The organism is Rhizobium sp. BR 314 (genome assembly GCF_047445805.1).
In the GTDB taxonomy this organism is placed as follows: domain Bacteria; phylum Pseudomonadota; class Alphaproteobacteria; order Rhizobiales; family Rhizobiaceae; genus Rhizobium; species Rhizobium lusitanum_B.
The window spans coordinates 1-57671 of record NZ_JARWLA010000035.1 but is presented as its reverse complement, the minus strand read 5'-3'; the positions used below and the strand labels follow the sequence as shown (position 1 = coordinate 57671).

Sequence of the window (57671 nt, the reverse complement as noted above, 5' to 3'; positions counted from 1 at the left end):
GCAAGGCAATCCCAGGCATGCATATAGGGTTCGTAATAGCCGACGAGCCGGCCAGCGGCGACGTAGGCGATCATCAAGGCGCCGGAGCCGTTGCGGACAAAATTGCCCTCCGCCTCCAAGATCTGCTGAACCATATTGGCAACGAAGGCCGGCGAAACGTGATTGTTGGCCCCGATGCCGGTGAGGGCATTGCGGATGTTGCGCGTCGAATCCAGTTTCAGCGCCTTGCCGTTAAGCGTAGCACCCTTGCCGAGTGCTGCCACATAGAGTTCATCGTGGCAAGGTGCCGAGATGACGCCGATCACCGGAACGCCGTCATGCAGCACGGCAATGGAGACGCACCAGTTTGGCATGCCGCTGACGAATGGGCTTGTGCCGTCGATGGGATCGACGACCCAGGTAAAGCCCGAGGAGCCTCTTTCCAAACCGTATTCCTCGCCGAGAATGCTGTCGGCAGGGTGGGCTTGGTGAATGCGGTTGCGGATCAGGTTTTCGACTTCGCGATCGGCGATCGAAACGACATCCTGGAGGTCGCGCTTGGTCTCGATGATGAGGGTTTCGCGGCGCTTGAAATAGTCGAGCGCGAGCTTTCCGGCTTCGCGACCCATGGCTTCTGCGAGCGCCAGGCGTGCGTCGAGGTCGGCAAGAATGGGGGATGTCATGCAATGTCCTTTGTGGTCGGATGGTTGACGGCGTTCAGCCGCCAATAACGGCGATGCCGCGATCCTTGAACGAGATCGTGACATCCGTATGAGGAGGGAGCGCGATATCGACGGTTGCGTCAACGACGAAAAGCGAACCGGCCCCGGTTTGCACTTCATATTCGACATGATCGCCGAGGTAGGCGGAATGCGTGATCCGGCCATGGAAAGGTGCGTGCGCCGTCCTCGGAGTCAGCATGATCGCATTCGGCCGGACGGCGAGTTGCGCCGGGCCGGGCTTGGCCGACCGACCGGCAACCCGATAATGGAGGCCTTCGACTGCGATCATGGCGCTATCGCCATCAATGTCGATGACATCGCAGGGCATGACATTGGCCTCGCCGATGAAGTCGGCGATGAAGGCCGAGGCGGGGGTGTCATAGAGTTCGCGCGGCGCACCTTGCTGGGCAATGCCACCGTCCTTCATGACGATGATACGGTCCGAAACGGCCAGTGCCTCGTCCTGGTCATGGGTTACGTAGACGGCGGTAAAGCCGAGACGCTGTTGCAGTTCGCGGATCTCGGTCCTCACGCGCCGGCGAAGGCGGGCGTCGAGGTTGGAGAGAGGCTCGTCAAGCAGCAGAACCTGAGGCTCGACGACGAGGGCGCGGGCAACGGCGACACGTTGTTGCTGGCCGCCGGACAATTCTGCGGGAAGGCGAGAACCCATTCCCGCCAAGCCGACGAGCTTCAGTGCTTCCTCAGCCTTCTCACGTGCCTCCTTGCGCTTCATGCCGGAGGATTCGAGGCCGTAGGCGACGTTGTCGAGCGAGGTCATGTGCGGGAACAGCGCGTAGCTCTGGAAAACCATCGAGACGTCGCGCTCATTGGCCGGAAGCATGGTGACGTCCTTGCCGCCGATGAGAATGCGCCCCGCCGAGGGATGCTCAAGCCCGGCGAGCATGCGAAGCGTCGTGGTTTTGCCGCAGCCGGAGGGGCCGAGCAGCGTGACGAGCGTTCCGGGCTCGATGGTGAGCGACAGGTCCGGAATTGCGTTGAAAGCGCCAAAGGTCTTTCGGACATTCTCGAAGACGACGGAGCCGGGAGCTTTCAGGTTCATGCGGTTTTCTCCTGAGCAAGGGATGCGGATGCTGGTGTAGAAGTCTGCGTTGCGACGCGGTTCACCCGCCGCAGCCGCCGCTCTCCGACCAGCAGCTGGAAGCCGGCGATGATGGTAATCATCACGACGATGAGGGCGGAGGAATAAGCGATCGCCACCCCATATTCGCCATCCTCGACGAGACCGACGATGTAGGCGGTGGACATGTTGTACTGAGCGCTGACGAGGAAGATGACGGCGCTGATCGAGGTGATGGCGCGCACGAAGGAATAGACCAGCGCGGCGTTGATGGCTGGTCGCAGCAGCGGCAAGATCACCTTGCGGATCGTTCGCAGGCTGTCGGCACGCAGCGTCAGGGACGCCTCGTCCAGGCTCTTGTCGAGCTGGCTCATGGCGGCGACACCGCCGCGCACGCCGACCGGCATGTTGCGGAAGACGAAGCAGGCGACGAGGATCAAAGCCGTGCCCGTCATCTCGAGCGGCGGTAGGTTGAAAGCCATGATGTAGCTGATGCCAATGACCGTGCCGGGAATGGCGAAGCTCATCATCAGCGCGAATTCGAACAGGCCGCGACCGACGAATTTCTGCCGCACGATCAGATAGGCCGTCAGCAGGCCGACGGCAGCCGTCAGCGGCGCCGAGATCAGCGCGATTTCCATTGTCGTCCAGAAGGAATTCCAGGCAACACCGGTCCAGGCGAGGCCGCCATCGTCCCGCAGGCCGATCGAGAAGGCCTTGACGTAGTGCTCGACGGTCAGCGTGTTGTCGAGACCCCAGGTGCGCACGAAGCCGCCGAAGATGATCATGAGGTAGACGACGATGGTGAATAGCATCCATGGAATGACGAGCGCATGAACTGCGATCGAAAGACCACGTGGCAACGCGATATGCGCCCCGGAATCACCCTTGCCGGTCACGGTCGCGAAGCTCTTGCCCTGCAGCCAGAGGCGTTGTGCGAGGAAGGCGCTCAAGGTGAAGACGAGGAGAACCATTGCGAGGACGGCGGCGCGTGAGGGATCGTTCTGTGCGCCGACAACGCTGAAGAATATCTCGGTCGACAGCACGCCATGGCTACCGCCGAGAACCATCGGATTGCCGAAATCGGCCATGCTCTCGATGAAGCCGATCAGGAATGCGTTTGCGAGGCCTGGCTTCATCAGCGGCAAGGACACGCGCCAGAAGGTGCGCCAGCGGTTGGCGCGCAGCGTCAGCGAGGCCTCCTCCATCGACGGGCTGACGCCTTCGACGACGCCGATCAGAACGAGGAAGGAAATCGGCGTGAAGGACAGCACCTGCGCGATCCAGATTCCCGTCAGCCCATAGAGCCAGCGCCCAGGTTCAGTCCCGAAAAGGGAGGAAATGGCTTCGGTGACGACACCTGCGCGGCCGAAGAGCAGAGTGAGCGCCAGCCCGACCACGAAGGGCGGCGTGATGATCGGCAGGATCGTCAGGAGGCGCAATGCCTTCTTGAAGGGGAATTGCGTGCGGGTCGCGACGAGGGCGAAACACAAGCCGAGCAGCGTCGAACCGCTGGCCGTCATGATGGCAAGCCAGAGCGTGCGCCAGGCAAGGCCGCAACGGTCGCCGCCCACCACGCAGCTGAGGCTCCAGAGCGAGGGATCCTGCATGTTGGCGATGAAGCCGTCCGGATTGAACGATCCGTCGACGGACTGGAAGGCACCGACGAACATGCTGCCAACCGGATAGAAGACGAAGATCGCGACGAGGACGATCAGCAGGGTAATGGCGCTGACGACGAAGGCATCGCCCTTCATGATCCCGCGTTCTGCAAGGCCGAAGGAAAACAGCAGCACGAAGACGATCCCGAGCGTGACGGCGCCGGCACCCATGGCCGGCTGGCCGTCCGCAAGTGCGCCGAAAAGCTGTTCGCCGATCGCCCAGGTCCAACCCGAAGAGGTGATTGCAAGCCCCTGCAGCGCGAGAAAGACAAAGCCCAATGCACCGGCCCAGGCCATGAGCGCGCCGCGTCGCATAGGATTGTCGAAGAAGCGCGCGACGCCGCCGAGCAGGAAAAGCCCGACGGCGATCGCGAGCCACCATCGGCCAAAGCTGGCAATTTCCAGGATTCCCGGCGCTGTGGAGGGATCGCTAGGAAAGCTGCTCAACCAGCCAAAGCCGAAGAAGCCACCTTCGATGCGATACCATGGGAGTAGTATCACGGCGGCCATGCCGAAGATGAGTGCAAGATCCAGCCGGCGTTTGCTATGGGTCATGGTTGGACAAGCATCCTGTTCAGCAGAGTTTATGCAAGGCGCGGGCCGGTCTCGATCGACCCCGGTCCGCGCAGATGAAGACGGGCGATCAATTGGCCTTTGCGCCGATTTCCTTGTCCCAGCGGGCAAGCAGAGCCTTGCGGACGGTGGGGTCGCCGTATTTTTTGAAGTCGTAGTCGATYAGCTTGATGTCCTCGAACTTCGGCGCTTCCTTCGGGACGGCCGCCGATTTGTTGGAGGGGAGCTGGTAGGACTTGGCATCCTTCATGTGCGATTGCGCATCGGCACTGAGAGCCCAATCATACCATTTCTTGGCATTCTCGAGGTTGCGWGCGCCCTTGACGATCGACATGGAGCCGATCTCGTAGCCGGTGCCCTCGCAAGGTGCGACCGCCTTGATGGGGAAGCCTTCGACGGTTTGTGCAACGGCGTCATGCATGAAGACGATACCGATCGTCGTTTCCCCGCGAGCAGCCGCCCTCACGGGAGCGGCGCCGGACTTGGTGTATTGCGACACGTTGGCATTCAGCTTGGAGAGATAGTCGAAGGCCTTGTCTTCGCCCATGATCTGCACGAGCGTCGCCAGCATGTTGTAAGCTGTTCCGGACGAATTCGGATTGGCGATCTGGATCTCGCCCTTATAGGACGTRTCRAGCAGATCGGCCCAGCATTTGGGTTCCTTCAGCCCTTTCTTCTTCAGGATATCGGTGTTGTAGCCCCAACCGAGCGCACCGGCATAAACGCCGACAGTGCGAAATTTGGCGCTTTCGGCCTGCTTCTTGGCCCAGTCCTGCAGCTGGTCGAAGAGTGGAGACTTGTATTCGAGGGTAAGGCCCTCGGYTGCCGCCTGCAGGTGGGGATCGCCGGTTCCYGCCCACCAGATGTCCGTCTTCGGATTGCGTGCTTCGGCACGGATCTTGGCATAGGTTTCGCCGGCAGAAAGCCGAACCATGTTGACCTTGATGTCGCTCTGCTGTTCGAAACGCGCTTTCATCAGGTCGCAGACCTCCGGGTCTGCCGAGCAGATTACGTTGAGATCGCCTGCCGCGTGTGCCGACCAGGCAATAGAAGATATCCCCGCGGCAAGGGCTGCCGCGGCCACATTGACCAATCTCATCATGTCCTCCTGGTTTTGCGACGCCTCCACACCGCGCGCTTCTTGCAAGCGTGTGCAAATGCTGCATTGGTTATCAAGGCTTGTCAATCAAGCCTGTCATAAAATATTCAAAAAAGTGATATGATCGACATATTGCACGCGATTGCAAATCATGATGAACTCCGGTGCAGCAGGGGGAGGAAACTGTGTCGCAGCGAGATTTTGTCAGCGCGGATGAGGTGGCGCGCCGGGCAGACGTTTCACGCTCGGCCGTGTCGCGGGCCTTTACGCCGGGCGCTAGCGTATCGGACGCCACCCGGCAAAAAGTTCTGCAGGCGGCGGAAGAGCTTGGATATCAGGTCAATCATCTTGCGCGTGGATTGATGCGCAATGAGAGCGGCATCGTCTGTCTGATCGTCTCTGATGTTGCGACGCCCTATCGGTCGACCTTGTTGCGCGAGTTGACGCTGCAGTTGCAGCTCGCGGGAAAGGTCGCGATGCTGATTAATACGGACCGCTCCGACGGCAGTGTCAACAGGGCGCTCGAACAGGCGATCCGATATCGGGCAGATGCGTCCGTGATCCTTTCAGGATTGCCCGACAAGTCGATCACGGAGCTGTGCCTGGGAAGCGGCCAGCGTCTCGTCCTCATCAATCGTGACGAGGATCAATCGGGCGCGTTCCACATCAACCTCGATGATCGTGAAGCTGCCGGGCGGGTCGTAACGGCATTCGTCCGGGCGGGCTGCTCGAGGCTGGCGTTTGCAAATTCCGAGGCCGGAACGCCGAGCCTCATGGCGCGCGAAGCGGGTTTCATCGCCGCGGCGAGAGAGCATGGGCTGGATGTGATCGTGGAGCGGCACGGCTCGACCGGATACGAGACCGGCCGGATTGTCGCTCAGCGTCTGCTGACCAGGAAGGAGCGGCCCGATGCCGTCATTTGCGCCACCGATCTTCTTGCTTGCGGGGTTATGGATGCGGCGCGTCATCAATTCTCCATCTCCATTCCGCAGCAGCTTTGCATTGTCGGCTTCGATGATATCGAGCAAGCATCCTGGTCGTCTTACCGGCTGACGACGTTTGCGCAGCCGATCGGCGCGATCGCGCGCGAGGCCGTGGCCTGGCTCTCGCGGAGCGGGGTCGCAGATGGGCGATCGTTGACGTTGCAAGCGGACCTGATTTGGCGCGATTCCGTCAGGGGCGGTTAGCGCTCCGCTCTTTATGACAAAGATATGGATCAGCTATCATGTTGCTATCAAAAGGAAATATCCTTATCAAAACGTTTATATGACAATGCCTCTTGCAAAGAGTATCAAGTGAGTAAAACATAGTCGGCTAATAAGTTTGGCGTGTTCTGACTGGGTTGCCCGATCACGATCGGGCAACGAGTGCTGAGGGAGGAGTACATGACGGCTACCGGAGAACCCCTGATGGTGGAGGTCATCATCCATCGCCCTTGCGAGACACGCTCCGCTGCACAGACAGTCGCGATTGCAAATAGATGACGAAGAAGACTTATCTCAGACATCTGGCGAGTGAGGCAGACAAGCTCTTCAATGGCCAGACCATCGAGCAATTTGCCGCTATCTGCTATAGGCGGCAGTCCGACAGTCAGGATGTCGAAGTGCTGTTGATCACGTCGCGCGAAAGCGGCCGATGGGTCATTCCGAAGGGCTGGCCGATGGACAAGAAGCTGCCACACCAGGTTGCCGAACGCGAGGCATGGGAGGAGGCCGGAGTCAAAGGGAAGGCCAGCAAGAAGAGCTTCGGTTACTACACCTATCTGAAATCGCTCGATACCGGCACAACTGTGCCGTCTGTCGTGCAAGTTCACCTTTTGGAAGTTGGTTCCGTCAGCGCACAGTTCCCGGAGAGCGGCCAAAGGCGGCTAAAATGGTTCGCTCCCAACGAGGCGGCTGCACAGGTGCGGGAGCCTGAATTGAAGGGACTTCTGCGCATGGTCGAGGGCGCGCTCGCGAGGAATACAAAGACAAAGGGAACTGCCACGAAATAAGGGGTCGCCAGACAGGCAGGTGGCGACGGTCGCTACGGCCTACGTCGCCGCAATCGTCACCGTGCGCCCGTCATCGTCGAGCTGCGGAAAGATGCGCTCACCCCCTCCGAGCTAGCCGTGCCGCCAATGCGGACCTCACATCTTCCTCTGCCTGATCGAGCAAAATAATCAAGGCCTTGCTTGTAGCGTCCGGATCTCGCGTCGCAATGCTCTCCACCACATCGCGATGCAGCGGCAGGGAATGGTGCTGGCCCTGCGGATTGTCGTCGGTGAGACGGAAGCTGATAACTAGTGCCGTTTCGATCAAGGCGGCAAGGGAGCCGATGAGTTCGTTACCGGACATGCGCAGGATGGCTTGATGGAAGGCGAGATCCGGTATGGCAAAACGTTCGCCGTCGTCACCGGCCTTTTCCATTTCAACGAGCAAAACCCTCAGTTCGGAGACCTGCTGTTCAGTCGCACGCTGCGCCGCCAAGGCGCCTGCGGTCGGTTCGATCGCTCGACGCAACTCGAACAGGGAGCGTGCCTCTTCGATCGTGGTTCTCGACCCATAACGCCACACCAACACATCAGGATCGAGGAAGTTCCAATCCTTTCGAGGCCGTACGCGGGTTCCGGTTCTCGGCCGTGATTCTACCATGCCCTTGCCGGCGAGAACCTTGATCGCCTCACGAAGGACGGTGCGGCTGACGCCATAAGAGGCGCTCCAATCATCCGCGTTCGGTAATTGGTCGCCCGGTAGAAACTCGCCGCGCACGATGCTTTGACCAATCTCGTTGAGGACTCTCCCGTGGAGACTGATGCCCGCAGATCCTTCGGCGCGGGGAATGCCCATCAATGTTTTCAAAAGCACATCCCCATTCTTCATACTATTCATATTATTGTCACTTCGCTCTTCTATTTATCCTATTATTGAACATGCGTTTTACGGGCACGTCAATGCGCGAGAAACCTGTGCGTCAGCTATATTTTCGTTGGGAATCCAAGATGAGCAATGCTTTAGAAGTAATTATACATAAAACAAAGTAAATATGAGTGGAACTCAAAATAATAATTGCCGAATTTTGCGTATATAAAGGTTTGCATCTAAAGAAATGGCAAATGGACAGCTAGATAGAACTTGCACCTATTAGCAGGGCAAGACGGAAAAATTCGCCATAGCGCGCCATCAACACACGTTTTAAGGCGACTGGATTTCGCCTCCCGGCCCGACATTCGACGGGCCGTCTCCCACTATCGCTGTATGTCGTGCCGCCGATCTTTCCTGCATCGGAGGCATTCGTGCGGCTATTCAAAATTCATGAAAAGGAAGCCCAGAAATGCCTCTGAAGATCGAGGAATGCATCCGCAAGGCGAAGCGCCGGACGGCACGCCCGCGGAAAGCCGTCGCCACGTCGCTCATTCTGTCGTCGAGCCTTGCGTGCTTGGTGTCAGCTCCGGCCCATGCTACCGAGCCCTGGATCATGGTCGAAAAGCGAAGCTTTACCGACAATCCAATCCCTTATCGCGGCCAAGGGGTAACAACGGACGGGACGAATTGGTATTTTTCCGGCACGAACGCGCTCGATAAAACCAATGCAAATTTCGAGACCAGCCTGAAGACGTCCTCGGCCATTGCCGCAGCGCTGGCAAACCCGTCTGCCGTGGCTCCCAAGGGCCTCAACCATATCGGCGACATCGATTACGCCAATGGCCTGCTCTACATTTCCCTGGACTCCAGCCGACGCGATCCGGTCACAGGCGCCAAATATAATACGCCGGTCTTTGCGATCTACAATGCGAGCGACCTCAGCTTCACGGGGCAGGCCTTTGCGCTGAACCCGCCGCATGGCAAGCAGGATATTGCCAGCTGGGTGGCTGTCGACGCTAAAAACGGCGTCGGCTACGGTATGGCTTACGACAATGCCAAGGAGATCGCGGTCTACAATCTCTCAGACTGGACCTTCAAGAAATATATCCCTCTGTCGCAGACAATCGATCAGGCCCAGGGCGGGAAGATCCTCGATGGCTGGATGTATTTCTCCACCGATAACGACTCGAAGACCATCTATCGCGCCAATCTCGCTACCGGTCAGGTGGAAGTATTGGGGAACCTCAAGATCGAGGGCGAGCAGGAAGTCGAGGGTCTGTCGTTCGGCCAGACCAAGGACGGATGGTCGCTCTACATCTTGAACAGAGAAGCAATCGGCACAACGGGTACCGACGGAATCGGTTTCTATCGCTACCTGCGCCCTTACGGAAACGCTCTGTCCGGCGAAATTCACGCCAGCGTCAAAGGCACGTTCATAACCGATAGCGCCTACCTTCGTGATGCCGTCGGCAACCGCATCCGCTCTGCTTTCGACAACGTCGGTGCCTCATCGTCTATGGTGACGACCTATGACGAAAAGGGCATGCATCAGGCCGCCGGCAGCACCGAAGGCATCGCCATCTGGAGTGAAGCCTTCGGCTCGAAAAGCAAGGCCGACGGCGAGGGATATGCCGCGGGCATAGATCATTCGACGGGAGGATTTCTCGTTGGTGCCGATGCGGCTGCCGGAACATGGCGATTCGGTTTGGTCGGCGGATACAGCAACACCAGCTTCGACGTCGACGCCCGCTCCTCGTCCGGCTCCGGCGACAACTATCACTTCGGCCTCTATGGCGGATCGCAGTGGGATGCGATCGGTTTCAGAACCGGCGTTTTCTATTCGGCGCACAGCCTGAACACAAAGCGTCATGTCGTTTTCCCCGCGTTCAACGAGACACTTTCCGCCGACTACGATGCCCGCACGACCCAAGCCTTTGCGGAACTCGGCTACAAGGTCAATCTCAGCGATGTTGCCTTCGAGCCCTTCGCCAACCTCGCTTATGTTCATCTGAAGAGCGACGGCTTTTCGGAAACGGGGGGAACGATTGCCGCACTGTCGAGCGACGGAAATGCGACCAATGCTACCTTCACGACGCTCGGCCTGCGCGCATCCACTGATATTCCCCTGGCTGACACCAAGGTGAAGGCGCGCGGAATGGTTGGCTGGAAGCATGCTTACGGTGACGTGACGCCAAACTCCGAATTTGCTTTCAAATCGGGGGCCAGCTTCGGCATTGACGGCGCGCCGATCGCCCGAGATTCATTGGCCCTGGAAGCGGGGCTCGATTTTGCTCTTTCGCAGAACGCGGCTATCAGCGCTTCCTATACCGGTCAGGTCGCGCGCAATAGCACCGACCATACCTTCAAGCTCAATGTCGGTATGAAGTTCTAGCGGAGTAGCAGCCTTCGGCTGAGCTGCTTTCGGGAAGCTCACGAGGAGACGGTCGCTCGATGGCGGCCGTCTTTTTGCCGATGTCTCTATAGCCCCCGCGCGAACGAACTCTTCCTGCTCTCCCCGAGTGGTCTCGAGCGGGCGTCTGGAACCGAGCCATTGCAATCGACGGCGTTTTGCTCTGAAATGGCATTGGGAGGAGGGCCCAATGACCAGTATCCATCAGACGCTCTATCGTGAACGCCTGCGGTCCGCAAAGGAGGCCGTCGCTTTAATCCCGTCAGGTGCGAAGGTCGCAATGCCGATCGCCGCCGGACAGCCGCCCGCCATTCTTGTGGCACTGGCCGAACAGGCCCGGGCGGGAGCCATAGACAAGGTGCGGCTGCACTACCTGCTATGCACCGGCGTCGCGGGGACAAGCGTATTCGATTTCGACCTGCGCGATACCATCATTCCAGTAAGCTACTTCCACGGCGGGGTGGAGCGCGCGCTGGACAAGAGGCGACTGGCTGAGGCACTGCCGGCCGTCGACCTGGTCCCCTGCCACTTCAGCCAGGTTCCGCGTTCGCTGGTCGAGCATGTCGGGGTCGATACCCTGATTGCAACCGTTTCGCCCATGGATGCTGAAGGCAATTTCAGCCTTGGCGCCAGCACCGACTACGCGTTGACGGTGTCTCGGAAACCGGGAATCCGGATTATCCTCGAAGTCAATGCCAAGATGCCTTATGTGCGCGGCGACTGCATGATCCCCTTATCGAGCGTGACAGCGGTTGTGGAGAACGATGTCGGCCTGCCAATTCTGCCGGTGGCGCCGCGCAACGAAGTGGACGATGCCATCGGTGCGATCGTTGCTGGTCTCGTGGAGGACGGCGATTGCCTGCAGATGGGTATCGGCGCCTTGCCGGATGCGGTTTGCTCGCGGCTTTCGCACCATCGCCATGTCGGCATCCACACGGAAATGATGACCACCGGCCTTGCCAATCTGGTTAAGGCGGGTGTGGTCGACAACAGCCGCAAGCAGACCCATGTCGGACGTTCGATCTTCACGTTCGCACTGGGGGATCAGGCTCTCTATGATTTTCTGGACAATAATCCGGATATTGAAGCGCACCCCGTCGACTATGTGAACAATCCCTTCGTGATTTCTCGCAATGACCGGGCTGTGTCGGTCAACGCCACCATGCAGATAGACCTCAACGGCGCCTGCAACTCGGAATTCGTCAACGGAAGACAGTTCAGTGCATCCGGTGGCCAGGTGGACTTCGTGCGCGGCGCCTATGCCTCGCGTGGGGGGCGATCGATCATCGCCTGTCATTCGACGGCGGCGAAGGGGACATTGTCCCGCATCGTTCCGGTTCTGTCGGGACCGGTGACGACATCGCGCAACGACACGCACATCGTTGTCACTGAATATGGATGGGCCAATCTCAAAGGAAAGTCCGTGGCCGAGCGTGCAAAGGCGCTGATCTCGCTGGCACATCCGGATTTCCGGGAGGAGCTCGACAGGGCAGCCCATGGGGCGGGGCTCTACGCCGCGAGCTGACGACCTGAATGAAGGTCCTGCCGGGCGCATTCGCCAGAGAGAGGAAAGCCCGGCAGATCTTGAAAGACCGCTCCCGCAACTGACAGGATATTGACGGATCATTCCGTTCCCGAGAGGGCGCCCTGTCAGCACGTTCAATTTAAGCGGGGCACGATTGCAGGGAAAATCATTTCTTTAATGCACTAATTTTATAGATAATATCAAAATAACAAATATGCAGTTGCGCTGGCCCTTCGCCTCAAATTGACGATGAGCAGGTGCCCTTGTCTGGAGCTTTTATGGACACTGTTCTCTATCTTGCCTCTCTTGCGACCCGGCCTGCTGCGGCAACGGGCCGGCGCCTCTGGTCGACCGTTCAACATTTGCTGGCGGGCCTGATGGTGTTCGTCTCGTTCCTCCTGCTCGTGCATGCCATCTGTGGAGCTTGAGCCTAACGGAGCGTTGCTTTCGGACCGATCCGTTCGACAAGAGGAGAGTTGAATGACGAGAATATACAACAGTTTCTCGGAGCTCATTGGCAATACGCCGCTTCTGGAGCTGCATAATTACCGTAGGAAACGCCGCCTCGGCGCTCGCATCCTTGCCAAGGTTGAATATTTCAATCCTGCCGGCAGCGTAAAGGACCGGATTGCCTGGGGAATCATCAAGGAAGCCGAGGATGCGGGCAAGATCCGTCCCGGCGATCTGCTTGTCGATGTCACAAGCGGCAATACGGGAATTGGATTGGCCGCCGTCGCCGCGTCGCGCGGCTACCGGACGAAATTCTACCTCAGTGACAATATTAGCGAGGACAAGGTGAAGCTGCTCCGTCTGTTTGGCGCAGAGCTTGTCATCGTGAAGAATGAGTTCTTCCTGGATCCGGAGGCGCTGGACAAGATCACCGCTCGCGTGCGGGATGAGAATCCAACCGCATTCTTCACGGATCAGCTTGCCAATCCTGTCAATCCGCGCACTCATTTCGAGACGACCGGTCCCGAAATCTGGCGCGATACGGAAGGGACCGTGGACATATTTGTTGGTGGCGTCGGCACCGGCGGTACGATCTCGGGTGCCGGTAAGTTTCTGCGATCGAAGAAACCGGATATAAAAATCATTATCGCAGAACCTGCGCTGGAATCGTTGCCGACGGAGGAAAATCCATATCCGGATGAGATCGACGGCGTTCATAAAGTGAGCGAAGTACCGGCCGAACAGCTGCCACGCAATTTCGACACGACAATTGCTGATGAGGTCATCTCGCTCAATACTGCCGACGCCCGGGCAACGGCGCGGGCTCTTGCTGCGGAAGAAGGGATATTTGCCGGAACATCGTCGGGAGCGGTGCTCTGGGTTGCGACGCAGCTCGCCGCGAGACCGGAAAATGCCGGCAAGGTCATCGTTGCCGTCTTGCCCGATACCGGCGAGCGGTATCTGTCAACTGCGGCGACGGGGGAGATTTCGTGAGCGAGATAAACGATCGGCTGAACGCAAATGGCCCCAATACGCAGCTCGTCCGGGCGGGGTATGATCCTTTCGATTATCATGGCTTCATCAATCCGCCCACCGTACATGCTTCGACCGTTCTATTTCCAGACGCGCAGACGATGGCGCGGCACGGTCAAAAATATACCTATGCGACGCGCGGAACGCCGACCACCGACGCACTCTGCAATGCTATCAACGAGTTGGAGGGAGCGGCCGGCACCATCCTCGTGCCCTCCGGACTTGCTGCGGTCACCATCGCGTTCCTCGCCTATCTCTCGCCTGGCGACCATGCGCTCGTCGTCGATTCCGTTTACGGCAACGTCCGGCATTTCTGCGATACGATGCTTGCGCGGTTCGGAATTGAGGTCGAGTACTACGATCCGGCCATCGGTGCTGATATCGAGACTTTGTTCCGCGGCAACACCAGGCTCGTGCATACGGAAGCGCCTGGCTCGAACACGTTCGAGATACAGGATATTCCGGCGATTGCGGAAGTGGCTCACCGGCACGATGCAGTGGTGACAATGGACAATACCTGGGCGACGCCGCTCTATTTCAAACCTCTGGATTTCGGTGTCGATGTCTCCGTTCAGGCTTCAACGAAGTATCCGGCGGGTCATGCGGATGTGTTGATGGGAACCATCTCCGCCAATGCCAAACATTGGCGGCAATTGAAACACGCCAATGGGGCACTCGGCCTTTGCGGAACGCCTGACGACGCCTATCAGGTTCTTCGCGGCCTCCGTACGATGGGCATCCGTCTGGAGCGGCACCAGGCAAATGCCTTGGCCGTGGCTAGATGGTTGGAACAACGACGCGATGTCGTGCGCGTCCTCTTTCCGGCACTGGAGAGCTTTCCTGGCCATGAAATCTGGAAGCGTGATTTCAAGGGGGCTGGCGGCGTCCTCTCATTCGTGCTTGCCACCGACGGCCAGGAGGATTTCACCCTGAGAGCGCAGAAGTTTCTCGACGGTCTCTCCCTTTTTGGTCTCGGCTACTCCTGGGGTGGATATCAGAGCCTCGCACTGGTGGTGGATCTTGGCGATCGTCGCGTTCTGCGACCTCCGCAGGAGGGGCCATTGGTGCGGCTGCAGATCGGGCTTGAAGATGTCGGCGATCTCATTGCCGATCTTGACCGCGCTTTTGCCGCAAGCGCGGCGGCTTGAGCGGAAGGCTCGACTGCAAGGAGGCGGCTAATGCTGGCCCTCTGCCTGCCACCCGGCATCTCATCATGAGAGGGCGGACCTGATGGCCGTACCGCGCGTTCGGAGGCGGGAAATCACCCATATAAGTACCCGCGAAGCCCTTGCCTTCGCTCCGGAGTCTTCGATCTGGTCCGGGCAGAGTAAATCGGTTATCCTTTAGCTTGATCGCTGCAACGCGTGCTCAACCGGAACGGAGGCTTGCCGATGACGTTTGACTGCTCCGGTTTGCGCGAGAATGGTCGAGACGGACAGGGCCAGTTTCCTGCAGACCTGAGGCCGGAAGATATCCAGCCGGCCGACGATTTTGCTCCGCAAAGTGCTTCATCGCCGCAGCACTTGTCCGCGCGACCTTACCGCTCTACATCCCCTGCGATAGAGACTATCCCCTCCATGCAAGGGACGTTCTGCTGGCAGCAAGGCATTCGCAGAGGTTTCCCCATGATGCGTCGGAGCTAGCACTATCGAAGTGTCTGTCGATCCATCCCTGAAAAGTTGAGTCCGTCGTCATGATAAAACGCATGATCATCATGCTGATCATCATAGGCCTGATCCTTGGCGGGATCTTCGGCTTCCAGGCATTCAAGAACCGCATGATCGCGGCCTATCTGGCCAATCTCAAGTCGCCGCCCCAGACCATCTCGACAATTACCGCAGCGATGAGCCCATGGCAGACGACGTTGCAATCCATAGGCAGCTTCAATGCCGTCGAAGGCGCCAATCTTTCGGCACAGGTCCAGGGTATCGTCCAGAAGATCGGCTTCGAGGATGGTCAGGACGTCAAGAAGGGCGATCTCATCGTGCAGCTGCTCGCCGACCAGCAGATTGCGACGCTGGAGCAATACAAGGCGACGATGGCGAATACTCAGATTGCCTATGACCGCGATTCCAAGCTGATCAAGGCAAATACCATTGCGCAAAGCCAGGTCGATAGCGATCTGGCGAACTGGAAGGCGGCACAGGCGCAGGTCGCGTCGCAACAGGCATTGGTCGATCAGTATTCGATCCGCGCTCCCTTCGACGGCCACCTCGGTATCAGGCTGGTCAGCCTCGGCCAATATCTGTCGGCCGGCACCGCCGTCGTGACCCTGCAGTCGCTCGATCCAATCCAGTTCGATTTCTCGATGCCGCAGCAGGCTCTGTTGCAACTGAAGGTCGACCAAGCGGTGACGGCAACGGTTGATGCCTATGGGAATCAGACGTTCGACGGCAAGGTCACGGCGATCAGTCCGCTGGTCGACACCCAAAGCCGCAACATCACCATCCGGGCGACCTTCCCAAATCCTGACCGCAAGTTGCTGCCCGGCATGTTTGGCAATGTTGTCGTGGTGGTCGGCGAGCCGAAGGACTATATTTCCCTTCCGCAGACAGCCGTCACCATCAATCCCTATGGTAACGTCGTATATGTGGTGACCGACAAGGGCAGCGGGCCGGATGGAAAGCCGCAACTCGTCGCCAATCAGAAGTTCGTCAGCACCGGTCAGGCGAGGGGCGATCAGATCTCGGTGACCAAGGGGTTGAACGCGGGCGAGGTGGTGGTGACCTCCGGCCAGCTGAAACTCAACAATGGTTCGCCTGTCATCATCAACAATGCGGTGCAGCCGTCAAACGATCCCAGCGCGGCACCGGCAAACCCCAATTGAGGTGTGGAGATGAATATCACCGATATTTTCATCCGCCGCCCCGTTCTTGCCCTTGTGGTGAGCGCGCTGATTATCGTGATCGGCTATCAGTCGTTTCGCACGCTGACCGTGCGTCAATATCCGCAGACGCAGAATGCAGTTGTCACAGTGACGACGACTTATCCCGGCGCAGCGCCTGACGTCATCGCAGGCTTCATCACGACTCCGCTGGAAAATGCCATCGCGCAGGCCAACGGTATCGACTACATGACGTCGTCAAGCACCAGCGGTACGTCGATCATCACGGTCAATCTGCGGCTCAACTACAGCGCCGACGCGGCGATGACGGAAATCAACGCGAAGGTATCCTCGGTTCTCAATCAACTGCCGACCGGCACGCAGCAGCCAATCATGTCGGTTTCGATCGGCCAGTCGATCGATGCCATGTATATCGGCTTCCGCAGCGACGTTCTGGCCAGCAATCAGATCACCGACTATCTGACGCGCGTCGTTCAGCCCAAATTGCAGGCAGTCAACGGGGTTCAGACGGCGGAAATCCTCGGAGCACGAACCTTCGCGCTGAGAGCGTGGTTGGAACCCAACAAGCTCGCCGCCTACGGCTTGACGGCTGGTAATGTTTCGACCGCGCTCGCAAGCAACAACTATATCTCCGGCATAGGCACCACGCGCAGCCAGATGACGCAAACCGTGCTGACGGCCCAGACCGACCTGCATTCGGCTGATGAGTTCAGGGAGATGGTCGTCAAGCAGATCGGCAGCACGATCGTCCGCCTTAAGGATGTTGCGACCGTCACACTCGGCTCACAGAACCCCGACGTCCAGATCGGCTTCGATGGGCAGGACGGCGTGTTCATGGGTATCCAGATTGCGCCGACAGCCAATCTTCTCGACGTGATCGCGGGCGTACGTGCGGTATTTCCGGGCATTCAGGCACAGCTGCCGCAGGGGCTCGAGGGTTATATCGTCTATGACTCCAGCACCTTCGTAACGACATCGATCGATGAAGTCGTGAAGAGCCTTGTCGAGGCGCTGGTTATCGTCATCTTCGTGGTGTTCGCCTTTCTCGGCTCGCCGCGTTCGGTGGCCATTCCCATCGTCGCAATTCCGCTCTCGCTGGTGGGCACCTTCGCGATGATGCTGCTCCTTGGCTTCTCGATCAATCTTCTGACATTGCTTGCCCTGGTGCTGGCGATCGGTCTTGTGGTCGACGACGCCATCATCGTGGTGGAGAATGTCAACCGGCATATCGAAGAGGGCTCTGCGCCGATGAGGGCGGCGCTGGATGCCGCACACGAACTGGTCGGGCCTATCCTGGCCATGACCGTGGTGCTGATCGCCGTCTACGTGCCGATAGGCTTCCAGGGTGGCCTGACCGGCGCGCTGTTTACGGAATTCGCCTTCACGCTGGTTGGTGCCGTGACCGTTTCCATGATTATCGCGTTGACGCTGACGCCGATGATGTGTTCGCGCATCCTCAAGCCGCATCTGACCGATCGCAGCGGTTGGGAGGAGCGTGTCTCGGACTTCATCGACCGTCGCTTCTCGGAGATCCATCGACCCTACGTGCGCATGCTGCACGGCAGCCTGAACACGGTGCCCGTGGCGTTGGTCTTTGCCGTTATCGTGCTCGGCAGCATCTATTTCCTCTATACCAGCGCCAAGAATGAGCTGGCGCCCAACGAGGACCAAGGCTTCCTGGCCGCGCAGGTGACGAATCCCCCCAATGCAACGCTTCAGCAAAAGCTCCTGAATTCCGATCAGGTCACAAAGATCTTTCACAGTTTCCCGGAAACGGACAAGACGCTGCAGGTCGAGGTGCCGGGGACCTCTTTCGAGGGCATGGTGCTGAAGCCGTGGGATCAACGTACGAGAACGGCGGATCAGTTGCAGCCGCTCGTGCAGGCCGACCTGGCGAAGATTGCCGGCGGACAGTCCGTGGTGTTCCAGATACCACCGCTGCCTGGCGCCAGCGGCTTGCCGGTGCAGTTCGCCATCGGTAGCACCGGCGGTTTCGATCAGCTGAACGAAGTTTCCAGTTCCTTCCTGCAGGAAGCGCAGAAATCCGGCCAGTTTATCTTCCTGATGAAGGATCTCTACGTCGATAATCCGCAGTATTCGATCCAGATCGATCGCAGCAAGGCTTCCGCGCTGGGCCTGTCCATGAACAATGTCGGCTCGGCGCTGGCCTCCATGTTGGGCGGCGGCTATGTCAACTATTTCAGTATCGACAACCGTTCGTATCAGGTCATTCCGCAGGTGGAGCAACGCTCACGCCAGACCATCGACCAGATCCTGAATTATCCGATCGCCAATGTGAACGGCTCGAAAATCCCGCTTTCGGCGATCGCGACGGCGAAGCTCCAGGCAACCCCGCGCTCGGTTGCGCACTTTCAGCAATTGAACTCGGCTACGATCGCCGGTGTGCCAGCACCGGGCGTCGCCGTCGGCAATGCCCTGGAGACTCTCAAGTCGATTGCGGCACGCACCTTGCCGCAGGGGTACTCCGTCGACTATGGCGGTCAGTCGCGTCAGTACGTGCAGGAATCGAGCGGGATGGCGACCACGTTTGCGCTCGCGCTGATCATCGTGTTCCTTGCGCTGTCGGCACAATTCAACAGCTTCCGCGATCCGCTGATCATCCTCGTGTCCGTGCCGATGTCGATCGCGGGTGCGCTCGCCTTCATCAGTCTCGGCATCGGCGGCGCGACGATGAACATCTATACGCAGGTCGGCCTGGTAACGCTGATGGGGCTGATCAGCAAGCACGGCATTCTGATCGTCGAAGTGGCGAACACCTTGCAGGCAGAGGGCAAAACCAAACGCGAGGCAATCGAAGGGGCCTGCGGCATCCGCTTGCGCCCGATCTTGATGACGACGGGTGCCATGGTTTTGGGCGTGGTGCCGCTGATCCTGGCAACCGGTGCCGGTGCCGCCGCCCGCTTCAATATGGGCCTGGTGATTGCCGCCGGCCTTGCCATCGGGACGCTGTTTACGCTCTTCGTCGTGCCCGCCGTCTACATGCTGCTGGCTGCAGATCACCACAGGCGGAAGGCGCTGGAAGTGGAACCCGCGCCGGCACGCTGACACGGAACCCGTTGGAACTTTCGCCTCAATGACAGAGGGATGTTGGAGAGACAGGCATGGACTCAACATGTGGGTCTTGTCGACAACGGTGGCCGTAGCTTATGTCCTGTCAAGAGGAACCAAGGGCGGATGCGCCGCGCATATACTGCCGGCAGTGGGGGAAATGACTTCATGACACAGAACCATCTCGGCAAGTCGATCGCGCAGCTGTCGGTGCTGATCCAGTCCGGCAATCTCGATCCGGTAGAGCTGGTCGAAGAGAGCCTGGATGCGATCCGCTCGCACAGGGATCAGGCAATTTTCACGAGGCTGCTCGATGATCGCGCGAAAGACGAGGCTGCGGCTTCATCAAAAAGGTTGCGGGAGGGACGTTCGCGAGGGCTGCTCGAAGGCATTCCCGTCGCCTGGAAAGACCTTTTCGACATCGCCGGCCTGCCAACGACGGCAGGATCGGTCGTGCTCGCCGACGCCACGCCCGCACAAGCGGATGCGGATGTCGTCAAAGCGCTGAAGGCCGCTGGCATGATTGCCATCGGTCGGGTCAATATGAGCGAGTTTGCCTTTTCCGGCCTCGGCCTCAACCCGCACTATGGCACGCCGCTCAATCCGAGAGCCTCGGATGAGCCCAGGATACCGGGAGGTTCTTCCTCCGGATCTGCCGTTGCGGTCGCGTCCGGGCTGGTGCCTGTATCGATCGGCACGGACACTGGCGGTTCGGTGCGCATTCCGTCGGCCTTCAATGGACTTGTCGGCTACAAGGCAAGCCGTGGCCGCTACAGCATGGCCGGCGTCTTTCCCCTGGCGACCAGCCTCGATTCGCTTGGACCTCTTACCCGCACCGTTCAGGATGCGATTTGGGTCGATGCGGCGATGCGCGGCGGTACAACGTCCGACGTCGCACGGGTCACCGCCTCTGGGTTCTCGCTTGTCGTGCCGACCACGATCGTCATGGATGATGCCGAGGAAGGGGTGATCCGGGCTTTCGAGGCGGCGCTTGTCCGATTGAGCGCTGCGGGCGTCAAGGTGCGGCGCGCAGCTTTTCCGGCTTTCGACTCCCTCTTCCAGGTGATGGCCGAGCATGGACCACTCGTGACGGCTGAGGCTTTTGCGTTGCATCATCGCCGGTTGGCCGGTCCTGAAGCACAAGCCATGGATCGAAGGGTTGTCGCCCGTACGCGTCTCGGCGAGAAGATTACGCTAGTCAGCTACCTCGAAATCCTGAAGGTGCGCGAGCAGCTGATCAAAGAGGTTCAGAGCATGCTAGGGCCAAACGAGCTCATCGCCCATCCCTCGGTAGCTCACGTTGCGCCGACGCTTGCGCCTTTGGAAGCGGATGACGATTTGTTCGTCAAGATCAATTTCAAGACGTTGCGCAACACTTTAATTGGCAATTTCCTCGATTGGTGCGGTGTTTCCCTGCCCTGCGGCAACGGCGGCGCCGGCATGCCGGTCGGGTTCCTGCTGTCGGCCCCAAAGGGGCAGGATGAGCGGTTGTTAACGGCTGCGCTGGCTCTTGAGGAGATTGTTGCCGCGTAGCGGTGCCGTCTCTCGGCGGCTCCAATCGGTGCGCGGTTCTGAATGGAACCAAATCCCGGCGCCATTGTTCAACTGCTGGGGGCTGTGTCATCGATTGGAGGAGGCTACCGTGCCCACACCGGCGATTGAACTCATGGTTTTGAACCTCAGCTGGCTCGACATCGTGCTGCGCCTCCTGCTGGTAACCGCCGCCGGGGCACTGATCGGTATCAATCGGGAGAGAGGCGGTCATGCCGCGGGATTTCGCACCACCATTCTGGTTGGACTTGCCGCCTGTCTGATGATGATCCAGGCCAACCTGTTGCTTCCTACCTTGGGCAAGTCGTCCCAGTCCTTCGCCGTGATGGATACATTGCGTTTTCCGCTCGGTGTGTTGACCGGGGTCGGCTTCATCGGAGGCGGCGCCATTCTCCGGCGCGGCGATCTGGTCACCGGCGTCACCACCGCAGCGACCTTATGGATTATGACGGCGATTGGCCTGTGCATTGGCGGCGGCCAGCTTGTCGTCGGCTGCGCCGGTGCGATCATTACCTTTGTCGTGCTTTCACCCTTCAAAGGGTTCGACCGGCGGATAGCGCGCCGCCACAAGGCACGCGTGGTCATCGAGGTTCCTCACGATTCCGGCATTGTCGTTCCTGCGATAGAGGCGCCGCGCGATTGGGCAGGTTGCTTTTTCGTATTTGTCGGAAAGGCGGCCGGATCGGCGCCTGCCGTCGACCACATCTCCTACGATGTGCGATGGCGGCATGCGGGTCATGATAGCGGTGGGGCGCGGCTGCTCGCCTTTCTTCAAGAGCGATACACAGTCGTCGCCTTCGAAGTGGAGACGAACGGGACCTGACAAGGAGAATTCTTGGCCGGCAGGGGCTGGCGAAAAACTGATCTATGCGATCCTATCGTCGATACGACGGACGATTCTTCCAGAGAACCGCAAGGAAACAGTATGGCCAACGTAGCCTGGCGTGCAGATCCGCTTACCTGGGGGCACGGTCCTCGCACTTTTGAAATTTTCCTGGAGCCGACTTGCCCCTTCTCGATCAGGGCGTTCAACAAGCTCGACACTCTTCTCGATCGGGTTGGTGACGACAAGATTACCATTAAGATCCGGCTGCAGTCGCAGCCTTGGCATATGTATTCGGGCGTCTTGGTGCGATGCGTTCTGGCCGCATCGACGCTCGCCGGTGGCAAGGAAACCGCGAAGACGCTGATGGCTGCCATCGCGGCACATCGCGACGAGTTCGAGTTTGCCCATCATGCAGGCGGTCCCAATATGGATGTAACGCCCAATCAATTGATCGAGCGTCTGGAACGCTACAGCGGCGTTGAACTCAAGGGTGCTTTTGCGATTCCCGATCTCGATCGCGAGATCAAGTGGCACTGCAAATATGCGCGGCAGAACGGTATTCACGTTTCGCCGACTTTCATGCTCGACGGTCTAGTTCAGGCCGACATGAGCAGCGGCGACGAGGTCGAAGTATGGGCCAAGAAACTGGCCGCCGTCTGACACCACTGCTCGTTTCCGTCTATAAATATCCGCGCTGGTCCAAGTGGCTTTGCGGCTTGATGAGGCTCACTCGGCGGGCTGACGAACATCCACCTGGCGGGCGGCCGACAGCAAGCGCCGTTGCGCACGGATTGCGCTCCATTGCTGGTCGATCAGCACGCCGATCAGGATGACGCCGCCCATGACGGCGAAGTTGAGTGAGGAGGGGATGCCGAGAAGGTTGACGAGGTTCTGCAACTCCTGCAGCAGGATCGTGCCGAGGAGGACGCCGATCAGAGACCCTTCGCCGCCACGCAGCGAAAAGCCGCCAAGCACGGCTGCGGCAATGGCGTAGAGTTCATAGAATTGCCCATGGCTCGCTGGCGAAATGGAGCGCGTGTACATCGCGAAATAGATCGCGGAAAGCGCGGTCAGTACGCCGCATATGACGTAGGAAATCATCATCATCTTCGAGGTGCGGATGCCGGAATACTTGGCGGCTTCCTCGTTCTTACCGATGGCATAGAGATACCGACCATAAACGGAGCGATGCAGGACGATCCACATGATGGCTGCGATGATCACAAGCGCTATGAATGTGTTCGGTACGCCGTATAGGCGGCCTGCAGTCAGGAATTCCAGGGAAGGGAAGTTCTGACCGAAGGCAAAGCCTGCCGTGCCATCCGCAGTATAGAACCGCGCCGCTCCGCGATAGATCAGCAAGCCGCAAAGGGTGACGACGAAGGGCTGAAGATTGAGCCGGGTGATCAGCCAGCCGTGGATTGCGCCAAGGGCACCACCGAGAACGAGGATCAGGGGCAAGGCGACAGCCCAAGGCATGTTCTGGACGGCGATGAAATCGATAAACAGCACGCCGAGCAAGGCGACCAGAGAGCCGACCGACAATTCGATGCCGCCGGTGATGATGACGAAGGCTTGCCCGATCGACAATATCCCGAAGAGGCCGATCAGATTGGATGTATTGGCCAGATTGATTGGCAGAAGGAAGCGCGGGTTGATGATCGTCACGACAATGCCGACGACGATGATCAGCAGAAGCAGGCCTAGGTCTTTCTTACTCATCGATTTCAATTCCTGTTGGCGGCAGCCGTTGGAGCAGTTCCGGGGAAAAGGGCGCGGCGGCCTTCGGTTCGGAACTGGGTAGAAACAATAAGACAGAACGGTGCGGAACTTCCGTGAAAAAGCCCAACCGCGCTAATGTAGCGCCTTGCCGACCGCCAGCAAAAGCACGTTTTCCTGACTGAACTGACCCTTATCGAGAACGCCGGCAATCTGCCCCTCATGCATGACCGCGATGCGGTCGGAAACGCCGATGACCTCTTCCATGTCGCTTGAGATCATCAGGATCGCGACGCCGGCGTCGGCGAGTTTGCGCATCAGGCTGTAGATCTCGTTCTTCGCGCCGATGTCGATGCCGCGCGTCGGCTCATCAAAGATCAAAACCTTGGGGCGCATCGACAGCCATTTGGCGAGAACGACCTTCTGCTGGTTGCCGCCTGAAAGTGTGCCTGTGCTGGTCGAAATGGAGGGTGCCTTGATGCTGAGCGCTCTTCGTTGGGCTTCGGCGGCGGCGTCTTCCAACTGAGAGGTTACCATGAACCGGCGCGCGTATGCCGGTAGATTGGGCAGGGATATGTTCTGCACGATCGGCATGTCGAGGAGAATGCCGTTGAGTTTGCGATCCTCGGGAATGAGAAAGATGCCATTGGCGACTGCTTCTCGGGCAGAGCTCAGTTTCAGGTCTCGAGCGTCAAGCGTCGTCGTGCCGTCGCCATAACTTCGGTCGATTCCGAAGAGGACGCGCGCAAGCTCTGTTCTACCGGATCCGACAAGGCCCGCAAGTCCGAGGATTTCGCCGTACTTGATGTCGAGATCGACCGGTCGGGTAGGATAGGCGGCAGTTCGGATAGCGGAGACTTTGAGCGCAACATTGCCTGGGGGACGCGTCGGTTCGATATCGCGTGCGCTCAAGGCGCGGCCGATCATCAACTTGACCATGCGGTCATGGTCGATCGAGTCCTTTGCCAATGTCCCGACGAGCGTGCCGTCACGAAGCACGATGACGCGATCGGCCACGCGCTCGACTTCGTGCAGGCGATGGGAAATGAAGATGACGCTGATACCTTCCGCCTTGAGCGACGATATGACGGTCAGGAGCTTCTCTGTTTCTGCAAGCGGCAGGCTGGATGTCGGCTCATCGAGAATGACGAGGCGCGCGTTGATGGAGAGCGCCTTGGCGATCTCGACCATCTGCTGCTGCGCTAGAGACAACGAGGCTACGGGCGTATCCGGTGAAAAATTGGCGCCGACCCGCTTGAGCAATGGGGCCACCATGTCGCGCAGGCGGTTTCGATCGACCAGGTTGAGAACGCCGCCGCGTAGCGGCTCGCGACCAAGGAAGATATTTGCTGCTACATCGAGATTTTCGAACAGGTTGAGCTCTTGGTGCACGAAGGCGATACCCGACGCAATGCTGCTCTCCACGGTAAAGGCGCCGTGCTCGGCTCCGTCGAGCCGAATGGATCCACGATCGGGCTTGACGACACCGCCGAGGATTTTCATGAGCGTCGATTTGCCCGCGCCGTTCTCGCCGACAAGGCCGATGACCTCGCCAGGGTTTACATCCATCGAGAAATTGTCGAGCGCGACGACGCCCGGATAGGTCTTGCCAATCCCCGAGAGGCTCAGAAAGGGCAATGTGGCTTGCGTTGCTGCCAGTGTATCGGATCTTTGATTCATACGAAGATTGCGCCTGTACGATGTGACTTTGAAAGTCGCTGCGTCGCTTGCAATTGCATTCGAGCAGCGCCGGTCTCCGCAAACCGGCGCTGCCGCGAGCTGGCGTTACTTGCCAGCCATAGCCTTCAGATTGGCGGCATAGGCGTCCACGTCATCCTTGCCGATGATCTTCGTCGGGATGATGATCAGCTTGTTGGCAGGAACGCCTGATTTGTCGCCCTTCAGGTAGGACGCCATTAGCTTCATACCCTGGTAAGCCCAGAGATAGGGCTGCTGCACGACTGTAGCGGCGATCGTTCCTTCCTTGACGCCGCCAAGGGTGATCGGATCGTCATCGAAGCCGACGACGGTGACCTGGCCGAGCTTGCCCGCTTCGCGCAGCGCCTCATAGATGCGGGGCGTGTTGTAGGAATAGAAACCCACCATGCACGTGACGTCGGGGCTTGCGACAAGCGCGTCTTCGACGTTCTTCTTGGCTCTGGTCTGGTCGATGTCGTCGCCGCGCACATCGGTCAGTACGATCTTCGTGCCCGCTAGGCCGTCCTTCATGCCCTGGATGCGTTCTTTGGCATTATCGGCGCCGAGCAGCCCCACGAAGCCGATGCATTTGCCCCCATTTGGCATGGCTTTCTTGGCGATTTCGGCAGCCTGCTTGCCGGCGTCGACGTTGGAGGAGCCGATATAGGCGACGCGGTTCGTATCCGGCGCATCGCTATCGGTGGTGAACAGCGCGGTTTCGGAGCCGATCTTGTTCAGGCCGTCGGTAGAGGTTTTGGGATCGACAGCGGAAACCATGATGCCTTTGACGCCCGCGGACACCAGATCTTCCATCAGTCGCTGCTGAATTGCGACGGAGGACTGCTCGGGATACTTCAGTTCCATGTTGAAGTCGGGCAGCTCTGCCTGCGCCTTCTTCACGCCGGCTTCGGCAGCCTTCCAGAAGTCGGAAGCGCCGTTGACGACGAATGCCAGCGTCGGCTTGTCGGCGGCGTAAGCGGCTGTTGCAAAGCTAAGCATCAGCCCTGCCGTGAAGACGGCAGCGCCCCTTGTTAGGTGCTTCATGATAATCCTCCCATAGATCCGCTGTCGGGATCTGGTTGAAACTCGCGGCAGATCGTCCAGCACCCCCTCCTAGGGCCTCTCGTCAAGCGAGACGCGGCACGTTCAGCCACGAAAACGACGGTATACGACTAATTTCGATTAGTAAATAGAATTAGTAATACAATAAGGCGCAGCTCTGCGGTGGAAATGGCGAAATTGCGGGTATCTCCAACCTTTGTAGGAACTTACCATTGACATGCTGTGGATGGAGATCGCGTTTATCTCGGAAACAGTTGCCGAAATCGCGTCGATGATGGTAATAAGTATTAGCGCGCGGTGAAGGCAGTGGGGATTTGGCCGGCTCCGCATCAGGGAGATGAGACATCATTATGAAGAAAATACCGGCCGCAACCGGCAAGCTGACGGCCGCCGACAGCAAGGCATCGAAGGGGAACGGCCGTCGCCAGGGCAGCAGGGTAACGATGACCGATATTGCCAAGGCCGCCGGATGCTCGCAGACCGCGGTTTCGTTTGTCCTCAACAATACGCCTGGAATGCGCCTGTCGCCACAAACACGGGAGAGGGTGATCGAAGCGGCTCGCCAGCTCGGCTATGTTGCACCTGTGCTATCCACGCCGCCTGCACTTTTGTCACCCGCGAAGCTGGACGGCATTATCGGTTTTGCCGTCGATCAGCTCGCGACTAGCCCGGAGGCCGTTGTCGCCATCGAAGGCGCACGGCAGGCATCGTGGAACGCAGGTAACGTTCTGCTTGTCGCGCAGACCATGAGCGATCCGATCATGGAGCCGCGAACGATCAAGGCGCTCAGTAGCAGCGGGATCTCAGCCCTCATCTATATGACCATATTCACCCGCGAGGTCGAAATCCCTGATTATCTCTACGATCTCAACATCCCTGTTGTCCTGCTCAATTGCTACACTTCGGACTATGCATTTCCCGCTGTGGTGCCCAGCGAGATAGCCGGCGGTCAGACTGCCACCCGGCATCTCATTTCTCACGGTCATCACCGGATCGCGACGATTACCGGCGAACCCTGGATGCAGGCAGCGCAGGATCGATTGACCGGTTACCGTCGCGCCTTGGCCACTGCCGACATTCCCTTCGACCCGGAGCTGGTCATAGAAGGCGACTGGTCGGCGAGCGCCGGCTATTCCGCGACGATGAAGCTGCTTTCATTGCCTGAACGTCCGACCGCGATCTTTTGCCAGAATGACCGCACCGCTATCGGCTGCTATGAGGCGCTAAAGGAAGCGGGACTTCACATTCCGGAGGACATGTCGGTCATGGGCTATGACGATGAGGACATCTGCCGCCATCTCGTGCCTGCTTTGACCACATCCGTTCTTCCGCACATGGCGATGGGGCAATGGGCGATCGAACATTTGGAAACAGCGGTTCTGCCGAGAGAGCGCCGTTATCAAATTACCAAGCTCGAATGCTCGCTCGTCAAGCGAGCGTCCGTTGCCGCTCCGTCCGGCGCAAAGACTGGGAGCCGCAAGGCTCGGAAGGCTTAACGCGACCTGGCAGGTTTGGTTTACTCAATGCTCGCTGTCAACTTTGAGGCGATCGAAGGCGGGCCTTGGCGACGAACCTCTCCAGCACCGAATTTCGATCGGCCGGCGGCCAGAAGAGGGCAAGCCGGTGGCTGCAAAGCGCAGGCTCGGTCTTTTTCAGCACGAGCTCGCTCAGGATGGGGTTTGCACCTTCCGACAAGAGGCATGCTCCGACGCCGGCAGCGGTCAACGCCATCTGCGACTGCGTCGTCGCCACATCGGCATGAACGATCCGCGGCACGATGCCGAGTGCGCACAGCGCTTCGAGCTGATGATCGTAATGTGCCCGATGATATTCGCGGGGGGCAAGGACGATGTCCAACTGCTCAAGGTCTTCGGGATGAAGCACCGGCTTGGCGGCAAAGGGATGGCGCTTCGGCAGGCAGATGAGGTAGGGAGCCTCCCATATCGGCAGTGATTGCATTTCATCCAGCAGGCGATCTGGCGTCGGGAGAGACAGGAAGCCGGCATCGATCTCGCCTTGATTGAGCTTGTCGCTCATCTGCTCCGCCGTCATCTCGATCAGGAAAAGCTGCACATCTTTGGCGGTCTCGCGAAATGATGCCAGTAGTTCGGTGACGGCAGGATAGGACATGTAGCTTGGTATGCCGATCCGGAGCTCCTTTCGTTCATCCCGGCTGTTGAGAAGATCGATGGTTTCGTCCAGAAGCCCGAGGATCCGGCTTGCCCGGCCTGCGACCAGCTCTCCCTCCGCAGTCAGCCGAAGCAGCCGCGCGCCGCGTTCGACCAGTGTCACGCCAAGCGTCGCTTCGAGCTGTGCGATCTGATGGCTGAGCGTCGGCTGGCTGATGGCCAGGGCCTGAGCTGCGCGGCCAAAGCCACCACAGCGCTTCAGCTCCACGAGGTAGATGAGTTGGCGCAGGCTGATCCGGCGCAAACGCTGCGTGGCCAGCGAGGAATTGGTAGGCTTGGCTATGGCTTTTCTCCTGATCGGACCCAGGAGCTCTCATAGATAGTTTCTATGAGAGCCGTGTGAAAACAATCGAACTGTCACGATACGGTTATCGTAGGTCCATAGAGGCCCCTTGCGTAATTGAGGATGCAAGTTTGGCTGTGGCAAGCGGATCGTTGACAGTGTTGGGTTCGTCGGGTGGATTCCCGATCTCCGGGTTTGCCTGTTCAGGCTATCTTGCCCGCGTTGCCGGCCAGAGCTTGCTGCTGGATTGCGGCCCGGGCATTGCCGGCGCGCTGATCGGCGCGGACGCGAAGGCCGGCATCGATGGCGTTGTCATAAGTCATCTACACTCGGACCATGTGCTCGATCTCATTCCACTCGGCTACGCCTTGATGACGGAATGGTTGACGGACGGGCGCACCGAGCCCGTACCGCTCTATTTGCCGCCGGGTGGGTTGGAATTCCTGCAGAGCTTTTCGGATCTCTTCGGTCATCGCAATTGGCGTTTCACGGAAGAGGGGCGCAATGCTGGATACCAGGCGCTTGGCGCGGCTCTTGCTCGCGGCCAGGACTGGCTGCTGACGGTTTTTGATGCGCGTGAATATGAGCCGGGCGAGGATATCGCCTTTGGTACAACGACAATCGCGACTTTTCCGGTCGATCACCGTGTTCGGACGGCGGCGATGCGCCTCAGGCTCGGAGCAATGGATTTCGTCTATTCCGCCGATACGCGCTTTCTGCCGGCACTTGGCCATTTTGCTGCCGGCACTGACCTTTTCCTCGTCGACGCTCATTTTTCGGGCCCAAAGGCTCCAGGCGGCCTGCATATGACGCCAGCGGATGCCGGTCGGCTAGCGGCGATTGCCAACGCAAAGAGGCTGGTCCTATGCCATCTCGGCGCGCCAGAAGATGGTGCTTCGGCGCGGCAGGCAGCGGCAGCTCATTTCGACGGCGAAATCCACGTGGCGTTCGACACGCGGGAGTACCGGTTATGATGCAGTCAAACGCCCACCTACTGACGCCGATCGCAGCGCCGGCGCCCGGTATCGGCGAGCGCGCCGCCCCCTTTATGCTGGTAGGGCCGATGCTGACGCTGCTTGTCATTTTCACCATTCTGCCCTGCCTGCTGACACTCATCCTGGCTTTCTTCGAAACGGACATTCTTGTCGGTACCATCAGGTTCGTCGGCTTTTCGAATTTCACCAAGGCCTTTGCGCGGGGCGATCTGCTCAACAGCATCGGCGTGACGCTGCTCTACATGGCATTGACCGTGCCCACCTCAATGATCTTCGGCCTGCTGGTCGCGCTTGGCATCAACAGCCTCGGCCATGGTCGAGTGTTCTGGCGTGCAGTCTACTTTCTGCCCGTTGCGGCAACCCTGGTCGCCATGTCCATCGTCTGGCGTTGGATGTTTGTCGGACGCCGCGGCCTGATCGACCACATGCTCGGGCCGATGACCGGCATCACCGACTGGCTGAATTCGCCGGCGCTCGCACTGCCAGCTGTCGCTGTTGTCGGCAACTGGCAGCAGATCGGTTTCATCGCCATTCTCTATCTTGCCGCGCTGGCTGCGGTGCCGCGGCATCAGCTGGAGGCGGCGCGTGTCGATGGCGCCAATGGCTGGCATCGCTTCTGGCATGTCACATGGCCAGCCATCGGACCGACCACCGTCTTTGCGGGCATCATCACATCGGTCAACGCCATGCGCGTCTTCGACAGCGTATCGACCATGACTGGCGGCGGCCCGTCGCGTCATTCCCAAACGCTTGCGCATCTGATGTGGGAACGCGGCATTTATTTCTTCGACATTGGCGGTGGTTCGGTCGTCACTCTGGTGCTTGTGGCGCTGGCGCTGATCGCCACTTTCCTCCAGCGCGTCTTGACGGCTCGGCTCGAGAAGGCAGGCTCCCGATGATCCTTACCTCCTCTCGTGGCCGCTATTACTTACAACAGGGCGCCATTCATCTGGCCCTTGCCATCGGGGCGGTGTTCATGCTGCTGCCGTTCTGGCTGATGCTGCGCACATCCTTCACGCCGCCCGACGAAATTTTCCGCGGCAACCTGCTCGCCCTGCCTGCTTTTACGCTGGAAAATTATGTGCGCGTCTTCGAGGATGTGCCGATCCTGCGCTACTATTTCAACGGTGTCGTCGTGGTTGTCGCGATCTTCATCGGGCAGGTCGCCGTCTGCGTGCCCGCAGCCTATGCGTTGTCCCGGCTTCGGTTTGCGGGACAGGCTGTGAGCCTCTGGCTGGTGCTCGCAGCGATGATGGTGCCTTATCAGGTAACGGCTATTCCTGTTTATGTGCTGCTGTCGCAGCTTGGCCTCGTCAACAGCTACGGCGCGCTGATCCTGCCCTTCCTCAGTTCCGCGTTCAGCGTGTTCCTCTTGCGGCAGTTCTTCCTGTCGATCCCGCAATCGGTGTTCGAATCTGCTCGGCTCGACGGCGCGTCGCCTTTTCGCATACTCTGGCACATCGTCCTTCCAATGGCGCGGCCGGCGATCACGACGTTCGGAATCTTCAGCTTCGTGTCGCATTGGAACGACTATTTCTGGCCGTCCTTCGTGCTGCGCAACGACACCGCGGCAACCGTGCCCTTCGGCATCGTCCGCTTTCTCGATCAGGAGCTTGGATCGGAATACGGGCCGCAGATGGCCGCCGCGACGCTCACCGTTCTTCCATTGCTGCTCGGCTTCCTCTTGGCGCAGCGGCAATTCATTGCCGGAATGTCGATGACATCCGGCCAGGTCGACTGAAAATTCCCTTTTACTCTGGAGTGTTATCAATGATCCGCCTGATCTCGGCCACTGCCATCGCCACCATCTCACTCGCACTTCTTCCCGTATTCTCGGCTGCGGCCGGAGAGCTTCGCTTCGTTTCGGGTCAGGAGAAGCAGAACGGTGCGGTGTTGAAACAGATTTTCGAAGCCTATAACGGCACAAAGCCGTCCTCTCCGGTGAAGCTCGAACTCGACAACAAGTCTGACCTCGACACGACGCAGAAGGTGCTTGCCGATATCGTTGCCGGCACGACGCCAGATGCCGTACGTGTCACGGGGGCGGTACTGCGTCCCTACGTCGATTCCGGTCGTGCACAGCCGCTTGACGATTGCCTGGCATCAGCGCCGGACCTTGCTGCACAGCTGGACAAGGGGTTGCTCGACGATTTCCGTGTCAACGGCAAGCTCTATGCCATGCCATGGTATGTCACCCTGCCGGCGCTGTTCATCAACACCGATGCTTTCAAGGCGGCTGGTCTCGATCCGGCGAGGCCGCCGAAAAACTGGACGGAGCTCGAGGCAGCGGCGGCCAAACTCAGCGACAAGGCCAACAACAAGTACGGTGTGCTGACGTACATGCCCAACACCTACATGTTTGAGGGCCAGCTCGCATCCGCCGGTGGCGCCATGATCGGTGCGGACGGCAAGTCCGGGGTCGGTGGTGCGGCCGGCGTCGAGGTGATGGGTTATATGCGCGGCCTGGTCGAGAAAGGCTACATGCCGGCCGTTTCGCCCGGCACGTTCTGGGGTGAGGCGGGCCGCATGTTTCAGGCCGGCGAGGTGGCGATGCTGTTGAGCTCTTCCTCCGGCTATACCAGCCTGGTTTCCAAGGCTTCATTCAAGGTGGCGCTGGCGCCGATGCCGGCAAAGGACGGTGCAGCACCCGTGACCATGGCGTCGGGCAACGGCTTCGTCATGCTGGCGACTGACCCGGCGCGCAAGGAGGCAACCTGCAAGGCGCTGCTGTCGCTCGTAACACCTGAAAGTGTTGCGCTGACCGTCAAGGCAACTGCGTCTTCGCCGATCAACACGACCGCAGTGGTAAAACCGGAACTGCTTGGAGATTTCTATAAGCAGAACCCGGACCTGAAGGTCATCAATACGCAGAGGAGCCAGAATTGGTACACCTTGCCGGGCAAGACCAACAACGAGTTCCAATCCAACTTCGGCGACATCCAATACGAAATTCTGACCGGTGCGACCTCTGCTCAGGACGGCATGAAGCGCCTCTCTGGCATCATGGACGACCTGACCGGCGCGAAGTGAGGACACGTTCATGACCATTGCTATGACAGCGAGGGCAACAAATGCCCTCGCACCAGAGGCCGTTACCGTCCAAGACTTGACGAAGCTCTGGGCGGGCGCCGAGCGCCCGGTTTTTGACCGGCTGGATGTCAATTGTCCGGCAGGTGGCGTTACCGTGATCGTTGGCCCCTCTGGATGCGGCAAGACCACGCTTCTGCGCTGCCTTTGCGGCCTTGAGACAGCGACCGCCGGCACCATCCGTTTCGGCGAGCGGGACGTCACCCATGTCGATCCGCAGCGCCGCGGGGTGGCGATGGTCTTTCAAAACTATGCGCTTTATCCCGCCAAGACGGTGTTCGAGAATATTGCCTTTCCGCTGCGCATGGCTGGCGTCACGAAGGCAGAAATCGAGAAACGCGTGCTTGCAGCCGCGCAGCTTGCTCGCATCGATGCGCTGTTGGGACGTCTCCCGGCACAACTTTCCGGCGGCCAGCGTCAACGCGTCGGCATCGCCCGCGCCATCGTGCGCGGACCGGGCGTGCTTCTGATGGATGAGCCACTTTCCAATCTCGACACAAAATTGCGGATCGAGATGCGCGCTGAGCTTGCAGCCCTGCAGCGGGAGATTGGTGCAACGACCATCTATGTAACACATGACCAGACAGAGGCGCTTGCGCTTGCCGACCATCTGGTGGTGATGCGTGACGGGCATATCGAACAGCAAGGCAGGCCCGAAGCCATCTTCTCGCAGCCGGCCAACAGCTTCGTCGCCGATTTCCTCGGCTCCATGAACCTGGCGCCAGTCGAGATCGAGGGGACCGGGGTGAAGATTGGCGGCGACCAAGCGATCCATCTGCCGAGATCCACGGACCTGCCAGGCAAGTTTATCCTCGGGTTTCGCGCCGAGGATGTCACGCTTGGCGTCCAGGGCGAGGGGCTGCACCTCACAGCTTTTGTTCGGCGCTCCGAACTGATGGGGGTCGAGCGGCTCATCCATCTGGACTGTGGCAGCTGGCGCTTTCGCGCGCGTCTTGCCGAGGCGCTGGAACCCGGCAGCACGGTGGAGCTATTCGTTGCCGCCGAGCGCCTTCACTATTTCGACACCGATGGCCGCCGCATGGAGATGGGACATTGATAGACAAGCACGTTATCTGGGACTGGAACGGCACCCTTCTCGACGACTTTACGATCACGGCGCGGATCACCATCGACGCGCTTGGCGATCTCGGTCGCCCGGGCGTGACGGAGGATGATATCCGCCATCACTATCAACGGCCACTCGCCAGATATTTCGATGCTCTCCTCGGTCGCACGGCCTTGTCTCACGAGTTGAAGCATCTCGGCGACAGCTATGTCACCCGTTACGACGCAGCGATGCGTGACCAGCCGTTGGCCGTCGACGCCATTCGCGCGCTTGAGGACATCGCCCCTTTTGCCAGCCAGTCATTGCTGTCGATGGCGCCGCATCCGCAGATCGCGACACTGATCGAACATCACCGTCTCGGCAAGCATTTCAGCCTGATCCAGGGTTTTACAGGCACTGGACATCCTTCGAAACATGAGAGCCTCATTGCCCACTGCGAGGCGCTCGGCGTTGCGACCGACCGCTGTTGGATGATCGGTGACACTGTCGACGATTTCGACGCGGCAAGCCCGCTTGGTATCCGCACCGTTCTGGTGACCACGGGCATGCAGGCGCGCGCAGCACTGGTGGCGACCGGAGCACCCGTCGTCGACACATTGGCCGACGCTTCCCGATTGATCCTGGAAAACAGATAGAAGCAGATGGAAATGCAGCACAATGACTTGATCGCCCGGCTCGAAGCCGAATTCATGGCCCATGACGATGGCAGTGACGCGAGTCATGACATCAATCATGCCCGACGGGTGATGCGCGCCGCGCTGCAGATTGCGGCCACCGAGGGCGGCGGCGACGAAGGCGTCATCATCGCTGCAGCTTATCTGCACGATTGGGTGAACCTGCCGAAGAACGATCCCAACCGGTCACGCGCCTCGGAGTTTTCGGCCGAGGCCGCAAAACCGATCCTGGCCTCGCTCGGCTTTGCGCCGGACCGCATCGAGGCCACTTGCCACGCCATTCTAACACACAGCTTCTCGGCCAATATTCCGCCGCGGACGGTGGAGGCCCGGGCGCTGCAAGATTCAGACCGGCTGGAGGCCCTGGGGGCTATCGGCCTGGCACGGGTTTTCGCGATCGCCGGCCAGCTTGGCTCCTCCCTGTTTGACGGAGAGGATCCATTTGCCAAGAGCCGTCCGTTGGACGATCGCCGCTATGCGGTCGACCATTTTGAGGTGAAGCTCCTGCGTCTGCCCGAAACCATGCAGACGGCGACTGGCCGGAACATGGCGGAAGCGCGCGCGGAGGTGATGCGGCGCTTTCTGCGCAGCCTAGCCGAGGAGCTTGGCCACGCAATGCCCTGGTGATCGACCGTTGTCGACCACAGTCGTTGCGTCAATCGGCGACGTCGGGAACGATCGGAGCTGCACCACGTAGCGGCCGACGGAAGATTTCGGCGCTGGCGACACCGATCAAGGCAAGCCCGCCGCCTATGATATGGTAGCTGTGCACGGGCTCACCGAGCATCGTTATGGCGGCGAGCGCCGTAAAGACCGGCAGAAGGTTGATGACGGCGGCGCAGCGGCTTGGCCCGAGGATCTGGACGCCTCGAATCCACAGAAACGGCAGGACGACTGATGCCATGCCGCCGGCATAGGCGATGAGCGGCAGTGTTTCGGCATTCAATGACCGCATCGGCGCTGGGGTCGCCAGGAATGCAGGGAACATGATCGTCAGGGCGCAGATCGCCTGCATATAGGTCGACTGCCAACCTGCGACCGGAAGATTCCAGCGTTTCAGCAAAACGCCGTACAGCGCATAGACCATTGCGGCTGTGAGCATAAGCGGATCGCCAAGGTGAATACCGTTTTCCACGATGCTGGACGGGTTGCCGCCGCTGACCAGATAGACCAGCCCGACAAGCGAGAGGATGCCGCCGCCGACCATACCGACGGTCGGGGTATCCTTCAGCACAACGGCACTCAGCGCGACCGTCAGCAACGGCGCCAACGCCGTGAAGATCGCCATGTTGGTTGCCGTGGTGGTTTCGGCGGCCAGGTAGGACAGGCTTTGGAACAGGCACATCGCCAGGAAACCGAGAATGGCGAATTTTCCGATGTGGGGCCAGATGATGGCGCGATTTCGCCACGCGGGAACGGCGACGAAGGTGCTCATCAGAAGAACGGCAAACAGCAGACGATAGAAAGTGATCGCCTCCGGCCCGATCGTGTGTGCGGACATTCTGGAAACGATCACATTTCCGGACCAGAGGATGATGGCGAAGAGAGGATAGAGAAATGCGAGTTTGTTTTTCATGATCGATAACCGTGACCTTTCATTGAGGCCCACGGTTACCGTTTCCAGTTTGGTCCGTATCGCTCTATACTGAACATAATTGTAGGGATTGGGACATGCAGAACGATCCGACCCGAAAGCATCTCGACTTTCACGATACGCATCGCGCAATGGCGGCGATGGATATCAATTATCCTGACGGGTCTTCGACGGGATGGCATTCGCATCCGCGCGGCCAGCTTCTCTATGCGATAGAGGGCGTGATGATCGTGCAGTCGGCGGAAGGGTCATGGGTTGTACCGCCGAGCCGGGCATTGTGGCTGGCCGCAGGCATAGAGCATGAGGTGAAGATGTCGGGCGAGGTCAAGATCCGCACCGTCTTCATCGATGCGATCGCGATCCGGCATCTGCCCGAACGAAGCTGCGTCATCGAGGTCTCTTCGCTGCTGCGGGAGCTCATTGTCGCCGCCGTTCACGTGCCGCGCGATTATGAAGAGGGCAGCAGGGACGATCGTCTCATGCGGTTGGTTGCCGATGAAGTGCGGGTTTCCGACATATTGCCCGTCCATCTTCCCATGCCGGCAGATGCCCGCATCAAGCGGATCTGCGAGGCGGTCAGCGAAGACCCTTCGGATATCTCGACGGTCGGGCAATGGGCCGAACGGCTCGGCGTGACCGCAAAAACCATCCATCGGCTGTTCAGCAAGGAAACGGGTATGACCTTCGGGAGATGGCGCGAGCAGGCGAGGTTGTTATTTGCCTTGCAGCGGCTCGCGAGCGGCGGGCGCGTGATCGATATAGCCTTCGATTGCGGTTATGCCAGCCAGAGCGCCTTTACGGCGATGTTTCGCCGGCACTTCGGAAAGCCGCCATCCGATTTCTATCGCCAGATCAAATGAACAGCACTGCTATCGCTGTGCATAGGTGTGGATACCGTTCAGTCCCTTTTGATCAACAGTCCATCGAGAAAGGTGCGGAAAGCTGCGACTGCCCGTTTCGAGGTAGCCTCCGGATCGTCCGAGTTGGCGATCCACTGCGCTGCGCTGCTGCTTGCCGCATTGATGAGGCGAGCCCCGGCTTCCGGGTCGATATCGACGATAGTTCCTTCCTCGCGAAGGCTGCGAAGACTTTGGGTAATGGTGGTGATACAGCCGTTCGCGCTTGGCCATCCCGAGGGGTCGCCTAGCACCGCAGGCCCATCCCGAAACATGATGCGCTGGATCTCGGGCTCCAGTGCCATCTCTACGTAACCGACGTTCTCGTCCACGAAGCCTTGCCAGCGCGATGACGCTTGGCCCGAAATGCCGCAAAGCCTTCCTGCCATTTCGGCATCGATTTCGTTTATAACAGCCTGCAGCAATCCTTTCTTGTCGCCGAAGTGATGGTAGAGCGCGCCGCGCGTCAGCCCGGCGACAGCCGTGAAATCGTCCATGGATGCTTCCGCGTAACCAACGCTTCCAAATGCCTCGCGGCCGGCGGCCAGCAATTTGGCCCGCGTTTCGGCAATCATTTCGCTGCGGGGCTTGCGCATCCTGTCTCCGTTCATGCTTCCCAATTAATTCGCATACGTGGCGTATGATAGTTGACATACGTGGCGTATGCAATTATCTCACTCACATACGCCACGTATGTATTAGGCGCCTTCGTTCAGTCAAGGAGCATTACGATGTCCAATCCGTATAAAGAGATTTTCCAGGTTCCGGGCGCCAAGGGTTTTGCGGCCGCCGGCTTCTTCGCCCGCCTTCCGTTTGCGATGGCTCCCATCGGCATCATCGCCATGCTTTCGCAGACGCGCGGGGAGTATTGGCTTGCAGGCGCCGTTTCCGCGACCTTTGCACTCACCAATGCGCTCGTCTCGCCACAGATTTCCAGGCTTGTCGATCGGCTCGGCCAACGTGCCGTTGTTGCGCCCGCTACACTCGTCTCCGTGATCGCCTTTGTCGCTCTCATCATTGCTGCGAGGCAGGGTTGGCCGGCGTGGACGCTATTCGCTGCCGCCTTCTTCTCGGCTGTCATGCCCAGCATGCCGGCCATGGTGCGCGCCCGCTGGACGGAGATCTTTCGCGGTCGGCCGGAGCTGAACACGGCCTTCGCCTTCGAATCTGCTGCCGACGAGCTTGTCTATATTTCCGGCGCGTCTCTTTCGGTCGGTCTTGCAGTTTCGCTGTTTCCGGAGGCAGGAATGGTCGTTAGCACCGCATCCCTCGCGCTCGGGACAATCGCATTTCTGCTACAGCGGTCGACCGAGCCGAAGGTGCGTGTATCGGGCTCCGAAGGCCGCCAGCGCTCGGCAATCTGGCTTCGCCCGGTCCAGATCATCACGACGGCCCTGATTTTCGTCGGGGCGACCTTCGCGACTGCGGAAGTCAGCGCTGTTGCCATCACCAAGGAACTGGGCCAGCCCGAGGCGGCAAGCATCGTGATCGGCGTCTACGCCATCGGCTCCTTTCTCGTCGGTCTGGCGATTGGCGCATTGAATCTCAAGATGCCGCTCCAACGTCAGCTGCTGGTCGCCGTCAGTGTGCTTGCAGTAACGGCTCTGCCACTCCTTGTTGCCGGCTCGTCGGTCGCTCTGCTTGCCTCTGCGGTTTTCCTGAGCGGCGTCGCGATCTCGCCGACCTTCATCACCGCCTTCGGTCTGATCGAGCGGCGTGTGCCGGAATCGATGCTAACCGAAGGCGTGACCTGGGTGATGACCGGCATCGGTATCGGCATGGCACTCGGCGCTTTTGTCTCCGGTCTGGTGGTCGACAATTTTGGTCCGACGAACGGATTTTGGGTCTCCGTCGCAGCCAGCCTGATAACCGTTCTCATCGTGGCGCTCGGACAAGCCAGCTTGGCGGGAGAACCTTCGTCCTCCGATGTCGCATCCGTCACTCAGGCGGCAGAGTGAGATCCACGATCTGGCGTTTTCTCAACGAGAGCAGCTGCGCGCCATTAGCGACGCAGCTGTTTTCTGCCGGTGAAACGGTCGGACCTGAAAACGAGATCGGCGAAGCGTTCACCCATCAGCCGATGGGTTTCAGCATCCGGATGCAGTTCATCCTGCAAGGGGAGGCGTGCGTTGTCCGCCTCTCCGTAAAGCTCAAGGCCGTGCAGGTAGTGAATATTGTCGTCGCTTTGCGATCTTCGCTCGACGATCGCTCGGAGCCGATCGCGGATGACGGTGAGCGTCAACTTGCCTTGCCTTACTTCGTCGGCATTGCCCCCGGCCTGAAACAGCAGGCGTCCTCGCCGCAGCGCGGAGAGATCGGCCTGGCTCGGTCCGGGTATTGTTTCGTGTATCGGGCAGAAAACGGACGATACGACGAGCAAAGGTGTCGTCGGATGCCCCTCCCTGATGGTGTCCAAAAAGCCATGGACGGCAGCGCCAAAGGCGCGTAGCCGCATGAGGTCGGTATTGACCAGATTGATACCGATCTTCAGGCTTATGAAATCCGCGGGCGCATCCCGGATCGCGCGTGCCACGAAGGGATCCAGCAGCGCGTTACCACTGAAGCCAAGGTTGACGAGTTCCATGTCCGCCCGATCTGCCGCGATCGCCGGCCAGATGCCTGTCGGCGACGCCGCATTCGAGCCCTGGCTGATCGAGCTGCCATGGTGAAGCCAGACGGGTTTCCCGGTTGCTGCGATCGGCGCAATGGGCGCATCCGAGCGCAGAGTGATGAGTTCGGTTGCCTCGTCGTGCGGTAGCCAGATAGCGACGGTTTTCATGCCTGCTGGAAGGTCTGTGAAACACAGCATCTGCGGCTTGCCAGGCTCAATGGCCGTAGTTCCCGTCGCCATGTTAATCCGCAGAATTCTGCCGTTCGAAACGCTCTCCTGCCTTTCCAGCCGTCCATTCACGCGCAGATCGTAGACGCCGGCGGGGCGAGGAGGCATCCCCTCGTAGTCGCGTTTGGTGGCGAGGACGTCTAACTCGACTGTTGTCGCAGATGTCTGAAACGCGACCCGAACGCCAGATGGCTGCGCTTCGGCCATCAAGAACTGCGCTTCGTCGCATTGGGCGCGAGCCCAGGAAGGTAGGCGATGCGGAATGAGGCCGATATCCGTGCGTTCTGCTTCAAGCGCGCCGAAGAGCAGATCGGGCGTGATTGGCGTCGTTATTGAGGTAAGTTTCATGGACATTTCTAAACTCGATCAGCTCGGGAGAATGGGGGATTGGCCGGCGCTTGAAACGGCCCAGCCTTTCAGGAGCGCATCGAGCGCATCGAGGCTTCGCAACCAGGACACCCCGGCCTCAGGCTGGCTGTGGGAGAAACTCCCAGCCAACTCCAGCACAGAAAAGCCCAGGAAGAAGCTGCCCAGCAAGCGTATCGCGTGAATGCAATCTGCTTCCACCAGCGAATAGCCACGCAGGACCGCCTGCATGCTCCGCGACAGCCGGGCGCCGCCGCTTGCGGCGGCGGTTGTGCTATCGATTGGGAACCGTGCTGCTTGAAATAGACCGGGATGCTCGCGTGCGAATGTGCGGTGAACATCGGCCAGAGCAATCAGCGCATCCTTGCCCGCGCGTCCGGCTATGGCCTCGTCTGCACGGTCGGCCAGTTCAGAGAGGGCGAGCAACGCCACGCCGGCCTTGAGGTCGTCCGCGCTTTTCACATGCGAATAGAGGCTTGCCAGTTTCACATCGAATTGGCGGGCGAGTGCAGCCAGGGTCAGGAAATCGAATCCATGTTCATCCGCAATTTTCGCCGCCGCTTCGACAAGTCGTTCTCGGGTTAAGCCCGCCCGCGCCATTCTATAATCCTATCTATATTAGTTTATTGCCTAATATGATTAGGTTTTGGGAATAGCAATCCCTTCCGACAATTGAGGCCGCAAATTTCCGCCGGATCGGCGGTTCCTTCGATGTCGATCGTGATGGTCCCGGAACGCGTTGCTGGATATAGAGTGGCAGCGACATACGGTTCGGGAGAATTGACTTGCCTGAGATCAGTGACAGGGAATATTGGATCGAAAGCCCGGGAGGGCGGCTTTTTGCCAAGTCCTGGACGCCCATCGATCCAGGCTCGACCACACCGCTGATTCTGTTTCACGATTCGCTCGGATGCGTCGCGCTTTGGCGACAGTTTCCGCAATTGCTGGCGAAGGCCCTCAATCGGCAGGTCATCGCCTATGATCGTCTGGGCTTCGGCCGCTCCGACCGCCGCACGGATATGTTGAGCGGGGATTTCGTTGCGATGGAGGCGGAGCAATATGTTCCGCTCCTCTGCGAAAGCCTGTCTGTCAACGAGTTTATCGCCTGCGGACATAGCGTCGGCGGCGGTATGGCCGTTTGGGCGGGCGCAAGCCTGCCGCGGCTATGCAAGGGTGTCATCACGATAGCGGCTCAGGCATTCGTGGAAGACCGCACCCTGGCGGGAATAAGGATTGCCGAACGGGAATTCGAGACGCCAGATAACATGAGCCGCCTGGCCAAATATCACGGCGACAAGGCCGAGTGGGTTCTCCACGCCTGGATCGACACATGGCAGGACCCGGCCTTTGTCGACTGGAGCCTCGATGCGGCGCTTCGGTTGCTCCGTTGTCCGCAGCTTACGATACATGGCGAGTATGATGAGTTCGGCTCCCTCGAGCATCCCCGCCGAATAGCAGGGACGCACGGAGAACCCCGGATCCTCTCCGGCATTGGGCACAATCCACACAGGGAATGTCCGGAACTGCTTGTCGAGATTATCGAAGACTGGCTCACTTCGCAAAGCTCGGCATCGGCGAAGATACCCGCCGATCGCTGAGGTCCAGAGGCGCCGGCGATCGATCGACCAAAACAATTTCAGAAATGCCGTTGCGCCCTTGCTGGATTTCTCTAGCAGTCGGGCGCCTCAGGCGGCCGGACCGGTTCGCTAAACGTGCGTTGCAACTTGCCCCAGCCCGGATCGTGCATATGGGCGTGCAGCCCCGCCCGATCGGCAAGGGCGAGCGCTTCGCGCTGGCCGAAATCGAGCGCTGCATCGACATCTGTCGTCAAGACCTTGCCACCTTCCATCAGCACCTTGCCGTCGACGATCACGGTGTCGACGTCGCTGCCGAGGACTTGATGGATGAGACGGTGGATGGGCATCCAGTTCGGCATCAGATGCGGTTTGCGCATATCGATGATGGCGATATCAGCCTTCTTGCCCGCTTCCAATGAACCGATCTCATGCTCCATGCCGAGGACCCTTGCGGCATCGATGGTGATCATCTCGAAGACCTTGCCCGGCGGCAACAGGTAGCGGTCGTGATTGTGCAGGATATGTTGGGTGGATTGAAACAGTCGGGCGGTTTGCAGCATGTCGAAATGGCGGCTCGGAGAAACGCCGTCCGTGGTGACGGCCAGCGAGATACCCCTTGCCATCATCTCCAGCACCGGTGTCGATCGACCGGGCGGCGCATGGGTAACGTGCGTGCCCGTCTCCGCCAGGATATCCATTTCTTCATGAGAAATGCCCCAGCAATGCTGCAGATGGATGTCCGGTCCGAGAAGCGCATTTTCCTTGTCCTGGAACGCCATGCGGATCTGTCCGGCGAAGGCATCGGAATGGATGCGCACGCCCCATTTGCGCGCGGTTTCGCGGACGCGGCGCGCCTGCATCCGGTCGGCATCCGTCAGGTTGACGGCCTGGTCCGGCGTTGAGGCGTTGGAAGGCTCCACCGAGGGCACGATGGTGAACGGCGTCAGAAAGACGCTCATGCGACCATCCGCGCTGCCGTTCAACGTCTGGATCACCGCCTCAGAACCCTCGATCATCTCTTCGAAGGCTATGTTGCGCCGCTCGGGCTTGCCGCTTTCCCAACGGGTGACGGGGTGCGGCCAAGGCAGGCCAGACGGGCCGACGCAGACGATCTCGCGTAGGCCGAGTTCGGTATAGGCACGCGCATGGTTGATGGCGAACAACGGGTCGTCGGCGCGCGGCATCGAGGTGATGATGCTTGCGCCCGTCGTCACCCCGGCGCGAAGTCGCTCCAGGCCAGAAACCAGTCCATCCGCATACCAGAAGTCACGGGTGACGTAGTGATAGTAGGTCGGCGTGACCACGCGCATCCACAGGGCGTTGGTATCGGCGGCGATGCTGCGGATCAATGTATGGCCTGCGTGACCGTGTGCGTCGATGAGGCCCGGGATGATCATCTTGCCACGGCAATCGATCACCTTCTTGTCGGCATGACGTGGCGCCAGTTCGGCAGCAGTGCCGATCTCAAAGATTCTGTCGCCCGAAATTGCCAGAGCGCCATCCTCGATAATCCGGCGCTCCGTGTCGACCGTTACGATCGTTCCGTGCAGTAGAAGCAGATCTTCCATATTTTCCTCCCATGTTTCAGCCGCACAGCTTGGCGCCGATCGAACTGATTTTTGCGTACGATAATTGTCAACAATTTAATTGACAATAGTGGGGACCGCATCAATACTCCCGGCCAATTGAGGCGAGCCTTCGGACTGGTCCGCCTGCAAATAACCGAGGGGAGAAACAATGCTTGGTTTGAAGAAGATCATCATCGCCGCATTGGCAACGGCCGCACTGGCCGCGCCGGTCGATGCCGCAACATTGCGCTGGGGTAGCCGGGCGGACATTTATTCGCTGGATCCGGATTCCGTTCCGTCCACGTCGAACCTTGCCTTCCTTAACCACATCTACGAGGGTCTGGTTCGCTATGACGCGAATTTCAAGATCGAGCCCGCGCTCGCCACGGAATGGAAACTGGTCGACAACAAGCATTGGCGCTTCAGCCTGCGCAAAGGCGTGAAATTCCACGATGGCGCCGATTTTACCGCCGATGATGTCGTTGCATCCTTCAAGCGCGCCTCGGATCCGGCTTCGCCGCTGCGCGGCAACATTCCGCTCTATGCCGGCATCCAGAAGGTCGACGACTACACTGTCGATATCGAAGTTTCCGCACCTACCTCGTTGTTTCTCAACGACATCACCAATATTTTCATGTTCAACGCCAAGTGGCTGAAGGACAACAACAGCGAGAAGCCGACGGATTTCGCATCGAAGGTCGAAGGCTACACGACCATGCACACCAACGGCACCGGGCCGTTCAAGCTCGACAGCCGCGTGCCCGATGCCAAAACGGTGCTGGTCGCTAATACCGGCTGGTGGGATCATAAGAAACACAATCTCGATCGTATCGAGTTCGTGCCAATCGCGTCGGCCGCCACGCGCGTCGCGGCCCTTCTGTCGGGCGAGATCGACTTCATCGATTCCGCACCGATCCAGGATTTGCCGCGTCTTGAGTCCACACCCAATATCGCCGTGAAGAAGCGCACCGAACTGCGCACCGTCTTCGTTGCCTTCAATCGCAAGGAAAAGCTGGAAGACGGCCGCCCCAATCCATTCAACGATCTTCGCGTACGCCAGGCTTTCGAAGCCTCCATCGACCGCGATCTGATCAATAAGAAGGTAATGCGCGGCCTGGCTCGTCCATCGGGCTCGCTGATCGCCCCGGAAATCTCTGGCTACGTCAAGGATCTCGACACCTACAAGCCTGCCGATCCCAAGGCCGCGCAGAAGCTTCTGGAAGACGCCGGCCAGAAGAATCTCGCCTTCACCTACACCTGCATGAACGACGAAAGCATCAACGAGGAAGACGTCTGCTCGGGCATCGCCAATATGCTGAAGCGCAGCGGTTTCCAGCCGAGCATCGATATCGGCCCGCGCGCTGTGCAGACACCGAAGCGCAGCAACGGCAAGGCCGATATCTTCAATCTGAGCTGGGCCAATGAGCCCACGCTCGATGCCTACTCGCTGCTGTCGCAGGTTCTGTCCACGCGCAAGGGCGCCATGGGTGTATCCAACTACGGCGGCTGGTCGAATCCCGATCTCGACAAGCTGGTGCAACAGGCGGCTCAGGAACCGGACGCAGAAAAGCGGCTGGCTATCGAGGCCCAGGCACTGAAGATCGCCAAGGATCAGCTTATGCTCATCCCGCTCCATCAGCAGCCGATCGCCTGGGCGGTGCTGAACAAGGTCAAGAGCATCGACTTCCGTGCCGACAACAAGCCGCGCATGTGGCTGACGCAAATGGCTGACTAACGGCTGAGCCGCGTTAGTACCGGAACATGAGGGGGCGCCTTGCGGGATCGCGAGGCGCTCTTTCCATTTATGATCTTCTGTCGAACATTAATGTCCAATATTGTCTACAATCACGTTGACAACTTCAGATTATCTGCGTTAATGGCTGCCAAAGGGAGTGAAGGAGGAGGTTCGCAGCGAGCGATGCTCGTGCTGCGACGACCGTCGAGACCGACGGTTTGAGGCAATGTACGGCCAGGCATTCGAACCAGCCCATCACCGCCGATTTCCCCTCTGCTGCCAAATTTGAATTTCGCCAGGCACTCAAGCAGGCCTGGCGGAGACCGAAGCGAAGCCTAGAGGTCCTCATGCTGGTTTTCATCATCAAGCGTCTCGGGAATGCGATCCTGGTCATGCTTGCAGTTGCCTTGCTGGCATTCCTGATCTTCCGGCTTGCGGGCGATCCTGTCGAACTCATGGTCGGCGAGCAGACATCTCAGGCGGATCGCGCCGCACTGCGCGAACGGTTGGGTCTCAATGACAGCCTGCCGACGCAGTATGTCCGGTTCGTCGTCAATGCGGCGGAGGGCGATTTCGGCGTCTCCTACCGCAATGGCCAGAAGGTGCTGCCGCTGATCGGCGAGCGTTTTCCTGCGACCCTGGAGCTCGTCTTCGTCGCGACGCTGATCTCGCTGGTGTTCGGCATTCCGCTCGGCGTGCTGACCGCGATCAAGCGCGGCAAATGGTATACGGAGGGGCTGCAGTTTCTCTCTATTGTCGGTGTCTCACTGCCGAGCTTCGTCGTCGGCATCCTGCTCATCCTCGGCTTTTCGGTCAGCTTGGGCTGGTTGCCGGCTTTCGGGCGCGGCGATGTGGTGCAGATCGGCTGGTGGTCGACCGGGTTCCTGACATCTTCCGGCCGCGCAGCGCTCATTCTGCCGTCGATTGCACTTTCACTCTATCAGATCACGCTGGTCATGCGTCTGGTACGCGCCGAAATGCTCGAGGTGCTGCGCTCCGACTATATCAAGTTTGCCCGCGCGCGCGGCATTCCGCGCTGGCGCATCTATTTCCGTCATGCGCTACGCAACTGTCTGATGCCAGTCGTCACCATGACGGCGATGAACGTCGGGGCACTGATCGCCTTCGCACTGATCACCGAGACGGTGTTCCAGTGGCCGGGCATGGGCATGCTGTTCATTCAGGCAGTCACTTTCCTCGATATTCCTGTCATGGCCGCCTATCTTTGCATCATCTCCTTCATCTTTGTCGTTCTCAACACGTTGGTGGACATCGCCTATGCGGTGATCGATCCCCGCCTGCGCACTGCACGCTGATCGAAACCAGGAGCCTGTTCGATGACCATGGAACTGTCCGAAACGTCGAAGCCGGAAAAGTCCGCGCGTCCCTCGCTGTTCAAGCGCCTTCGCAGCGGCGACCTCTGGTGGTCCTTCACCCATAGCAAGACGGCGATCTTTGGCGCGACAATTCTCGCCATATTGATCCTGACGGCGTTGCTGGCGCCGCTGATCGCGCCACAAAATCCCTATGACGGCGCGCAGCTGGATATGTGGAAGGCGGAACTGCCGCCGATCTGGCATGATGGCGGCGAGATGCCCTATCTCTTCGGCACCGATACGCAGGGGCGCGACATGCTGTCTGCTGTCCTTTACGGTACGCGCATTTCCATCGTCATCGGCGTCGCCTCTGTCGTGCTGTCGCTGCTGATCGGACTGATGGCTGGTCTGGTCGCCGGTTTCTTCGGCGGCTTCATCGACAATCTGCTGATGCGCATCGGCGACGTCATGCTGTCCATTCCCACCATTCTCGTCGCGATTCTGGTGTCCACGGTCGTGCGGCAGATGCTGCCGGAAAGCCTACGGGAGATCGGCGCGTCTGCCGTGCTTGTCTTCGCCATCGCGCTGTCGAGCTGGGTGCAGTATGCCCGCACGGTGCGTGCACAGGCGATCGTTGAGGCCGGCAAGGATTATGTACAGGCGGCAAGACTGATCGGTGTGCCCGCTCGACGCATCATGGCAAAGCACATTCTGCCGAATACGCTGACGCCGATCATGGTTGCGGCGACGCTCAATTTCGGCATGGCAATTCTCACCGAAGCCACGCTGTCCTTCCTTGGTATCGGCATGCCGCCGAGCCAGCCTTCGCTCGGCACGCTCATCCGCATCGGTAACCAGTTCCTGTTCGCCGGTTCCTGGTGGATTGTGCTCTTCCCCGTCATCCAGCTTTGCCTGCTTGTCGTGGCTGTCAATTTGCTCGGCGATTGGCTGCGCGATGCCCTTAATCCCAAACTGAGGTAAGTTCATGAACGATCTTCTGCTCCGTAATGTCAGGCCAATGGCTGGAGAGACCTGCGATATCCTCATCCGCGACGGAAAGATTGCAGGCTTTGGAAAGTTCGAAGCCGAGCCGGGCATGCCGGTCGAGGATGGCGGCAATGCGATCGCCGCACCCGGCTTGATCGATGCCCATACCCATCTCGACAAGACCACCTGGGGCATGCCGTGGCATGTCAACAACCGCGCTGCTGTCCTGCGCGAGCGGATCGATTTCGAGCGCGAGCACCGTCTGGAAATCGGCATCGATCCGCATCGCCAGTCCATGCGGCATGCTATCGGTCTTGCGGCGCATGGCGGCACGCATATCCGCAGCCACGTCGACATCGATCCAACCCACGGCTTGCGGCTCGTCGAAGGCGTTTGGGAAACCCGCGAGAAGCTCAAGGGCATCATCGATATCGAAATCGTCGCCTTCCCGCAGTCAGGCGTGATGGTCATGCCTGGGACTGTCGAACTGCTCGAGGAGGCTCTGCGCCAGGGTTGCGAAGTCCTGGGCGGCATCGATCCTTGCGGCATCGACCGCGATCCCAAGGGCCAGCTCGACATCCTGTTTGACCTTGCCACCAAGCACGGCGTTCCGATCGACATCCACCTGCACGAAGCCGGCGAGCTCGGCGCCTTCACGATGGAGATGATGTTCGAGCGTATCCGCGCAAACGGCATGCAGGGCAAGGTGGCGATCAGCCATGCCTTCGCACTCGGCATGAACGACTATCTGCGCGTCGGCAAGCTGATCGAGGAAATCGCAAAGCTGGATATTGCAATCCTCACCACCGGCGCACCTTCGGCGGCCGTGCCGTCGATCATGCGCCTCAAGGAAGCGGGCGTGCGCGTCGGCGGCGGCTGTGACGGCATCCGCGATACCTGGGGGCCTTGGGGTCATCCGGACATGCTCGATCGTGCCCAGGTGATCGGCATGAAGAACGGACTGCGGTCCGACCGCGATCTGGAACACGTCCTCTACGTCGTGTCGCAGGGTGGTGCTGACGTCATGCAGATCGAGAATTACGGTCTGAAGGTTGGCTGCGATGCCGATTTCACCTTGCTGGCCGGTGAAACGCTGGCTCATGCCGTCGTCGATATCGCGCCACGCCCGCTCGTGGTCAAGGGTGGCCGCGTGACCGCGCGCGGTGGTCAAGCATTGGTGGAGATGCCCTGATGGCACATGCAATGGAAAGTCTCTCGCTTGGTCAGCGCCCGGAAGGGCGCACGCTGATTACCGCTAGCTGGGTCGTCGGCCATAAGGAAGGCAGCCATACGCTGCTCTGTAACGGCCAGGTCGTGTTCGAAAACGGCGCCATTCTCTTCGTCGGCCACAACTTCCCGGGCGAAGTCGCGCGTCGCATCGATTTCGGCAATGCTGTTATCAGCCCGGGCTTGATCGACCTCGATGCCCTGTCCGATCTGGACACCACCATCCTTGGCATCGACTGCCATCCCGGCTGGGCCAAGGGACGCGTCTGGCCGCGCAGCTATGTGGAAGCCGGTCCCTACGAGATGTATTCTCAGGAAGAGCTGGCGTTCCAGAAGCGTTTTGCCTTCGGTCAGCTCCTGCTGAACGGCATCACCACTGCGGCTCCGATCGCCTCGTTGTTCTATCGTGAATGGGGCGAGACCGTTGCTGAGTTCGATGCTGCTGCCGATGCCGCCGGCGATCTTGGCCTGCGTGTCTATCTGAGCCCCGCCTATCGTTCGGGCGGCATGATTCTGGAAGCGCCGGGCAAGATGGTACCGGTCTTCGACGAAGAGCGCGGCTTTCAGGGCCTGAAGGACGCCGTCGCCTATATTGAGCGGCAGAATGGCCGCCACGGCGATCTCGTTCGTGGCCTCCTGGCACCGGATCGGGTGGAGACGTCTACGCTTGCCCTTCTGCAACGCACAGATGCTGCCGCGCGCGATCTCGGCTGCAAGTTCCGCCTGCATATGGCGCAGGGTGCGATGGAAGTCGACACTGTGCGCATGCTGCACGGTTCGACCGCTCCTGTCTGGCTTGCCAAGCATAAGCTGCTGAGCGACCGGATGATTGCGCCGCATGCGACGAATGCCACGGAAGAAGATCTTGGGCTCTATGCCGAGAATGGCGTTTCCATCGTGCATTGTCCGTTGGTTTCGGCCCGCAGCGGCTCGATCCTCAATTCCTTCTCCAGCTGCCGCAAGCGCGGCATCAACATCGCCATGGGCACCGATACGACGCCGCCGGACATGCTGATGAACCTGCTTACAGGCCTCATCACCTGCCGCATCAGCGATCATGCACCGGACCAGGTGCGCTCCGCTGATCTGTTCGACGCAGCAACGCTCGGCGGGGCCAAGGCACTGGGTCGCTCCGATCTCGGCCACCTGTCGGCCGGAGCCCGTGCGGACATCGCCGTTTTCAGCCTGGACGACGCGATCATGGCGCCATCGGTCGACCCGATCACGACACTGGTCGTTGGCGGTTCCGGCAAGGTGACGCGCGCTGTCTTCGTCGATGGCCGCGTCTCGATGCTGGATCGGCAATTGGCCGGCTTCGACATGGAAAAGGCGCGCGTCCAGGCGCAAGCGCAATATGACGGGCTGATCGCCAAATATCCTGAGCGCAGCTGGAACCATCCGCCTGTGTCGGAGATCTTCCCGCCAAGCTATCCGATCGAGGTGGAGAGCAATGGTTGAGGCGCAACAACCGGTCATCGACGTCCGTAATCTCAAGGTCGAGTTTCCGAATCGGCGGGGTACGGTCACGGCGCTGTCGGACATAAGTCTGTCCATCCGGGCCGGCGAAATCCTCGGCGTCGTCGGGGAGTCCGGCGCGGGCAAATCCATGACCGGGCTTGCCATTCAGGGGCTTCTTGAGCGCCCGGGGCGTATCGCCGGCGGCGAAATCTGGCTCGGCAAACAGCGGATCGACACGCTCGATGACCGGGCGATGGAGCGCGTGCGCGGCCGCGAAATCGGTGCGATCTTCCAGGATCCCCTGACATCGCTGAACCCGTTGTTCACCGTCGGTGCGCAGCTTTCGGAAACGATCCGGCAGCATCTGTCGCTCGGCAAAGCCGAGGCAAAGGCACGTGCCGTCCAGCTATTGCGGGATGTCGGCATTCCCTCGCCGGAAGAGCGGGTCAATCACTATCCGCACCAGTTCTCCGGCGGTATGCGCCAGCGTGTGGTGATTGCGCTTGCGCTTGCCGCCTCGCCGAAACTGATCATCGCCGACGAGCCGACGACGGCGCTCGACGTGTCGATCCAGGCGCAGATCATCTCGCTGCTTCGCCGGCTGTGCAAGGAGAAGCAGGCGGCCGTGATGCTGGTGACGCACGATATGGGCGTCATTGCCGAGGCGGCGGACCGTGTGGCGGTATTGTACGCCGGTCGGCTGATCGAGATTGGTCCGGTGGAACAGGTGCTTCACGCGCCGCGCCATCCCTATACGCAGGGCCTGATGGCCTCGATCCCATCGCTCGGCGCGCGCGTGGCAAAGCTTAATCAGATCGATGGCTCGATGCCCCGGCTGGATGCTCTTCCGCAAGGATGCGCCTTCAATCCACGCTGCAAATCCGCCGGTCCGCGCTGTCGGCGCGAGCGGCCAGAACTGATCCCCGCCGGCGATGGCGCAAACGCCTGCTGGCTCAACGCGGGAGGCACCGCATGACGACATCAGCTCAAAAGGTCGTGGCACTGACCGTCGATGGACTGGTCAAGACCTTCGATGTGTCTGCCCCCTGGCTCAACCGCGTCGTGGAACGCAAGCCGCGCCAGTTTCTTCAGGCGGTCAACGATATCAGCTTTACCGTGCCTGCCGGCGGTTGCCTCAGCATCGTTGGCGAAAGCGGTTGCGGCAAATCGACGGTGGCAAGGCTTATGACCGGGCTTTACACGCCGACGGGCGGCGAAATCCGCTTTTCGCCGGGGCGCAGCGGCGCGCCACTGTCGGCACAGATGATCTTTCAGGATCCTTATGCCTCGCTCAATCCGCGCTGGCGGGTGAAGAACATCATCGCCGAACCGCTGCGCGAGCTGAAGCTGCGCAATACGGCGGCCGAGATTACCGAGCGGGTCGAGGAGTTGCTGCTGACCGTCGGTCTTTCCGTTTCGGACGGCGAGAAGTTCCCGCATGAGTTTTCCGGCGGACAGCGCCAGCGCATTTCCATTGCCCGCGCGCTTGCCAGCGAGCCGGAGTTTCTGGTTTGCGATGAACCGACATCCGCGCTCGACGTCTCGGTGCAGGCGCAGGTCCTGAACCTCATGCGCCGGCTGCAGGACGAATTGGGCCTGACCTATCTCTTCATCAGCCATGATATGAGCGTCGTGCGGCACATGTCGGACCGTATCGCCGTGATGTATCTGGGAAGGATCGTCGAAGAGGGGGATACGGAAGAACTCTTTGCTCACCCGCGCCACCCCTACACCCAGCTTCTGCTGCAAACCATCCCCAGCATCGACGCCCCCAAACGCGATCAGGAACTGGTGGGCGGCGAGGTACCTAGCCCCCTGAAGCCACCATCGGGCTGCACCTTCCATCCGAGGTGCCCGCTGGCCACCGTGAGGTGTTCGGCGGAGGTGCCTGAGGTTCGCAGGCTCTCGAATGGAACGAGGGTGGCGTGCCATCTCGTGACAGACGCGTGATCGAGGCGGATGCCTCGGCCGCCTCAGGCCAGGGCGGCACGCAGGTCGTGGGAGAGGTCGCGGATTTCGGTCAGGTCGAGCTCCGATTCGACATGTTCGAGGTGATGGGCCATCAGATGGGTGGCCCTGTCCGCATCGTTGCCGACAATGGCCTCGACGATTTCGGCATGTTCGTCGGGACCGCAATTGAAACGGTTGGTATTGCGGTAGACGGCCGTGATCAGCGAGGAGCGGGCAATCAGGTCGCGCATGGTGGCAAACAGGAAATCCGAGCCGACCGTCTCCGCAAGCAGCAGGTGGAAGCCACCGGAAAGCTTGATGATGTCGGTGGTGATATCCTGGGTGTTGGCGATACGCTCCTTGGCGACATGGTCGCGCAGGCGCTTGATGTCGGCCTTGGAAACCCCCTTGCAAAGTCGCTCGACTACGCAGCGCTCGACCGTGCGACGAACGAAGAAGACGTCGCGGGCCTCCTCAACGGAAGGCTTGCACACGAATGCGCCGCGATTGGGGATGATGGCGACGAGACCGTCGCGCTGCAGCAGCGCCAGGGCCTGGCGAATGCGCGCGCGGCTGACGTTGAAGATGGTGGCCATCTGCTCTTCCTTAAGCTGGACACCGGGTCTCAGCCGCCGCTCGGCGATCGACAGCCAGACTTTCTCGACAATCTGCTGAACAGAGACCCCTGTTTGGTCGCTCATGAATCTCACTCCTCGTTGCGGTTAGAGAAGCGTGAAGCGAAGGGAAAAGTCAATCACAACAATCGGTTTTTGATTGCAAAATTGTCGACAATATGGAATGACATTGTCAATCATAATGAACCCGCAGGATGGCGCAATGGAATTCGACTTTGCCGAGCTTGAGCCTCAGAGCCGTTATCGGCTTCTGACGAACTTCATCGGACCCCGTCCGATCGCGCTGGTCACGACGCGTTCTCCGGCCGGTCACAACAATGCGGCGCCGATGAGCTTCTTCAATGTGTTTTCGCATGATCCGCCGATCGTGGTGCTGGGCATACAGCCGCGCCTGAATGGCGAGGAGAAGGATACGCTTGCCAACATCAGGCGGACTCAGGAATTCGTGATCAACATGGTCGACATGGGGATTTCGCAGCAGATGTTGGTCTGCGGCCTGGGTTTCGACAGCGAATTCGATGAGCTCGCCATGGCCGGCCTCACGCCGAATGCCTGCCGCAAGATCGATGCGTCCTTCGTCCAGGAAGCACCATGCGTCTTCGAATGCCGCGTCGAGCGCCTCATCGATTATCCGCGCCGTACGCTGGTGCTGGGCGAAGTCGCCCACATGCATGTGCGGCGCAACTGCCTCGATGCCGAGGGTCACTATGTGGACCCGGAACATTATCAGCCGATTGCCCGCCTGCATGCCGACAACTACATCGTTTCGGATCGCCAGTTCGTCCTTAAGGCTCCGCCAATCTCCGATTTCATCAAGCCGTCGCGCGACTAAGGATGGATGAAAGGTCCTTCTCATGCATATTCGTCTCATCAATCCCAATTCCACGGCTTCCATGACGTCCCAGGCGCTGGACAGCGCCTTGCGGGTCAAGCAGCAGGATACGAAAGTATCGGCGGTGAACCCGCTGGACACGCCCGTCAGCATCGAGGGCGGCGCGGACGAGGCCGCTGCCGTGCCGGGAATGCTCGCGGAGATCCTCAAGGGCGAGATGCTCGGGGTCGATGCCTACGTCGTCGCCTGCTTCGACGATCCCGGCCTTCATGCCGCCCGTGAAGTGGCGCGCGGGCCCGTCATCGGCATCTGCCAGGCGGCGGTACAGGTGGCCATGACCATCAGCCGTCGCTTCTCGATCATCACCACGCTGCCGCGCTCCATCCCGATCATCGAGGATCTGGTGAGCGACTATGGCGCGGAACGCCACTGCCGCAATGTTCGCGCCATCGACCTGCCGGTTCTTGGTCTGGAGGAAGACCCGGTCGAAGCAGAGCGACTGCTGGTCGCCGAGATCGAAAGAGCCAAGCGCGAAGATCGCGCCGAAGCCATCATTCTCGGCTGCGCCGGCATGTCATCCCTCTGCGATCGGCTGCAGGCCACTACCGGCGTGCCGGTCATCGACGGCGTGACCGCTGCCATCAAGCTTGCCGAAGCGCTCGTCGGCGCAGGCTATACGACGTCGAAGGTCAACGCCTATGATTATCCTCGCGTCAAGGAGATGCCACGTCGCAACTGCGCTTAGCCGATCGACAACGAGGAGTTTTCATTCCGAATGAACCGAGTCCGGGATATTCGTTTTGCACCGCCGTCGCTCTTTGCCAGCCTTGTGCCCGGCAGGTGGATGCCGCGACACATGTCGATGGCCTTTGTCGCGGCCTGGCTTCTCGTTGCGGTTCTCCACCTTCCTCTTCTTGCTAATGGTAATTCCATGGATACTCGATTGCACAATGCGGCTGCGGCGGACGATGTCGCGGCGATCCATCGGCTTCTCGCGAGCGGTGCTAGTATCGATACACGGGACGAAAGCGGCGCCACTGCCTTGCTCGTCGCCACGCATGGCGACAAGGTAAATGCTGCCCGCGCACTGATCGAGGCCGGTGCCGACGTCAATGCCAAGGACGATATTCAGGACAGCCCCTATCTCTATTCGGGCGCCAGGGGTCACCTGGAAATTCTCAAGCTGACGCTCGCCCATGGCGCCGATCTTAAAAGCGTAAACCGCTATGGCGGTACGGCGCTCATTCCTGCATCAGAGCGCGGCCATGTCGAGACGGTCGATACGCTGATCAAGGCCGGGGTCAATCTCGATCACGTCAATCGGCTGGGCTGGACGGCGCTGTTGGAGGCGATCATTCTCAGCGACGGCGGCCCGCGCCATGTGCGAATCGTTGAGTTGCTGATCAATGCCGGAGCAAATGTCAATATCGCTGATCATGAAGGTGTGACACCGTTGCAGCATGCTCGTGGCCGCAGTTACGACAAGATCGAGGCATTGTTGGAAAAAGCGGGAGCGAAGTGACGCGGTATTAAGGCTTTGCGGCCATCCAATAGTGCGATGGAGGTAAATGCTGGCGCCTCCCGGGAAATACTGAGAACGAAGGGCGAGACGATGCAAAGAATCTATTATTCCTCTCTTGGTGGCCATCCGCCGCAAAGCGATCTGCTGACGGGACGAGCCGTTTTCACCGAGGCCTATGCGGTCATTCCCAAAGGTGTCATGCAGGATATCGTCACCAGCTTCCTGCCCTTCTGGAACGATACGCGCTGCTGGGTGATTGCCCGGCCGCTCTCCGGCTTTGCCGAGACCTTTTCCCAATATGTCATGGAAGTGGCGCCTGGCGGCGGCAGCGATCAGCCGGAGTTGGATCCGGAAGCTGAAGGCGTGCTCTTCGTCGTCGACGGCGAGGTCGAGTTGACGTTGCCGAGCGGCAAGCATGTGCTTCAGCCGGGCGGTTATGCCTTCCTGCCGCCGGGCCTGAAGTGGTCGCTCCACAACCGTTCGGGCGCGCATGCGCGGTTCCATTGGATCCGCAAGGCCTATGAAGCCGTCGAAGGATTGGCTCATCCAGAGCCGCTGATTCTCAACGAGAAGGACATTATCCCGTCGGTCATGCCTGACACGGAGGGACGTTGGGCTACGACGCGTTTCGTCGATCCGTCGGATCTGCGCCATGACATGCATGTAACCATCGTCACCCTTCAGCCCGGCGCCGTCATTCCCTTTGCCGAGACCCATGTGATGGAACATGGCCTCTACGTGCTGCAGGGCAAGGCTGTCTATCGGCTGAACCAGGATTGGGTCGAGGTCGAAGCCGGCGACTTCATGTGGCTGCGCGCCTTCTGCCCGCAGGCGTGCTATGCCGGTGGCCCGGGACCGTTCCGTTACCTGCTCTACAAGGACGTCAATCGCCATATGACGCTCCGCCCCTTCGGCTCGCGCCGCTGAGCAGAGCAGGCTCAAACGGGATAGTTCCTCCAAGCTCGCGCCCTGCCGGCGCGGGCTTTTTTTTCATTCAGAAGCGAAAACCGCCGCAAACAGTCCCGGAAATGCTTGAGTTCAAGGCGCGCCGCGCTGCCCGTCCGATCAAAGCGCCGTGAGCCACGGATGGTTGGGGTGGGCGACATCGAGCCAGCGTCGAAGTGTGTCCCTCTCGGCGAAAGTAAGTTTGACCAGGGCGCGCTCGAAGTCCACCTCGTCTTTTTCCCGAAGGTGTCTGGCCTTGAACAGCAAAACAGCAGCCGGAGCCAAATAGGGTATTCCGGCATCGTTGGTCCGGATGATCTCTGAGCGCAGCACCTGAAGCGTCGGGTCGCGTTTGTAATGCCAGGTAGAAGGCGTTCCTTTTTCCAGCATCATGTCGACACGCCAGCAGGCGCTTCGGGCATCGAGGCCCCACAATTGCGACACATGCGTCGGCGGCGCTTCCGTCTGAGGGAGATGTTCGACTACGCCGGAATGAACAGTGAAGAAATCCAGGTCTTGCAATATCTCGCGAAACTCCTGGACGTTCTCGGGCAGGACCGCAAACTCCAAATCCTCGTGCTCGCGCGTCTGGCTGCCGTGCCAAAGGTCAAGCGCCCATCCGCCGACGACATACCAAACGCCGGACGCGTGCTTTAATCGGTCTGCGAGGTCGGAGGGTCGCCAAGGCAGCCAAGCATCTTCGGGGATCGGGTTCATTGGCGGTTCGCTTCGTGTCGCAGCATAGGGTGCCGTTCGCCGGGAATACTCCTGGGAGTTGCTATGGACAAGCAGATATCTCCGTTGCTTGACAGCCGAAAGCCGGCTGCTTTCGGATCTTCGCTTGTGCGCTGGCGTTCGTTGACACTTGCTCCCAGCTGAAAGATAGAGACATCATGATGGAAGCCGTATGCGACGTGCACATAAAGACGCTCAGGCCAAGCATCCGCGGCCACAGGGAGGCCGCCGGGTATTTCTGAGCCATGATCGATCTCGCAGCCTATTTCGGACTGTTCCTGGCGGCACTTGCGGCCGCAACGATCCTGCCAATGCAATCCGAAGCCGTGCTTGTCGGTATGCTGCTGACGGAGACCTATTCCACCTTCATGATCGTTGCCGTCGCGAGCTTCGGCAACGTGCTTGGTTCATTGATAAATTGGGCTCTGGGGCGATGGATTGAGCGCTTCCGCAATCGCCGCTGGTTTCCGGTCGGCGACAGTGCCATGGAGCGAGCGCAGGGCTGGTATCGCCGCTATGGGCGATGGTCGCTGCTGGCGAGCTGGCTTCCCATTGTTGGAGATCCGATCACGGTCGTCGCAGGCACTCTACGAGAACCACTGCCGACGTTTCTCTTGCTCGTCGCCATCGCCAAGATCAGTCGCTATGTCGTGCTGGCATTTGCGACCACGAGCCTGGTGTCCTGACGCACCGGTCGCTCGAGCGCCTGTAGCAATCTAAGGGGCATACGGGCCAATTTCACCAAACGAAAGGTGCTCCCCGATGTCGGTTGGTTGTCTAACGGTAGAAGTTCGATTCTTTATATATTCCTTGTCGACAAATTGAATACAAAGCTGTATTGATATTGCTGAGAGGGTGACGAGGGGCCGAGATTGGGCCTGGCATCGTTGCCGATGCATTCCAAGCCCAAGAGGCCAAGCCCCAAGAGGACAGACAGATGACCGCAAGCATTTTCTCCGGCGTGATCCCGGCCCTGATGACGCCGTGCAAGGCCGACCGCAGCCCCGACTTCGACGCGCTGGTCAAGAAGGGCAAGGAGCTGATCGCTGCCGG

51 protein-coding genes and 1 pseudogene (1 of these 52 running past the window's edge) are annotated in these 57671 nt (G+C 59.6%); 36 read left to right on the top strand and 16 right to left on the bottom strand.

Annotated features, from left to right (window positions below; genetic code table 11):
* From QD461_RS29660 to QD461_RS29645, 4 genes are all read right to left on the bottom strand, one after another.
* A protein-coding gene (locus QD461_RS29660; protein WP_414090794.1) for an inositol monophosphatase family protein crosses the window boundary here: on the bottom strand, nt 1-662 show its 5' portion. The gene continues 139 nt to the left of window position 1, outside the view; 662 of the gene's 801 nt are visible here — the first part of the coding sequence; its start codon is at nt 660-662; its stop codon lies beyond the left edge, outside the window.
* A gap of 34 nt (nt 663-696) precedes the next feature.
* Nucleotides 697-1761 (bottom strand): ABC transporter ATP-binding protein, encoded by a 1065-nt coding sequence (locus tag QD461_RS29655; RefSeq protein ID WP_414090793.1) that lies wholly within the window; start codon nt 1759-1761, stop codon nt 697-699.
* Nucleotides 1758-3995 carry an ABC transporter permease gene (locus tag QD461_RS29650; protein WP_414090792.1) on the bottom strand — a complete coding sequence of 746 codons (2238 nt, stop codon included), beginning with the start codon at nt 3993-3995 and terminating at the stop codon, nt 1758-1760. The genes QD461_RS29655 and QD461_RS29650 overlap by 4 nt, the downstream gene beginning before the upstream one ends.
* An 88-nt stretch (nt 3996-4083) precedes the next feature.
* Nucleotides 4084-5112 carry an ABC transporter substrate-binding protein gene (locus QD461_RS29645; RefSeq protein WP_414090807.1) on the bottom strand — a complete coding sequence of 343 codons (1029 nt, stop codon included), beginning with the start codon at nt 5110-5112 and terminating at the stop codon, nt 4084-4086.
* 185 nt (nt 5113-5297) lie between these two features.
* On the opposite strand from QD461_RS29645, the gene QD461_RS29640 reads away from it, so the two are divergent.
* Both QD461_RS29640 and QD461_RS29635 read left to right on the top strand, forming a co-directional pair.
* Complete coding sequence (locus QD461_RS29640) at nt 5298-6299, top strand: LacI family DNA-binding transcriptional regulator (RefSeq protein ID WP_414090791.1); 1002 nt, start codon at nt 5298-5300, stop codon at nt 6297-6299.
* Between the two features lie 293 nt (nt 6300-6592).
* Complete coding sequence (locus QD461_RS29635) at nt 6593-7105, top strand: NUDIX hydrolase (RefSeq protein ID WP_414090790.1); 513 nt, start codon at nt 6593-6595, stop codon at nt 7103-7105.
* A 97-nt stretch (nt 7106-7202) separates the two neighbouring features.
* Here the strand turns inward: QD461_RS29635 and QD461_RS29630 are convergent, their stop codons facing one another.
* Nucleotides 7203-7982: a FadR/GntR family transcriptional regulator gene (locus QD461_RS29630; RefSeq protein WP_414090789.1), complete on the bottom strand. Its 780-nt coding sequence runs from the start codon at nt 7980-7982 to the stop codon at nt 7203-7205.
* Nucleotides 7983-8424: 442 nt separating this feature from the next.
* Between QD461_RS29630 and QD461_RS29625 the strand changes: the two genes are divergently transcribed.
* From QD461_RS29625 to QD461_RS29580, 10 genes are all read left to right on the top strand, one after another.
* Entirely contained in the window at nt 8425-10347 is a 1923-nt protein-coding gene (locus QD461_RS29625; protein WP_414090788.1) for an autotransporter domain-containing protein, read from the top strand.
* Nucleotides 10348-10555: 208 nt separating this feature from the next.
* Nucleotides 10556-11890, top strand: a complete 1335-nt coding sequence (locus QD461_RS29620) for an acetyl-CoA hydrolase/transferase family protein (protein WP_414090787.1) — start codon at nt 10556-10558, stop codon at nt 11888-11890.
* Nucleotides 11891-12168: 278 nt separating this feature from the next.
* Nucleotides 12169-12318: a hypothetical protein gene (locus QD461_RS29615; protein ID WP_414090786.1), complete on the top strand. Its 150-nt coding sequence runs from the start codon at nt 12169-12171 to the stop codon at nt 12316-12318.
* Nucleotides 12319-12370: 52 nt separating this feature from the next.
* Nucleotides 12371-13333 carry a PLP-dependent cysteine synthase family protein gene (locus tag QD461_RS29610; protein WP_414090785.1) on the top strand — a complete coding sequence of 321 codons (963 nt, stop codon included), beginning with the start codon at nt 12371-12373 and terminating at the stop codon, nt 13331-13333.
* Nucleotides 13330-14520, top strand: a complete 1191-nt coding sequence (locus QD461_RS29605; protein WP_414090784.1) for a cystathionine beta-lyase — start codon at nt 13330-13332, stop codon at nt 14518-14520. Before QD461_RS29610 ends, QD461_RS29605 begins: the two co-directional genes overlap by 4 nt.
* 545 nt (nt 14521-15065) lie before the next feature.
* Nucleotides 15066-16199 carry an efflux RND transporter periplasmic adaptor subunit gene (locus QD461_RS29600; protein ID WP_414090783.1) on the top strand — a complete coding sequence of 378 codons (1134 nt, stop codon included), beginning with the start codon at nt 15066-15068 and terminating at the stop codon, nt 16197-16199.
* A 9-nt stretch (nt 16200-16208) separates the two neighbouring features.
* Nucleotides 16209-19283, top strand: a complete 3075-nt coding sequence (locus QD461_RS29595) for an efflux RND transporter permease subunit (RefSeq protein WP_414090782.1) — start codon at nt 16209-16211, stop codon at nt 19281-19283.
* A 171-nt stretch (nt 19284-19454) separates the two neighbouring features.
* Nucleotides 19455-20819, top strand: coding sequence for an amidase (locus QD461_RS29590; protein ID WP_414090781.1), 1365 nt, complete (start codon nt 19455-19457; stop codon nt 20817-20819).
* 109 nt (nt 20820-20928) lie between these two features.
* Complete coding sequence (locus QD461_RS29585) at nt 20929-21660, top strand: MgtC/SapB family protein (RefSeq protein WP_414090780.1); 732 nt, start codon at nt 20929-20931, stop codon at nt 21658-21660.
* Nucleotides 21661-21762: 102 nt separating this feature from the next.
* A complete protein-coding gene (locus tag QD461_RS29580) occupies nt 21763-22323 on the top strand; it encodes a DsbA family protein (RefSeq protein WP_414090779.1) in 561 nt (186 codons plus the stop codon).
* Between the two features lie 66 nt (nt 22324-22389).
* Here QD461_RS29580 and QD461_RS29575 read toward each other — a convergent pair whose 3' ends face one another.
* The 3 genes from QD461_RS29575 to QD461_RS29565 all read right to left on the bottom strand — a co-directional run bounded on the left by QD461_RS29575 (nt 22390) and on the right by QD461_RS29565 (nt 26124).
* Nucleotides 22390-23385 carry an ABC transporter permease gene (locus QD461_RS29575; RefSeq protein WP_414090778.1) on the bottom strand — a complete coding sequence of 332 codons (996 nt, stop codon included), beginning with the start codon at nt 23383-23385 and terminating at the stop codon, nt 22390-22392.
* Between the two features lie 132 nt (nt 23386-23517).
* Nucleotides 23518-25062 carry a sugar ABC transporter ATP-binding protein gene (locus QD461_RS29570; protein ID WP_414090777.1) on the bottom strand — a complete coding sequence of 515 codons (1545 nt, stop codon included), beginning with the start codon at nt 25060-25062 and terminating at the stop codon, nt 23518-23520.
* A 105-nt stretch (nt 25063-25167) separates the two neighbouring features.
* Nucleotides 25168-26124 (bottom strand): sugar-binding protein, encoded by a 957-nt coding sequence (locus QD461_RS29565; protein WP_414090776.1) that lies wholly within the window; start codon nt 26122-26124, stop codon nt 25168-25170.
* Between the two features lie 461 nt (nt 26125-26585).
* Between QD461_RS29565 and QD461_RS29560 the strand changes: the two genes are divergently transcribed.
* Entirely contained in the window at nt 26586-27638 is a 1053-nt protein-coding gene (locus tag QD461_RS29560; protein ID WP_414090806.1) for a LacI family DNA-binding transcriptional regulator, read from the top strand.
* 37 nt (nt 27639-27675) lie between these two features.
* Here QD461_RS29560 and QD461_RS29555 read toward each other — a convergent pair whose 3' ends face one another.
* The gene (locus tag QD461_RS29555; protein ID WP_414090775.1) at nt 27676-28575 is read right to left on the bottom strand and encodes a LysR family transcriptional regulator; all 900 of its coding nucleotides are present in this window, start codon (nt 28573-28575) and stop codon (nt 27676-27678) included.
* 176 nt (nt 28576-28751) lie between these two features.
* Here QD461_RS29555 and QD461_RS29550 point away from each other — a divergent pair, with 176 nt between their 5' ends.
* Genes QD461_RS29550 through QD461_RS29520 form a run of 7 tightly spaced genes read left to right on the top strand, consistent with a single transcriptional unit; the run spans nt 28752 to nt 35063 of the window.
* Entirely contained in the window at nt 28752-29588 is an 837-nt protein-coding gene (locus tag QD461_RS29550; protein ID WP_414090805.1) for an MBL fold metallo-hydrolase, read from the top strand.
* Nucleotides 29585-30508, top strand: coding sequence for a carbohydrate ABC transporter permease (locus QD461_RS29545; protein ID WP_414090774.1), 924 nt, complete (start codon nt 29585-29587; stop codon nt 30506-30508). The genes QD461_RS29550 and QD461_RS29545 overlap by 4 nt, the downstream gene beginning before the upstream one ends.
* Nucleotides 30505-31350, top strand: a complete 846-nt coding sequence (locus QD461_RS29540; RefSeq protein ID WP_414090773.1) for a carbohydrate ABC transporter permease — start codon at nt 30505-30507, stop codon at nt 31348-31350. The genes QD461_RS29545 and QD461_RS29540 overlap by 4 nt, the downstream gene beginning before the upstream one ends.
* Before the next feature lie 29 nt (nt 31351-31379).
* Nucleotides 31380-32639, top strand: coding sequence for an extracellular solute-binding protein (locus QD461_RS29535; RefSeq protein WP_414090772.1), 1260 nt, complete (start codon nt 31380-31382; stop codon nt 32637-32639).
* Between the two features lie 10 nt (nt 32640-32649).
* On the top strand, nt 32650-33753 hold the full coding sequence (locus QD461_RS29530; RefSeq protein ID WP_414090771.1) for an ABC transporter ATP-binding protein: 1104 nt from the start codon (nt 32650-32652) through the stop codon (nt 33751-33753).
* Complete coding sequence (locus QD461_RS29525) at nt 33750-34397, top strand: HAD family hydrolase (protein WP_414090770.1); 648 nt, start codon at nt 33750-33752, stop codon at nt 34395-34397. The genes QD461_RS29530 and QD461_RS29525 overlap by 4 nt, the downstream gene beginning before the upstream one ends.
* 12 nt (nt 34398-34409) lie before the next feature.
* Nucleotides 34410-35063, top strand: a complete 654-nt coding sequence (locus tag QD461_RS29520) for an HD domain-containing protein (protein WP_414090769.1) — start codon at nt 34410-34412, stop codon at nt 35061-35063.
* A 28-nt stretch (nt 35064-35091) separates the two neighbouring features.
* Here the strand turns inward: QD461_RS29520 and QD461_RS29515 are convergent, their stop codons facing one another.
* The gene (locus QD461_RS29515) at nt 35092-36012 is read right to left on the bottom strand and encodes a DMT family transporter (RefSeq protein ID WP_414090768.1); all 921 of its coding nucleotides are present in this window, start codon (nt 36010-36012) and stop codon (nt 35092-35094) included.
* Between the two features lie 95 nt (nt 36013-36107).
* Between QD461_RS29515 and QD461_RS29510 the strand changes: the two genes are divergently transcribed.
* On the top strand, nt 36108-36890 hold the full coding sequence (locus tag QD461_RS29510) for an AraC family transcriptional regulator (RefSeq protein WP_414090767.1): 783 nt from the start codon (nt 36108-36110) through the stop codon (nt 36888-36890).
* Nucleotides 36891-36928: 38 nt separating this feature from the next.
* On the opposite strand, the gene QD461_RS29505 is transcribed toward QD461_RS29510, so the two are convergent.
* The gene (locus QD461_RS29505; protein WP_414090766.1) at nt 36929-37522 is read right to left on the bottom strand and encodes a TetR/AcrR family transcriptional regulator; all 594 of its coding nucleotides are present in this window, start codon (nt 37520-37522) and stop codon (nt 36929-36931) included.
* Between the two features lie 135 nt (nt 37523-37657).
* On the opposite strand from QD461_RS29505, the gene QD461_RS29500 reads away from it, so the two are divergent.
* A complete protein-coding gene (locus QD461_RS29500) occupies nt 37658-38884 on the top strand; it encodes an MFS transporter (RefSeq protein WP_414090765.1) in 1227 nt (408 codons plus the stop codon).
* 44 nt (nt 38885-38928) lie between these two features.
* Here QD461_RS29500 and QD461_RS29495 read toward each other — a convergent pair whose 3' ends face one another.
* Nucleotides 38929-40113: an SGNH/GDSL hydrolase family protein gene (locus QD461_RS29495; RefSeq protein ID WP_414090764.1), complete on the bottom strand. Its 1185-nt coding sequence runs from the start codon at nt 40111-40113 to the stop codon at nt 38929-38931.
* An 18-nt stretch (nt 40114-40131) separates the two neighbouring features.
* A complete protein-coding gene (locus QD461_RS29490; protein ID WP_414090763.1) occupies nt 40132-40731 on the bottom strand; it encodes a TetR/AcrR family transcriptional regulator in 600 nt (199 codons plus the stop codon).
* 185 nt (nt 40732-40916) lie between these two features.
* Between QD461_RS29490 and QD461_RS29485 the strand changes: the two genes are divergently transcribed.
* Nucleotides 40917-41729 (top strand): alpha/beta fold hydrolase, encoded by an 813-nt coding sequence (locus QD461_RS29485; protein WP_414090762.1) that lies wholly within the window; start codon nt 40917-40919, stop codon nt 41727-41729.
* 71 nt (nt 41730-41800) lie between these two features.
* On the opposite strand, the gene QD461_RS29480 is transcribed toward QD461_RS29485, so the two are convergent.
* Nucleotides 41801-43276 (bottom strand): amidohydrolase family protein, encoded by a 1476-nt coding sequence (locus QD461_RS29480; RefSeq protein WP_414090761.1) that lies wholly within the window; start codon nt 43274-43276, stop codon nt 41801-41803.
* A 169-nt stretch (nt 43277-43445) separates the two neighbouring features.
* Here QD461_RS29480 and QD461_RS29475 point away from each other — a divergent pair, with 169 nt between their 5' ends.
* The 7 genes from QD461_RS29475 to QD461_RS29445 all read left to right on the top strand — a co-directional run bounded on the left by QD461_RS29475 (nt 43446) and on the right by QD461_RS29445 (nt 51949).
* On the top strand, nt 43446-45011 hold the full coding sequence (locus QD461_RS29475) for an ABC transporter substrate-binding protein (RefSeq protein WP_414090760.1): 1566 nt from the start codon (nt 43446-43448) through the stop codon (nt 45009-45011).
* A 347-nt stretch (nt 45012-45358) separates the two neighbouring features.
* Complete coding sequence (locus QD461_RS29470) at nt 45359-46327, top strand: ABC transporter permease (RefSeq protein WP_184710821.1); 969 nt, start codon at nt 45359-45361, stop codon at nt 46325-46327.
* 27 nt (nt 46328-46354) lie between these two features.
* A complete protein-coding gene (locus tag QD461_RS29465; protein ID WP_409527724.1) occupies nt 46355-47308 on the top strand; it encodes an ABC transporter permease in 954 nt (317 codons plus the stop codon).
* Between the two features lie 4 nt (nt 47309-47312).
* Complete coding sequence (locus QD461_RS29460) at nt 47313-48506, top strand: amidohydrolase family protein (protein ID WP_414090759.1); 1194 nt, start codon at nt 47313-47315, stop codon at nt 48504-48506.
* Nucleotides 48506-49999: an amidohydrolase family protein gene (locus QD461_RS29455; RefSeq protein ID WP_414090758.1), complete on the top strand. Its 1494-nt coding sequence runs from the start codon at nt 48506-48508 to the stop codon at nt 49997-49999. Before QD461_RS29460 ends, QD461_RS29455 begins: the two co-directional genes overlap by 1 nt.
* Nucleotides 49992-50975, top strand: coding sequence for an ABC transporter ATP-binding protein (locus tag QD461_RS29450; protein WP_184710811.1), 984 nt, complete (start codon nt 49992-49994; stop codon nt 50973-50975). The genes QD461_RS29455 and QD461_RS29450 overlap by 8 nt, the downstream gene beginning before the upstream one ends.
* The gene (locus tag QD461_RS29445) at nt 50972-51949 is read left to right on the top strand and encodes an ABC transporter ATP-binding protein (protein ID WP_414090757.1); all 978 of its coding nucleotides are present in this window, start codon (nt 50972-50974) and stop codon (nt 51947-51949) included. The genes QD461_RS29450 and QD461_RS29445 overlap by 4 nt, the downstream gene beginning before the upstream one ends.
* A 23-nt stretch (nt 51950-51972) precedes the next feature.
* Here QD461_RS29445 and QD461_RS29440 read toward each other — a convergent pair whose 3' ends face one another.
* Nucleotides 51973-52650 carry a GntR family transcriptional regulator gene (locus QD461_RS29440; RefSeq protein ID WP_184710805.1) on the bottom strand — a complete coding sequence of 226 codons (678 nt, stop codon included), beginning with the start codon at nt 52648-52650 and terminating at the stop codon, nt 51973-51975.
* A 136-nt stretch (nt 52651-52786) separates the two neighbouring features.
* Here QD461_RS29440 and QD461_RS29435 point away from each other — a divergent pair, with 136 nt between their 5' ends.
* From QD461_RS29435 to QD461_RS29420, 4 genes are all read left to right on the top strand, one after another.
* Nucleotides 52787-53416: a flavin reductase family protein gene (locus QD461_RS29435; RefSeq protein WP_414090756.1), complete on the top strand. Its 630-nt coding sequence runs from the start codon at nt 52787-52789 to the stop codon at nt 53414-53416.
* A 22-nt stretch (nt 53417-53438) separates the two neighbouring features.
* Nucleotides 53439-54161 (top strand): aspartate/glutamate racemase family protein, encoded by a 723-nt coding sequence (locus tag QD461_RS29430; protein ID WP_184710800.1) that lies wholly within the window; start codon nt 53439-53441, stop codon nt 54159-54161.
* Between the two features lie 186 nt (nt 54162-54347).
* Nucleotides 54348-54938, top strand: a complete 591-nt coding sequence (locus tag QD461_RS29425) for an ankyrin repeat domain-containing protein (protein WP_184710798.1) — start codon at nt 54348-54350, stop codon at nt 54936-54938.
* A 90-nt stretch (nt 54939-55028) separates the two neighbouring features.
* Nucleotides 55029-55865, top strand: coding sequence for a bifunctional allantoicase/(S)-ureidoglycine aminohydrolase (locus QD461_RS29420; protein ID WP_414090755.1), 837 nt, complete (start codon nt 55029-55031; stop codon nt 55863-55865).
* A 138-nt stretch (nt 55866-56003) separates the two neighbouring features.
* On the opposite strand, the gene QD461_RS29415 is transcribed toward QD461_RS29420, so the two are convergent.
* Nucleotides 56004-56600: a nucleotidyltransferase domain-containing protein gene (locus tag QD461_RS29415; protein ID WP_414090754.1), complete on the bottom strand. Its 597-nt coding sequence runs from the start codon at nt 56598-56600 to the stop codon at nt 56004-56006.
* A gap of 263 nt (nt 56601-56863) precedes the next feature.
* On the opposite strand from QD461_RS29415, the gene QD461_RS29410 reads away from it, so the two are divergent.
* Together QD461_RS29410 and QD461_RS29405 are read left to right on the top strand one after the other, a co-directional pair.
* On the top strand, nt 56864-57304 hold the full coding sequence (locus QD461_RS29410) for a YqaA family protein (RefSeq protein ID WP_414090753.1): 441 nt from the start codon (nt 56864-56866) through the stop codon (nt 57302-57304).
* 251 nt (nt 57305-57555) lie between these two features.
* A pseudogene (locus QD461_RS29405) lies at nt 57556-57671 on the top strand (dihydrodipicolinate synthase family protein); the annotation flags it as partial.

Excerpts from the sequence above, each read along its gene's own strand:
- QD461_RS29565 (WP_414090776.1), bottom strand. The coding sequence starts at position 26,124 with ATGAAGCACCTAACAAGGGGCGCTGCCGTCTTCACGGCAGGGCTGATG.
- QD461_RS29505 (WP_414090766.1), bottom strand. The coding sequence starts at position 37,522 with ATGCGCAAGCCCCGCAGCGAAATGATTGCCGAAACGCGGGCCAAATTG.
- QD461_RS29545 (WP_414090774.1), top strand. The coding sequence starts at position 29,585 with ATGATGCAGTCAAACGCCCACCTACTGACGCCGATCGCAGCGCCGGCG.
- QD461_RS29595 (WP_414090782.1), top strand. The coding sequence starts at position 16,209 with ATGAATATCACCGATATTTTCATCCGCCGCCCCGTTCTTGCCCTTGTG.
- QD461_RS29515 (WP_414090768.1), bottom strand. The coding sequence starts at position 36,012 with ATGAAAAACAAACTCGCATTTCTCTATCCTCTCTTCGCCATCATCCTC.
- QD461_RS29625 (WP_414090788.1), top strand. The coding sequence starts at position 8,425 with ATGCCTCTGAAGATCGAGGAATGCATCCGCAAGGCGAAGCGCCGGACG.
- QD461_RS29480 (WP_414090761.1), bottom strand. The coding sequence starts at position 43,276 with ATGGAAGATCTGCTTCTACTGCACGGAACGATCGTAACGGTCGACACG.
- QD461_RS29475 (WP_414090760.1), top strand. The coding sequence starts at position 43,446 with ATGCTTGGTTTGAAGAAGATCATCATCGCCGCATTGGCAACGGCCGCA.
- QD461_RS29415 (WP_414090754.1), bottom strand. The coding sequence starts at position 56,600 with ATGAACCCGATCCCCGAAGATGCTTGGCTGCCTTGGCGACCCTCCGAC.
- QD461_RS29635 (WP_414090790.1), top strand. The coding sequence starts at position 6,593 with ATGACGAAGAAGACTTATCTCAGACATCTGGCGAGTGAGGCAGACAAG.
- QD461_RS29530 (WP_414090771.1), top strand. The coding sequence starts at position 32,650 with ATGACCATTGCTATGACAGCGAGGGCAACAAATGCCCTCGCACCAGAG.
- QD461_RS29495 (WP_414090764.1), bottom strand. The coding sequence starts at position 40,113 with ATGAAACTTACCTCAATAACGACGCCAATCACGCCCGATCTGCTCTTC.
- QD461_RS29470 (WP_184710821.1), top strand. The coding sequence starts at position 45,359 with ATGCTGGTTTTCATCATCAAGCGTCTCGGGAATGCGATCCTGGTCATG.
- QD461_RS29445 (WP_414090757.1), top strand. The coding sequence starts at position 50,972 with ATGACGACATCAGCTCAAAAGGTCGTGGCACTGACCGTCGATGGACTG.
- QD461_RS29490 (WP_414090763.1), bottom strand. The coding sequence starts at position 40,731 with ATGGCGCGGGCGGGCTTAACCCGAGAACGACTTGTCGAAGCGGCGGCG.
- QD461_RS29465 (WP_409527724.1), top strand. The coding sequence starts at position 46,355 with ATGGAACTGTCCGAAACGTCGAAGCCGGAAAAGTCCGCGCGTCCCTCG.
- QD461_RS29520 (WP_414090769.1), top strand. The coding sequence starts at position 34,410 with ATGCAGCACAATGACTTGATCGCCCGGCTCGAAGCCGAATTCATGGCC.
- QD461_RS29460 (WP_414090759.1), top strand. The coding sequence starts at position 47,313 with ATGAACGATCTTCTGCTCCGTAATGTCAGGCCAATGGCTGGAGAGACC.
- QD461_RS29570 (WP_414090777.1), bottom strand. The coding sequence starts at position 25,062 with ATGAATCAAAGATCCGATACACTGGCAGCAACGCAAGCCACATTGCCC.
- QD461_RS29655 (WP_414090793.1), bottom strand. The coding sequence starts at position 1,761 with ATGAACCTGAAAGCTCCCGGCTCCGTCGTCTTCGAGAATGTCCGAAAG.
- QD461_RS29420 (WP_414090755.1), top strand. The coding sequence starts at position 55,029 with ATGCAAAGAATCTATTATTCCTCTCTTGGTGGCCATCCGCCGCAAAGC.
- QD461_RS29650 (WP_414090792.1), bottom strand. The coding sequence starts at position 3,995 with ATGACCCATAGCAAACGCCGGCTGGATCTTGCACTCATCTTCGGCATG.
- QD461_RS29560 (WP_414090806.1), top strand. The coding sequence starts at position 26,586 with ATGACCGATATTGCCAAGGCCGCCGGATGCTCGCAGACCGCGGTTTCG.
- QD461_RS29450 (WP_184710811.1), top strand. The coding sequence starts at position 49,992 with ATGGTTGAGGCGCAACAACCGGTCATCGACGTCCGTAATCTCAAGGTC.
- QD461_RS29455 (WP_414090758.1), top strand. The coding sequence starts at position 48,506 with ATGGCACATGCAATGGAAAGTCTCTCGCTTGGTCAGCGCCCGGAAGGG.
- QD461_RS29435 (WP_414090756.1), top strand. The coding sequence starts at position 52,787 with ATGGAATTCGACTTTGCCGAGCTTGAGCCTCAGAGCCGTTATCGGCTT.
- QD461_RS29590 (WP_414090781.1), top strand. The coding sequence starts at position 19,455 with ATGACACAGAACCATCTCGGCAAGTCGATCGCGCAGCTGTCGGTGCTG.
- QD461_RS29430 (WP_184710800.1), top strand. The coding sequence starts at position 53,439 with ATGCATATTCGTCTCATCAATCCCAATTCCACGGCTTCCATGACGTCC.
- QD461_RS29500 (WP_414090765.1), top strand. The coding sequence starts at position 37,658 with ATGTCCAATCCGTATAAAGAGATTTTCCAGGTTCCGGGCGCCAAGGGT.
- QD461_RS29630 (WP_414090789.1), bottom strand. The coding sequence starts at position 7,982 with ATGAATAGTATGAAGAATGGGGATGTGCTTTTGAAAACATTGATGGGC.
- QD461_RS29575 (WP_414090778.1), bottom strand. The coding sequence starts at position 23,385 with ATGAGTAAGAAAGACCTAGGCCTGCTTCTGCTGATCATCGTCGTCGGC.
- QD461_RS29615 (WP_414090786.1), top strand. The coding sequence starts at position 12,169 with ATGGACACTGTTCTCTATCTTGCCTCTCTTGCGACCCGGCCTGCTGCG.
- QD461_RS29610 (WP_414090785.1), top strand. The coding sequence starts at position 12,371 with ATGACGAGAATATACAACAGTTTCTCGGAGCTCATTGGCAATACGCCG.
- QD461_RS29600 (WP_414090783.1), top strand. The coding sequence starts at position 15,066 with ATGATAAAACGCATGATCATCATGCTGATCATCATAGGCCTGATCCTT.
- QD461_RS29425 (WP_184710798.1), top strand. The coding sequence starts at position 54,348 with ATGGATACTCGATTGCACAATGCGGCTGCGGCGGACGATGTCGCGGCG.
- QD461_RS29540 (WP_414090773.1), top strand. The coding sequence starts at position 30,505 with ATGATCCTTACCTCCTCTCGTGGCCGCTATTACTTACAACAGGGCGCC.
- QD461_RS29510 (WP_414090767.1), top strand. The coding sequence starts at position 36,108 with ATGCAGAACGATCCGACCCGAAAGCATCTCGACTTTCACGATACGCAT.
- QD461_RS29620 (WP_414090787.1), top strand. The coding sequence starts at position 10,556 with ATGACCAGTATCCATCAGACGCTCTATCGTGAACGCCTGCGGTCCGCA.
- QD461_RS29410 (WP_414090753.1), top strand. The coding sequence starts at position 56,864 with ATGATCGATCTCGCAGCCTATTTCGGACTGTTCCTGGCGGCACTTGCG.
- QD461_RS29580 (WP_414090779.1), top strand. The coding sequence starts at position 21,763 with ATGGCCAACGTAGCCTGGCGTGCAGATCCGCTTACCTGGGGGCACGGT.
- QD461_RS29440 (WP_184710805.1), bottom strand. The coding sequence starts at position 52,650 with ATGAGCGACCAAACAGGGGTCTCTGTTCAGCAGATTGTCGAGAAAGTC.
- QD461_RS29535 (WP_414090772.1), top strand. The coding sequence starts at position 31,380 with ATGATCCGCCTGATCTCGGCCACTGCCATCGCCACCATCTCACTCGCA.